This window comes from Anaerococcus porci, from assembly GCF_034090325.1.
Taxonomy (GTDB): domain Bacteria; phylum Bacillota; class Clostridia; order Tissierellales; family Peptoniphilaceae; genus Anaerococcus; species Anaerococcus porci.
In genome coordinates this window covers 1-45,300 of sequence record NZ_JAXDSU010000057.1, presented here as the reverse complement: position 1 = coordinate 45,300, position 45,300 = coordinate 1, and the positions used below count along the sequence as shown (strand labels likewise).

The 45,300-nt window shown below is 31.4% G+C and carries 41 protein-coding genes, 1 riboswitch and 1 other annotated feature; of the genes, 12 read left to right on the top strand and 29 right to left on the bottom strand.

Going from position 1 to position 45,300, the window contains the following annotated elements:
• The 3 genes from SOR60_RS05870 to uvrB form a co-directional block, all read right to left on the bottom strand.
• The coding region (locus SOR60_RS05870; RefSeq protein ID WP_320595472.1) for a Rib/alpha-like domain-containing protein at window positions 1-1,563 on the bottom strand (1,563 nt) is incomplete at its 3' end.
• Window positions 1,564-2,073: 510 nt separating this feature from the next.
• Complete coding sequence (gene uvrA / locus SOR60_RS05865) at window positions 2,074-4,887, bottom strand: excinuclease ABC subunit UvrA (RefSeq protein ID WP_320595471.1); 2,814 nt, start codon at window positions 4,885-4,887, stop codon at window positions 2,074-2,076.
• A gap of 1 nt (window position 4,888) precedes the next feature.
• On the bottom strand, window positions 4,889-6,871 hold the full coding sequence (gene uvrB / locus SOR60_RS05860; protein ID WP_154540526.1) for an excinuclease ABC subunit UvrB: 1,983 nt from the start codon (window positions 6,869-6,871) through the stop codon (window positions 4,889-4,891).
• Window positions 6,872-7,047: 176 nt separating this feature from the next.
• Between uvrB and SOR60_RS05855 the strand changes: the two genes are divergently transcribed.
• The 3 genes from SOR60_RS05855 to SOR60_RS05845 all read left to right on the top strand — a co-directional run bounded on the left by SOR60_RS05855 (window position 7,048) and on the right by SOR60_RS05845 (window position 9,635).
• On the top strand, window positions 7,048-7,353 hold the full coding sequence (locus tag SOR60_RS05855) for an ArsR/SmtB family transcription factor (protein ID WP_154540524.1): 306 nt from the start codon (window positions 7,048-7,050) through the stop codon (window positions 7,351-7,353).
• A gap of 212 nt (window positions 7,354-7,565) precedes the next feature.
• Complete coding sequence (locus SOR60_RS05850; RefSeq protein ID WP_154540522.1) at window positions 7,566-7,787, top strand: heavy-metal-associated domain-containing protein; 222 nt, start codon at window positions 7,566-7,568, stop codon at window positions 7,785-7,787.
• Window positions 7,788-9,635 (top strand): heavy metal translocating P-type ATPase, encoded by a 1,848-nt coding sequence (locus SOR60_RS05845; protein WP_320595470.1) that lies wholly within the window; start codon window positions 7,788-7,790, stop codon window positions 9,633-9,635.
• Between the two features lie 39 nt (window positions 9,636-9,674).
• Here SOR60_RS05845 and SOR60_RS05840 read toward each other — a convergent pair whose 3' ends face one another.
• Entirely contained in the window at window positions 9,675-10,457 is a 783-nt protein-coding gene (locus SOR60_RS05840) for a hypothetical protein (protein ID WP_154540518.1), read from the bottom strand.
• Between the two features lie 144 nt (window positions 10,458-10,601).
• Here SOR60_RS05840 and SOR60_RS05835 point away from each other — a divergent pair, with 144 nt between their 5' ends.
• A complete protein-coding gene (locus SOR60_RS05835; RefSeq protein ID WP_154540516.1) occupies window positions 10,602-10,877 on the top strand; it encodes a GNAT family N-acetyltransferase in 276 nt (91 codons plus the stop codon).
• A 49-nt stretch (window positions 10,878-10,926) separates the two neighbouring features.
• On the opposite strand, the gene SOR60_RS05830 is transcribed toward SOR60_RS05835, so the two are convergent.
• From SOR60_RS05830 to SOR60_RS05820, 3 genes are all read right to left on the bottom strand, one after another.
• Window positions 10,927-12,075, bottom strand: coding sequence for an MFS transporter (locus SOR60_RS05830; protein WP_154540514.1), 1,149 nt, complete (start codon window positions 12,073-12,075; stop codon window positions 10,927-10,929).
• A complete protein-coding gene (locus tag SOR60_RS05825) occupies window positions 12,068-12,670 on the bottom strand; it encodes a hypothetical protein (RefSeq protein WP_320595469.1) in 603 nt (200 codons plus the stop codon). The genes SOR60_RS05830 and SOR60_RS05825 overlap by 8 nt, the downstream gene beginning before the upstream one ends.
• A 186-nt stretch (window positions 12,671-12,856) precedes the next feature.
• Window positions 12,857-14,923 (bottom strand): glutamine synthetase III domain-containing protein, encoded by a 2,067-nt coding sequence (locus SOR60_RS05820; RefSeq protein WP_154540510.1) that lies wholly within the window; start codon window positions 14,921-14,923, stop codon window positions 12,857-12,859.
• 174 nt (window positions 14,924-15,097) lie between these two features.
• Here SOR60_RS05820 and SOR60_RS05815 point away from each other — a divergent pair, with 174 nt between their 5' ends.
• Both SOR60_RS05815 and SOR60_RS05810 read left to right on the top strand, forming a co-directional pair.
• Window positions 15,098-16,159, top strand: a complete 1,062-nt coding sequence (locus SOR60_RS05815) for a C40 family peptidase (RefSeq protein WP_320595468.1) — start codon at window positions 15,098-15,100, stop codon at window positions 16,157-16,159.
• Between the two features lie 134 nt (window positions 16,160-16,293).
• Window positions 16,294-17,565, top strand: coding sequence for a Glu/Leu/Phe/Val family dehydrogenase (locus tag SOR60_RS05810; RefSeq protein ID WP_154540506.1), 1,272 nt, complete (start codon window positions 16,294-16,296; stop codon window positions 17,563-17,565).
• Between the two features lie 438 nt (window positions 17,566-18,003).
• On the opposite strand, the gene SOR60_RS05805 is transcribed toward SOR60_RS05810, so the two are convergent.
• The 6 genes from SOR60_RS05805 to trhA all read right to left on the bottom strand — a co-directional run bounded on the left by SOR60_RS05805 (window position 18,004) and on the right by trhA (window position 22,425).
• Window positions 18,004-18,210, bottom strand: a complete 207-nt coding sequence (locus tag SOR60_RS05805) for a helix-turn-helix transcriptional regulator (protein WP_154540504.1) — start codon at window positions 18,208-18,210, stop codon at window positions 18,004-18,006.
• 7 nt (window positions 18,211-18,217) lie between these two features.
• On the bottom strand, window positions 18,218-18,424 hold the full coding sequence (locus tag SOR60_RS05800) for a DUF6442 family protein (RefSeq protein ID WP_320595473.1): 207 nt from the start codon (window positions 18,422-18,424) through the stop codon (window positions 18,218-18,220).
• 414 nt (window positions 18,425-18,838) lie between these two features.
• Entirely contained in the window at window positions 18,839-19,936 is a 1,098-nt protein-coding gene (locus tag SOR60_RS05795; protein WP_154540502.1) for a threonine synthase, read from the bottom strand.
• 7 nt (window positions 19,937-19,943) lie between these two features.
• On the bottom strand, window positions 19,944-20,912 hold the full coding sequence (locus SOR60_RS05790; RefSeq protein ID WP_320595467.1) for a DUF1002 domain-containing protein: 969 nt from the start codon (window positions 20,910-20,912) through the stop codon (window positions 19,944-19,946).
• Window positions 20,913-20,920: 8 nt separating this feature from the next.
• Complete coding sequence (locus tag SOR60_RS05785) at window positions 20,921-21,709, bottom strand: Mrp/NBP35 family ATP-binding protein (RefSeq protein WP_154540498.1); 789 nt, start codon at window positions 21,707-21,709, stop codon at window positions 20,921-20,923.
• Window positions 21,710-21,774: 65 nt separating this feature from the next.
• Window positions 21,775-22,425, bottom strand: a complete 651-nt coding sequence (gene trhA / locus SOR60_RS05780; protein ID WP_320595466.1) for a PAQR family membrane homeostasis protein TrhA — start codon at window positions 22,423-22,425, stop codon at window positions 21,775-21,777.
• Window positions 22,426-22,900: 475 nt separating this feature from the next.
• Between trhA and SOR60_RS05775 the strand changes: the two genes are divergently transcribed.
• The 4 genes from SOR60_RS05775 to SOR60_RS05760 all read left to right on the top strand — a co-directional run bounded on the left by SOR60_RS05775 (window position 22,901) and on the right by SOR60_RS05760 (window position 27,124).
• The gene (locus SOR60_RS05775; protein WP_320595465.1) at window positions 22,901-24,472 is read left to right on the top strand and encodes an ABC transporter substrate-binding protein/permease; all 1,572 of its coding nucleotides are present in this window, start codon (window positions 22,901-22,903) and stop codon (window positions 24,470-24,472) included.
• Complete coding sequence (locus tag SOR60_RS05770; protein ID WP_154540492.1) at window positions 24,456-25,190, top strand: amino acid ABC transporter ATP-binding protein; 735 nt, start codon at window positions 24,456-24,458, stop codon at window positions 25,188-25,190. The genes SOR60_RS05775 and SOR60_RS05770 overlap by 17 nt, the downstream gene beginning before the upstream one ends.
• 65 nt (window positions 25,191-25,255) lie before the next feature.
• Window positions 25,256-25,771 (top strand): hypothetical protein, encoded by a 516-nt coding sequence (locus SOR60_RS05765; protein ID WP_154540490.1) that lies wholly within the window; start codon window positions 25,256-25,258, stop codon window positions 25,769-25,771.
• Between the two features lie 15 nt (window positions 25,772-25,786).
• Window positions 25,787-27,124, top strand: a complete 1,338-nt coding sequence (locus SOR60_RS05760) for an MATE family efflux transporter (protein WP_320595464.1) — start codon at window positions 25,787-25,789, stop codon at window positions 27,122-27,124.
• Between the two features lie 83 nt (window positions 27,125-27,207).
• Here the strand turns inward: SOR60_RS05760 and thiE are convergent, their stop codons facing one another.
• The 15 genes from thiE to SOR60_RS05685 all read right to left on the bottom strand — a co-directional run bounded on the left by thiE (window position 27,208) and on the right by SOR60_RS05685 (window position 43,027).
• The gene (gene thiE / locus SOR60_RS05755) at window positions 27,208-27,819 is read right to left on the bottom strand and encodes a thiamine phosphate synthase (protein WP_320595463.1); all 612 of its coding nucleotides are present in this window, start codon (window positions 27,817-27,819) and stop codon (window positions 27,208-27,210) included.
• A complete protein-coding gene (gene thiM / locus SOR60_RS05750) occupies window positions 27,816-28,637 on the bottom strand; it encodes a hydroxyethylthiazole kinase (protein ID WP_320595462.1) in 822 nt (273 codons plus the stop codon). The genes thiE and thiM overlap by 4 nt, the downstream gene beginning before the upstream one ends.
• Window positions 28,606-29,151 carry an energy coupling factor transporter S component ThiW gene (gene thiW / locus SOR60_RS05745; RefSeq protein ID WP_320595461.1) on the bottom strand — a complete coding sequence of 182 codons (546 nt, stop codon included), beginning with the start codon at window positions 29,149-29,151 and terminating at the stop codon, window positions 28,606-28,608. Before thiW ends, thiM begins: the two co-directional genes overlap by 32 nt.
• 29 nt (window positions 29,152-29,180) lie before the next feature.
• Complete coding sequence (thiH, locus tag SOR60_RS05740; RefSeq protein ID WP_320595460.1) at window positions 29,181-30,335, bottom strand: 2-iminoacetate synthase ThiH; 1,155 nt, start codon at window positions 30,333-30,335, stop codon at window positions 29,181-29,183.
• Window position 30,336: 1 nt separating this feature from the next.
• Window positions 30,337-31,101, bottom strand: a complete 765-nt coding sequence (locus SOR60_RS05735) for a thiazole synthase (RefSeq protein WP_320595459.1) — start codon at window positions 31,099-31,101, stop codon at window positions 30,337-30,339.
• Window positions 31,094-31,711 carry a sulfur carrier protein ThiS adenylyltransferase ThiF gene (gene thiF / locus SOR60_RS05730; protein WP_320595458.1) on the bottom strand — a complete coding sequence of 206 codons (618 nt, stop codon included), beginning with the start codon at window positions 31,709-31,711 and terminating at the stop codon, window positions 31,094-31,096. Before thiF ends, SOR60_RS05735 begins: the two co-directional genes overlap by 8 nt.
• The gene (gene thiS, locus SOR60_RS05725) at window positions 31,708-31,905 is read right to left on the bottom strand and encodes a sulfur carrier protein ThiS (protein ID WP_154540475.1); all 198 of its coding nucleotides are present in this window, start codon (window positions 31,903-31,905) and stop codon (window positions 31,708-31,710) included. The genes thiF and thiS overlap by 4 nt, the downstream gene beginning before the upstream one ends.
• 155 nt (window positions 31,906-32,060) lie before the next feature.
• Window positions 32,061-32,161: riboswitch (TPP riboswitch) on the bottom strand.
• 283 nt (window positions 32,162-32,444) lie between these two features.
• Window positions 32,445-33,791 carry a citrate synthase gene (locus SOR60_RS05720; RefSeq protein WP_320595457.1) on the bottom strand — a complete coding sequence of 449 codons (1,347 nt, stop codon included), beginning with the start codon at window positions 33,789-33,791 and terminating at the stop codon, window positions 32,445-32,447.
• Window position 33,792: 1 nt separating this feature from the next.
• Entirely contained in the window at window positions 33,793-34,791 is a 999-nt protein-coding gene (locus SOR60_RS05715) for an isocitrate/isopropylmalate dehydrogenase family protein (RefSeq protein ID WP_154540471.1), read from the bottom strand.
• Window positions 34,792-34,793: 2 nt separating this feature from the next.
• Window positions 34,794-36,725, bottom strand: coding sequence for an aconitate hydratase (locus tag SOR60_RS05710; RefSeq protein WP_320595456.1), 1,932 nt, complete (start codon window positions 36,723-36,725; stop codon window positions 34,794-34,796).
• Window positions 36,726-36,846: 121 nt separating this feature from the next.
• On the bottom strand, window positions 36,847-37,614 hold the full coding sequence (proC, locus tag SOR60_RS05705) for a pyrroline-5-carboxylate reductase (protein WP_154540467.1): 768 nt from the start codon (window positions 37,612-37,614) through the stop codon (window positions 36,847-36,849).
• A 406-nt stretch (window positions 37,615-38,020) separates the two neighbouring features.
• A complete protein-coding gene (locus tag SOR60_RS05700; RefSeq protein ID WP_320595455.1) occupies window positions 38,021-39,283 on the bottom strand; it encodes a glutamate-5-semialdehyde dehydrogenase in 1,263 nt (420 codons plus the stop codon).
• Window positions 39,222-40,046, bottom strand: coding sequence for a glutamate 5-kinase (gene proB, locus SOR60_RS05695; RefSeq protein WP_154540463.1), 825 nt, complete (start codon window positions 40,044-40,046; stop codon window positions 39,222-39,224). Before proB ends, SOR60_RS05700 begins: the two co-directional genes overlap by 62 nt.
• Before the next feature lie 207 nt (window positions 40,047-40,253).
• Window positions 40,254-41,360, bottom strand: a complete 1,107-nt coding sequence (locus tag SOR60_RS05690) for a 5-methyltetrahydropteroyltriglutamate--homocysteine S-methyltransferase (RefSeq protein ID WP_320595454.1) — start codon at window positions 41,358-41,360, stop codon at window positions 40,254-40,256.
• Between the two features lie 186 nt (window positions 41,361-41,546).
• Window positions 41,547-41,765: a binding site (T-box leader), on the bottom strand.
• Between the two features lie 92 nt (window positions 41,766-41,857).
• Complete coding sequence (locus SOR60_RS05685; RefSeq protein WP_320595453.1) at window positions 41,858-43,027, bottom strand: iron-containing alcohol dehydrogenase; 1,170 nt, start codon at window positions 43,025-43,027, stop codon at window positions 41,858-41,860.
• Window positions 43,028-43,142: 115 nt separating this feature from the next.
• On the opposite strand from SOR60_RS05685, the gene SOR60_RS05680 reads away from it, so the two are divergent.
• Both SOR60_RS05680 and SOR60_RS05675 read left to right on the top strand, forming a co-directional pair.
• Window positions 43,143-43,814, top strand: coding sequence for a DUF969 domain-containing protein (locus tag SOR60_RS05680; RefSeq protein WP_154540457.1), 672 nt, complete (start codon window positions 43,143-43,145; stop codon window positions 43,812-43,814).
• A complete protein-coding gene (locus tag SOR60_RS05675; protein WP_320595452.1) occupies window positions 43,807-44,805 on the top strand; it encodes a DUF979 domain-containing protein in 999 nt (332 codons plus the stop codon). The genes SOR60_RS05680 and SOR60_RS05675 overlap by 8 nt, the downstream gene beginning before the upstream one ends.
• Window positions 44,806-44,902: 97 nt before the next feature.
• Here the strand turns inward: SOR60_RS05675 and SOR60_RS05670 are convergent.
• Window positions 44,903-45,300: class II aldolase/adducin family protein (locus tag SOR60_RS05670; protein WP_320595451.1), on the bottom strand; the 398-nt coding region annotated here is incomplete at its 5' end.

The following is a 45,300-nucleotide window of genomic DNA, read 5'->3' as shown; positions in this document are numbered from 1 at the left end:
TTCATCAACAACTATATTCACCTGTTCATCTTTTGTGAATTTACCCTGTGAATCCGACACGCCAAGCTTAACATTGTTGGTATCAATATATGGAAGTAATTCCTTAGGAATTGCATCGTTTATATAAAGCACCCATCCGCTGTTTGCTTGAAGAAAGTTTTGACCCGGTTTAAAAGAAACAACTGACTTTATTGCTTTGTTCTTTGCATCATAAAGGACAACCTTAGTCATAGCTCCTTCTGTAAAATTACCGTCCTTGGATTTTGCTCCGTCAGAACCTAATCCATTCAGTCCCGTGCCAAGGTAGGATTCATTTCCTTCTGCTGGATTTGTCGGAAGCTCAGGTATGTTTGGATTGTCTTTCAAAATAAATCCGTTATCGTGTCCGCCGACATCAGAATATCCATCGCCTCTGACCCAAAGAGTAGTAAAGCTAATCTTATCATTTGAAAGACCCAAACTGTTCAAAGTTTGTCCATTCTTAAGCTTGATAACAACATCATCATTGGTGATTATTCCAATTGAACCTGACTTGAAAGTTTGAGTGTTGATTGGAACCTTCCATAATGCTCCGTCGGACTCGCTTTCAAACTGTACACCATTAACTTCAATTGATTGAATCTGACTGTAAAATTCTTTCTTGAAAAAGTTTAATATATATCTTCCGTTATATGGACCTTTTTCAGTATCTCCCCAATCCGTTGAGCCCTTAGCCCATTTACTTACATTCAAATGAATATCTCCGTTTGAGTCGGTTTTCACATAGTCCGTTCTTCCATAATCTAGAACTCCGTCCTTCTCTCCAACGATATCATAATTAACCTCATTATTTACATTGTAAAATCCAAGACCATCAGATGAAGCAGCCCTTGGTACTCTTCTTTTTGCAACCTTTGTTGCTTCTGTAGCTTGGCTATTAGCAGATAACTCATCGTTAGCTTTAACTGTAACTTTTATTTTAATTTCTTTTTCAGAACCATCTGAAAATAATATTTTAGCCTTAACTATACTTTCTCCAATATTGTCTGTTTTTGCTGGAGTAAGTACTTCAAGTTTGGCATCTTGTGGTAGGTTTTCAACAGCATCTTTGTAGTTTATTTCTTGATTTTCTTTGACTGTTATATCTTTAATGCTTGCATTAAAACTATCAGCTTGTTTTTTAACTACTTCTTCACTTGCTGTTTCAGCTTGTGGGGCATTTTCCTTACTTGTATTAAGCTCTCCTGCTGGTTGACTGTCTTTGTTAGGAGCAACAGCTTTTTCTGTGGTTGGATTAGCTGATATTGCTTCACTAGTTTCTCCAGCTGGTGAAATCGCTTCTTTTGGCGTTTGATCCTTTTCTACCCCTGCATTAGTTTCTTCTGGTGCTGCTTCTTTTGGTGCTACATTTTCTGTTCCAACTTCTGCAGCATTAGAAACTGATGGAGTGAAAGCTATTAAGTAACCCATCATACAAGATACTAAGCCCACCGTTAGTTTCCTCATTGCATACTTAGGTTTTTTGTTTTGATTTTTAGACTTATTATTTTTAATAACTTCCTCAAATCCTCTCAAATTTTTCATATTTTTCCTTTCTTATCTGTAAGATAACTTTAATAATATCTACTTTAACCTAATTTTAGATATAATAGGTTAATTATATCCAAATTGACTTTGGTAGATATTATTTATAAATATTTTATAAGAAATATTGGGTATTGTCAGTGATAGTTAATAATAATCTTATCATGATTTATAAGATAATTTAGCTATCCTAATGCCTTATTTCTTTAAAAAATTATACCACATTATATAAGTTTAAGCCAAATATTTTTAATAATTATTGCAGGTCTTAAGTTTTTGAAAAAATATGCTTATTTTGTTTATATTTATTGACAAAAGATTTATTTTGATATTTCAAGATGTTTCTTGATAAGATTATTTTATTTAGAGATTATGTTCTAAGTCAATGAATAATTATTTATTTTATATGAAAATTTTGATTTTATTTATATTCCTCTTTATAATTTGTATAAAGGTTGTGCTTTTGAAATATTATATGAATATAGAAAAAACGCCATAAGGCGTTTAGTTCTATAAGACTTTTTTAAGAAATTGTCCTGTATATGATTTTTTACACTTGGCTATCTCTTCTGGTGTTCCACTTGCTACTAAGCTTCCACCACCATCGCCACCTTCTGGTCCTAAATCTATTATATAGTCAGCTACTTTTATTACATCTAGGTTGTGTTCTATTACTAGTACTGTATTATTTTGCTCTACCAACCTATTTAAAACTTCTATAAGTTTATGGACATCTGCCATATGAAGTCCTGTCGTTGGTTCATCTAGGATGTATAAGGTTTGACCGGTTGATCTCTTTGCAAGTTCTGATGCAAGTTTTACTCTTTGAGCCTCTCCTCCTGAAAGTTCTGTGGATGGTTGTCCTAATTTTATATAGCCTAGTCCTACATCATAAAGGGTTTGTAGTTTTCTTATTATAGATGGATGGTTTTCAAAAAATTTAAGAGCATCTTCTACTGTCATATCTAAGACTTCTGATATGTCTTTTCCCTTGTATTTTACTTCAAGGGTTTCACGATTGTATCTTTTACCATGACATACTTCACATGGTACATATACATCTGGCAAGAACATCATGTCTACTTTTATTGTTCCATCACCCTTACAAGCTTCGCACCTTCCTCCCTTTACGTTGAAGGAGAATCTTCCCTTGTCGTAGCCTTTCATCTTGGCCTCGTTGGTCATAGCAAAAACATCTCTTATATTGTCGAAGAGTTTGGTGTAGGTTGCAGGGTTTGACCTTGGGGTTCTTCCTATTGGGGATTGGTCTATAGATATAATTTTATCAATTTGATCAACCCCTTCTATTGAATCGTGTTTTCCTGGGTGGGTTTTTGTCTTATTTAACTTTTTTGTTATTGATTTATAAAGTATTTCATTTACTAGGGATGATTTTCCAGAGCCTGATACTCCTGTTACTGCTGTAAATGTTGATAAGGGAAATTTTACATCTATGCCTTTAAGGTTATTTTCTCTAGCATTTTTAACTTCTATATACTTATTCCAATTTCTTCTTTTTTCTGGTACTGGAATCTTCTTTTTGCCTGATAGGTAGGCTCCTGTTATAGATCTTTTTTCATTTTCTATATCTTCTAGACTACCCTTGGCAACTATCTGTCCACCATGAACACCTGCTTCTGGTCCTATATCTACAAGATAGTCCGCAGCCTTCATGGTATCTTCATCATGTTCTACTATTATTAGTGTGTTTCCTATATCTGTTAAATCTCTTAAAGCTTTAATCAATTTATTATTATCTCTTTGGTGAAGCCCTATGGAAGGCTCATCCAATACATAGCATACTCCTACAAGTCCTGAGCCTATTTGGGTTGCAAGTCTTATTCTTTGACTTTCCCCTCCTGAAAGGGTTGCCGCAGACCTTGATAAGGATAGGTAGCCTAGGCCAACATCTTGCAAAAATTTAAGTCTTGCCTTTATCTCATTTATTATAAGTTCTGCAATCTTTGCTTTCATTGGTTCAAGTTTTAGATTATCAAAAAACTCTATTGTTTTATCCACAGACATATTAGCTATATCTGATATAGACATCTCTCCTACCTTTATAGAAAGAATTTCAGGTTTAAGTCTTGCCCCATGGCAAGTCTTACATTCTTCTTCACTCATAAAATCTCTCATTCTTTTCTTTTGGGTATCTGAGTTTGTCCTTTCATACCTATCGGATAGGTTTTTTATCGCTCCTTCAAAATGTCCTGTGAATCTTTTTCTACCCGAAAAATGACTGTCAAACATAAAGGAAATTTCCTTTTTTGTTCCATAAAGTATTTCATCTATCATTTCCTTTGGAGCATTTTTAATTGGTTCATCAAGGTCAAAGTTATGATTTTGAGCTATGGCTTTTATCATTTCATTATAATAAGTTCCCTTAGCACTTGTGGCATATGGGTCTATGGCTCCTTGGTTTATGGATAGGCTCTTGTCTGGTATTACAAGCTCTGGGTCGATTTGTAGGTGAAAACCTAATCCATTACACTCAGGGCACATACCTTGGGGTGCATTAAAGGAGAACATATTTGGTGTAATCTCTGGTAAGGAAACATGACCATCTGGACAAGCAAGTTTTGATGAAAGCATAAAGTCATCTCCCCCTATTACATTTATCTCAACTAAACCTTCTGTAAGCTTGAGGGATGTTTCTAAGCTATCTGCAAGTCTTGATTCTATGCCTTCTTTTATTACTATCCTATCTACTATTATAGATATGTCATGTTTTTTGGTTTTAGAAAGTTCTATATCATCTTCTATCTCATAAGGCTGTCCATCTATCATAACCCTTACATATCCCATTTTTTGAATATTTTCAAGCTTTTTTTTGTGTTGCCCCTTTTTTCCCCTTACTACTGGAGCAAGGATTTGAATACGAGTTTTATCATCTAATTTTAGAATCCTATCTACCATTTGATCTATAGATTGGGCCTCTATTTTTTTGCCACAAACTGGGCAGTAAGGATCGCCTATCCTTGCAAATAAAAGTCTATAATAGTCGTATATTTCTGTAACTGTTGCCACTGTTGATCTTGGGTTTCTGTTTGTTGTTTTTTGATCTATTGAGATAGATGGGGAAAGCCCTTCTATAGAATCAACATCAGCCTTATCTAGGTTTCCCAAAAATTGCCTAGCATATGAAGATAGGCTCTCCACATATCTTCTTTGACCTTCAGCATAAATTGTATCAAAGGCTAAAGTGGACTTTCCAGATCCGGAAAGTCCAGTAAATACAATCATTTTATCACGAGGAAGAGTAAGATTTATATTTTTTAGGTTATTTGTTCTTGCTCCCCTTATTACTATTTTATTTTCACTCATTTTACACCTCTGCTAACTGTTTTTTCATCTTTGTTATTTGATCACGAAGCCTTGCTGCCCTTTCAAAGTCTAATTCTTCCGCAGCTTTATACATTTCTGCTTCCATATTGATTAGAATAGTATCAATTTGATCTGATGAGAATTCATCTCTGATTTCTTGGTCTTTTTCTTCAGCAGACTTGGTAACTTGGATAATTTCCGAGATATTTTTCTTTATGGTTGTTGGAGTTATACCATGCTTTTTGTTGAAGTCTTTTTGGATGGACCTTCTTCTTTCAGTTTCGGCTATGGCCTTTTTCATAGATTTGGTAATCTTGTCTGCATACATAATTACATGACCTTCTGAGTTTCTTGCTGCTCTTCCTATAGTTTGAATAAGAGAGGTTTCGCTTCTTAAGAATCCTTCCTTGTCTGCATCTAGTATTGCTATAAGAGAAACTTCTGGAAGGTCAAGACCTTCACGAAGGAGGTTTATTCCGACTAAAACATCAAACTTTCCTAATCTCAAATCTCTTATTATTTCACTACGTTCTATGGTTTTTATATCTGAGTGAAGGTATTTTACCTTGATTCCATTTTCTGACAAATAGTCTGTCAAATCTTCTGCCATTCTTTTTGTTAGAGTAGTAACAAGGACTCTTTCTTCTTTTTCTATAGTTTTATATATATTTTCTATTAAATCATCTATTTGATTTTCAACAGGTCTTACATCTATCTTAGGATCTAAAAGCCCTGTTGGTCTTATAATTTGCTCTACAACTTCTCCACCAGTTTTTCTAAGTTCATAATCTCCTGGTGTTGCTGATACATAAATGGCTTGTTTTATGAGTTCTTCAAACTCAGGAAATTTTAGTGGTCTATTGTCAAGGGCTGATGGAAGTCTAAATCCATAATCTACTAAGTTTTGCTTCCTTGACCTATCTCCTTCATACATTCCTCCAACTTGAGGAATTGATACGTGAGATTCGTCTACAAAAAGGATAAAGTCATCTGGGAAGTAGTCTATAAGGGTATAAGGTCTTGAACCTGCTGGTCTTTGGGACATATGTCTTGAGTAGTTTTCTATACCCGAACAAAATCCTATCTCTTCAAGCATCTCTATATCATAGTTTGTTCTTTGTTCAAGTCTTTGGGCTTCTACAAGTTTATTTTCATTTTCAAGCTCAGCTAGCCTTTCTTTTAATTCTTCTTTTATAGTAACAATGGCAGCTTCTGCTTTCTCACTTGTTGTAGCATAGTGACTTGCAGGATAGATGTAGGCATGGGATATATGGGATTGGATTTTGCCTGTTAGAGAATCAAATTCTGAAATCCTATCTATTTCATCACCAAAAAATTCTACTCTAATAGCTTTTTCATCATTTCCAGCTGGGAATATATCAAGTACATCTCCTCTTTTTCTAAATGTTCCACGAGAAAAGTCAAAGTCATTTCTTACGAATTGCCTATCAATAAGTTCTTTCATGACTTCTTCTGGGCTTATCTCTTGACTTGGTCTAAGAGATAGGACTAATTTTCTATATTCTTGAGGATCTCCCAAACCATATATACAAGATACACTTGCTACTATTATTACATCACGCCTTTCAAAAAGGCTCATAGTAGCCGAGTGACGAAGCTTGTCAATCTCATCATTTATAGATGAGTCCTTAGCTATGTAGGTATCAGTTGCTGCAACATAGGCTTCCGGTTGGTAGTAATCGTAGTAGGATACAAAATATTCTACTGCATTGTCTGGGAAAAATTCCTTAAATTCTGTAAACAATTGGTAGGCAAGTGTCTTATTATGGGCAAGGACCAAGGTTGGTTTTTGAACCTCTTGAATAATGTTAGCCATAGTAAAGGTCTTACCTGAACCTGTAACTCCTTGGAGTATCTGGTGTTTTTTACCTTTTTTTAATCCATTTACAAGTTTTTTTATAGCTTCAGGCTGATCTCCTTTTGGAGAATAGTCTGATTTTAGGATAAATTTATTTTCTATCATATAACACTTCCTTATATAAATAAATATAATAAGTCATTAATCGTCCTATTTAGTATACACTTTAATAGTTTAATTTCAATCTTTTCACTAGGGATTATAAACTGGATAAGTTTGCCGATTAGCATACTTTCTGCTATAATTTTTTATGGGTAGATATTCATATGAAAGGATGTAATATGGGAAAATTATTAAAAAACATATCTGACAATGACTTGTTTGATTTGGCTGATTTATTTAAAGTTTTTTCTGACTCAACAAGAATAAGGATACTCTATTCTCTCTTTGATGAAGGAAAAAATGTAAATACGATTTCAACAGAACTTGAAATGACTCAATCTGCTATAAGCCACCAACTAAGATATTTAAAGGAAACAAACCTAATAAGTTCAAAAAGAGCTGGTCAGTCAATGATATATTCTTTGGCAGATGACCATGTGAAGACAATAATAAAAATGGGACTTGAACATTTATGGGAGAAATAATATAGCATTATATATTCATTTGATAAAAATAATCAAATATTTTTATTTTATGCAGTAATAGTAGATGAATTTTGTAGGCATTTAAGCGATTTTAGTCAATGATTTTCACATAATTATTAAAATATATATAATTCAATTTTAAAAAATTTAGCTTTTTAATGATATGTCCCTTTTGTTTCATTATATGAGCTAGGTTTTAGTTAGGAGCAATTATGAAAAAGAAATATAAAATAGAAAATTTAGGGTGTCCTTCTTGTGCATCTAAGATGGAAGATAAAATAAAAAAACTCGATGGTGTAAAGGATGTAAATATTTCATTTATAAGCCAAAAGATGAAACTTGATTTAGATGATGGTGTCGATATAGGCTATATTTTAGAAGAGTCATCTAAGATTATAAAGTCCATAGAATATGATGCAAAGTTGGTTTATTAAATGGAAGTTTTCAAAAATATGTCAAAAGAAAACAAGGTCAATCTTCTAAGACTCTTGTTTTTTACTATTATTAGCTTTATTTTATATAGGTATTATAGTCATGTAGGCAAGAAGTTTTTTATTGTTATGGGCTTTTTGATTGTTTACCTCCTACTTGGTGGGGAAATTTTTCAAAGAGGGATTTATTCAATCACCCATGGCAATAGTATGGATGAAAATTTTCTTATAACGATAGCAACTTTTATAGCATTTTTATTAGGTCAATATGAAGAAGCCTTGGCTGTGTTGATTTTTTATTCTTTTGGAGAAGTTTTTGAAGATATAGCTACAGATAAGTCTAGGGATAATATAAAATCCCTTATGGATATAGTTCCCCAAAAGGCACAAAAGGTAAATCCTGATGGAACTTTTACAGAAGTTGACATAGAAGATATAGAAATAGGAGATATAATACTTGCCAGTGATGGTGAAAAGATTGCTGTTGATGGAATTGTTATAGATGGTGAGGGACTTTTGGATACTTCCTCTCTTACAGGAGAGTCTTTGCCAAAATCTATTAAAAGTGGTTCTAAAATTTTATCATCTTCAATTCTTTCAAGTGGCATTATAAGATATAGGGCCAGCAAGGTATTTGATGATTCTATTGCCAATAAAATTATTGAGCTTATCGAAGAATCTAATGAAAGGAAGTCTGATAGTGAAAGACTTATTACAAGATTTGCTAAAATATATACTCCCATAGTAGTAGCTCTTGCGACTTTTATCGCTATTGTCCCACCACTTTTGGGATTTGGTTTGAGGGAATATCTTCTAAGAGCTGGAACATTTTTAATTATAGCCTGTCCTTGTGCCTTGGTTATTTCGATTCCCTTAACTTATATATCAGGACTTGGTCTTGCTAGTAAGAATAAAATTCTTCTTAAGGGAAGCAATTTTTTTGAAAAGATTATGGATTCTGATACCCTTTTTACAGACAAGACAGGTACCTTAACCAAAGGAGAGTTTGATATAGAAACTATAGTCTACTACACAGATTATAGTAAAAATCTTATCCTTGATTATATATATAATCTTGAAAAACTTTCAAATCATCCTATAGCAAAATCAATTGTAAATAGCCTCAACAGAAACGATAATCCTTCCTATTTTATTGCTAGTAAAAATATAATTGGCATGGGAGTTTGGGCTAGAACTTATGAAAACAATGAAATAAAGATAGGATCTGCTGACTTTGTAGGTGAAGTTGATAATACTAATGGCAAGGCTGTTTATATGACTATAAATAATCTTTTGGTATGTAAGATTATCTTACAAGATAAGTTAAAAGATGATGCTAAAGAAACTATAGATGATATAAGGGAAAATTTCAATCAAATTGCTGTTTTATCTGGTGATGATGAAAAGGCAGTTATAGAGGTTGCTAAAGAACTTGGAATAGGATATTGTGCAAAACTTCTTCCTGATGAAAAGTTAGAGCTTTTAAGAGATGAACAAAAAAAAGGACACTCTGTTATATATTTGGGTGATGGTATAAATGATGGCCCTATTCTAAAAAGTGCTGATGTTGGTATTTCTATGGGACAAACTGCATCAGATCTTGCTATAGAAGCATCAGATATACTTATAGTAAATGGAGAAGTTTCAAAGATTAAAGATTTAATAAAGATTTCAAAAATAGTCGATAAGACTGCCAAAGAGAACTTATCTTTCATACTTTTAGCTAAAATAATAATACTTATCCTAGGACTATTTGGTTACGCTCCAATGTGGCTTGCAGTATTTGGAGATGTTGGGGTTTCTATTATAGCTACCTTATGGGCTATGAGGATTTTAAATAAAAAAATATAAAATTTTTAAAAGCTAGGCTAATTAATTAACCTAGCTTTTTTATACATTTCTTGTTATTGTATGATTATTGTCATATCTTTCTTCTGTAAAGATATCATCTTCTCTTTTTAAATCACCTTTATAGTCAAGGTAGTTATCTGCAATTCTCGCCCTAATTATAGGTCCTATAATCAAAAAGTATATAAAAAATAATCCACCAACTATAACTCCTATTCCCAATGTAGTCATAGGGTCATCAGTTGCAAGAAAAAGAATTGTTAAAAGACCAGCTAAAATAGCAACTGGTATAAGAATATAAAGTAAATATACTGTAATTGTTTTTCCTAAAAGTTTTATACTTGTGCTAAATATATCTTTGATTGACTCGCTTATTGGTTGGTTTTTGTTTCTAGGATCTACTAAAATGTGATTGGTATAAGTTGTTAGTAGGTCAAAAACTATTGTTGCTAAATATCCAACAGAAGTAGCTGATAATAATGATAGTGGATTTTTACTAATAACTGATAATATTGCTCCTGTTCCTAATAAATACGTTATTGCTGTTGATATAAGTAAAACTAAAAGGTTGATTATAATAACTTTTCCATTAATTCTACTTACTTGATTAAGATAATCCCCAACTCCACCAGTTCTATTATTTATAAGTCCTGCAGTAATCAAAAATGAAGAAAACAAAGTAATAATACCTCTTATAAATCCTACTAAAAAGTTTGATTCATTTAGGTTAAGTAATGTCATAATTACATAAGATGCTAGACCACTTAAAATAGCAAATATCATATTAACTATAAACACTGAGCCATAGCTATATTCTCTTTTCATATTTATTTCCTCTCTATTTCTAAAAATTCATTTTTATATTTATACCCACTAAAATTAATATTAAAAATCTATATATAATTAATTATAATCTATCTATATATTATTGTTGCTAATCTTGGGTATATACTATAATGAGGTGATATAATGGAATACAAAATTAATGAAGAAGAAAAACAAGTACAAGTTTTTGATGGAAATAAGAAAATAGGCCTTATAGATATGATTTTTAAGGGAAATGTTATAGATGCTGTCCATACTGGAGTAGAAAAAGAATATGGTGGTCAAGGTATAGCAGGAAAGCTTGTAGACAAACTTGTAGATTATGCTCGAGAGAATAATAAAAAAATCATTCCTTCTTGTCCTTATATAAGAGATAAGTTTGAAAAGGATGACTCATATGATGATGTTTATCTTAAATAGCTAATATAAGGGCTGTTGCAGAATGGATTAATCTTTGCAACAGTCCTTTTTATCTGTTTCTTTTGTTCATCTTATTTCTATAGAAAAATATTGCAATTAAGATTATATGTATTATCACAAAGGCAATAAAGCCTTTTGATAAAGATTTGGTATTGAGGAATTTATCAATCCAACTTAAAAATAAGGGAGCCATAAAGACACCCACATTACAACCTATAAAAATAAGGTTGGTTGCAAGCCTTGAGCTTTGTCCTCTTACATATCTTGGTACTTCGGCAAATATATAAGGCATACACAAAGATTGGGCAAAGACAGCAAGGAGAATACAAGACAAAAAGCCCCAAAAACTATTTTCGTATCCTATTATTAAAATATTTGCCAAAGTGTATAAGAAAAGTCCCAAAAATATAGTATATTCCCTAAGTTTTAGGTTAATAGGTGTAAATAAAATAGCTGAAAACATACCAATAATTGGGACAAGGTTTAAGTAAAAACTGATATTAATTCCCATTCCCCTAGTTAGACTTGCCACAAAGGGAAATCTTGTTTGCATACAGGTCATATTTAAAATCATAATCATAGCAAAAATTATGAATAAGAATATGTTTGAATCTATATATACTCTTGTCTTTTCCTTTTCTAATTTAACATCTTGTACATTTATTTTGAAAATAATAAATATAATTATAGCTGTTGAATAGACCAAAAATGTATAGATGAAATTTACTTGAACTAGAATACCTGCAAGGGTATATAAGAAAATCTGTCCTATAAATTCAGCTGCATTTCTTAGAGCATGGAGCTTTGTTCTCTCATCATTATCATTATATAAAAGATTTATATAATTTGCAGAATGCCCATTAAAGAGTCCAAGTCCTGAACCTAGGATAACCCTAGATAATAAAATTAGAGGATAAGAGTTGAAAATCACAGGAATTACCCCACTTATACTCACTAGAGATAGCCCTAAAAGGACTGTTTTTTTCATTCCTATATTTTGGGCTATATATTCTGCCAAAAGTATAAAAATCATAGTACTAAAAGATGCTAAAGTTACTATAAACTCAGTATTGGATCTTGTTAGGTTAAAGGCGTGCTGAATATAGATAAGAGAGCCTGATATAGCATTATTGCTTGCAAGAAGTAATGATATCGAAAGTATTGCAAGTTTTTGAGCTATATTCTGACTCTTAGACATCTTCTCGCTCCTTATAAGCGATAAATAATCTCTTAGCAAAGCCTACCATCTCTTTTGAAAAGTCATATCTCAAAAATTTTTCGTCTAAATCATCTAACCTAACCCTATCAAGTCCATCAGAGTCTTTAAAAAATTTGGAAAGTCTCTTCGCCCTATCAAAATCTTCTACAAAAAACTCTTTTATGGTATCATCCATTTTTTTATCTATCCTAGAGTGAGCTGCAAGAACTGCTTGGAGGGTTTTCTTGTCAGATGCATCTATCTTTGCAAAGTCTATTGAATAAAGGGCAGCCCTATATCCATGTTCAGTATCATAAGAATCATCTACTCTTTTTGTATCATGAAGACTTGCTGCATATCTTAGCACATCAGTATCGTTAGAATTAAGCTTATACTTATAAGATAAGAGCATAGCAAATAAAATTACTCTTTCTATATGACCTTGGCCATGAACTTTACTTTTATATAGGATATCGGTATTTAAGTTTCTATATGTGTCTAAAAGAATCTTATAGTAAGATGATTTTCTAAAATCTTTAAAAAAATCATAATCATCAAGCCATGAGTCTTGATTAAGTATGTCAAGTATAATCATAATTCTCTCCTAATTACTTATTAATTTATTATTATTATATCAAATTGGATTAAGATTTAATAGAATTTAAATTGCTGATAATATATTTATAAAAAAGGTATATAAGTGAACAGACCTCAAAAAATCGAGTTTTTAAGTTCAATTTTTGGGGTCTGTTTATTTTTTGAAAGCTTTCTTTTTTTATTTTTATAAAGATTTAAGCATATCTACATATCTTGGAATAGAGTAGTTTTCTCTTGAAATTTCAATCTCAAGCGAATCTGAAACCTCTCTTATATTTCCTGCTATAACAAGGGCTTTTTCTTGTATAAAGCAAGCTTTTTCCTCTATATCATCTATTTGGTCAAATTTTTTAAGAATTTCTTTTAAATCTTCCCCATATTCTAGTAATTCTTCTACCTTTTTATTGATTCTTTGAGCCTTTTCTTTAAGTTTTTCATTTTCTACAAAGGATAAGTATTCTTTAATTTCTTTTATTTCCTTCATGGAAGATGGTAATATTTCTTGGTATATCATATTATTTAAGATTTCAAGTTCTGATGAGTAAAAATTACCAACTTCTTCTAATTCTACATTTATGATTGATTCAATTTCCTTATCTGTAAAAATTTTCTCATCCTTATAGAGCTTATAAGCATTAGAATTTCTGGCATTTATTAGGGCATCAAGGAAGCTTTTATGATTCTTAAGTCCTCTCTTTTTTGCTTCTTCAAGCCATTGTTTTGAATATCCATCTCCTTGAAAGAGTATGTTTTTATTTTCATCATAAATTTCTTTGACAATCTTATAAACCTCATTCATTAGGTCTTTTTCATCAATTTTTTCAAGTCTATCAGCAATTTTTTTCATACTTTGTGCCATAGCAAGGTTTATAAGGGTGTTTAAATCAGATGCAGTCTTTGAAGATCCAAGCATCCTAAATTCAAACTTATTTCCAGTAAAGGCAATAGGTGAAGTCCTATTTCTATCAGATGAATCTGTTTTTATCTCACCTAGATGAGGTATATTAACCCTATTATCTATATCAATACTTTCAAAATTATTTTCTGAAATTGATTTGAGCATATCTTCTAGGTCATTACCTATAAACATAGAGATTATAGAAGGGGGTGCTTCATTTCCACCTAACCTAAAGTCATTGGTTACAGATGATGTTGTTACTCTGATTAGGTCTTGATATTTATAGCAAACTTCTATCATTGCAGATAGGAAAAGCAAGAATATAGGATTGTTCTTAGGGTCTTTTCCTGGTGAAAAACAATTTTTCCCATAATTTGTAGCTAGTGAGTAGTTGTTATGCTTTCCACTTCCTGCCATATTTTTAAATGGTTTTTCCTTTAATAGACAGGCTAGCTTATGTTTAATTGCAGTTTTTTCTAGTATATGCATAAGAAGTTGGTTATTATCTACAGATATATTGCAATTTTCAAACATTATAGCTATCTCAAACTGATTTGGACCTACTTCGTTGTGCTCAGCTTCCATATAGATACCAAGGTCATAGAGTTGTTTATTTACATCTTCAAAAAAATCATTTACTCTTTGAGGAATAGCTCCAAGATAGTGAGAAATTAATTCTTTTTCGACCATAGGATCTGAACCTATAAGACTCATACCACAATACTCAAGGTCTATTCTTTTATCAAAATATTTTTTATCAATAAGGTAAAATTCTTGTTCAAGTCCAACCTTAGGCTTTACCCTATAAGTTTTTTCATCCTTTAAAAATAAATTACAAACTCTAGAAGCTTCCTTACTTATTCTATTCATTGATTCCATTAGTGGAAGCTTTTTATCAAGTTTTTCTCCATAAAATGAAACAAAAACTGATGGTATATAAAGAGTTTCGTCTTCTATAAATGAGTTAGCTGTCAAATCCCAATAAGTATATCCCCTAGCCTCAAAAGTTGATCTCATTCCACCAGATGGAAATGATGATGCATCAGGCTCACCTTTTATAAGTTCATTTCCAGAAAACCTATGTATTGGATTGTGTTTATCATCTCTATTTAAAAAAGCTGTCTTCTTGTTGGCAGTCTTTCCATTTAAAGGTTGAAACCAGTGGGTGTATGATGTAGCACCTTTTGAAATGGCCCAAGCTTTCATGGCATGGGCAATGGAGTCTGCTGTTTCCTTATCAAGATTTATATTATTTCTGGCAGCCTCTTTCCATTTCAAATATACAGGATAGGGAACATTCTCCTTCATTGTCTTCTTATCAAAAGCTAAGTTTCCAAATTCTTTTAAATTCATATACCGACCTTTCTAATGCTTTTTTCAGATTTACTTCTAGATTATAACACGATTTTTTTTATATGAAAATAATTTTTCAACTTTATTAGCTAGCTATAATAAATTAAGATTCATTGACACTAAAGTAAATTAGTGATAGATTATAAATAGTTATTGTATATAAAAGGATTTAAGATGAAAAAAAGCAAGAAAATTATATTATTATTGACAACTGCATTATCATTTGGTATTTTTGGCACAATGGAGAAATCTGAAGCAAAGTCTCTTATCATTAATTACGATCTTACAGAGGGAGTCAATGTAAGAAAAGATGATTCAGATAATGATAATTCTAATATTTTAGGTGGAATTGACTACCCAGATATATATGAGATTAAGGGCGAAACAGAAGATTATTATCAAATAGAATTTGAAGGAAAAAAAGCTTATGTAGGAAAATATTGGTTTCACATCCTAGATGATATCAAGGCCTTAAAGGATACAAAAATTTATGAAAAGAACGATGAAAGTTCTAATAAAATTTCAGATATAAAAAAGGATGAGCAATTGACCCTTGTAGATTTTGATGAAAATAAAGATTTTGTCAAAGTTAAAAAGGATGATAAAGAAGGTTTTGTAAAAATAGAAGACTTTGATTTATCTACAAAAGATGAAAAGGACTTAGATAAGTTAAAGGAAAAGTACAAAAAAATCTATGAATCTATAAAAAGATACATAGACTATCTTAAAAGAAATGGTCTAAGTCTTTATCCAGAAGGTGAAGATAAGGCAGAAGAAAACGACCAAATAAGAAGGATTTATCCTGAGAAAACAGCTTACGAAGAAAGTTCAGAAACTAGAGATATTGAATATATCTACTATACTGTTGATGACAATGATATAGGAAAATCTGCCTATAATTTTGCAACCAAATTTCTAGGTAATCCATATGTATTTGGTGGAATTGACTTGGTAAATGGTATAGATTGTTCAGGTTTTACTATGCAAGTATATAGTGAATTTGGAATTGGACTTCCCCACCTAGCTCAAACTCAATCAAACTACGGAAAAACTATAGCCTTGGGTGAAGAAAAAGCTGGAGACTTAGTATTTTTTGGAACAAGTCTTTCAAATATTACTCACGTTGCCATAGCAGATGGTCAAGGTGGAATAATCCATGCTGCTAATCCTAGGGCAGGTGTTATTACATCTTCTATCGGAAATCCAATACTTATTAAAAGATTAATAGAAAATTAGATAAGAAAAGATTAAAGTATGCCTTAAGGTGTACTTTTTTTATTGGGAAAATAATATTGTAAGTGAAAAAAAATAGTGATATAATAATTCATGAAATATTATAGAAAAATTTTAGTAAATATAAGGAGTTAAAAATGAGTGATACACTTAACCCGTTAGAATCTGCCCAAATACAAATAAAAAAGGCTTGTGATAAGCTAGGACTTAATCCTGCAGTATATGAATTCTTAAAAGAACCTCAAAGAGTAATTGAAATTTCGATACCTGTTAAGATGGATGATGGAAGTCTCAAAATTTTTAAGGGCTATAGATCAGCCCACAATCACGCTCTTGGACCTTCAAAGGGAGGCGTTAGATTTCATCCTGATGTAAATATTGAAGAAGTAAAGGCACTTTCTACCTGGATGAGTCTTAAATCTGGACTTTTGGCAATTCCTTATGGTGGAGGTAAGGGTGGTATAGCAGTAGACCCATCAAAACTTTCCGAAAGAGAACTTGAAAGCCTATCTCGTGGATATATAAGAGGGCTTTACAAATATCTTGGTGAAAGGATAGATATACCAGCACCAGATGTAAATACCAACGGTAAAATTATGTCCTATTTTATAGATGAATATATAAAACTAAATGGAGATAAGGAAGATATAGGAACTTTTACAGGAAAACCTCTTATACTTGGAGGAAGCCTTGGAAGAAATGAGGCTACAGGATTCGGATTAATAATTGCAACAAAATACACTGCAAATGAAATAGGAATCGACCTTAAAAAAGCAAGGATAGGACTTCAAGGTTTTGGTAATGTAGCAAGCTTTAGCTTAAAATACCTTAATGAGCAAGGAGCAAAAATACAATATCTTTCAATAAGAGATGAAAGTGAAGAGTGTGGAAGATCTGCTCTTTACTCAGAAGAAGGCTTTGACTATGATTCACTCCAAGCCTATAGGGATGAACACAAAACCCTTGCAGGATATCCTAACGCAAAGAAAATAAGTGATGATGAATTTTGGTCAACAGAGTTTGATATTCTAATTCCTGCAGCACTTGAAAATATAATAACAGAAAAAATAGCTAAAAATCTTAATGTAAAACTAATAGTAGAAGGAGCAAATGGTCCAACAACCCCAGAAGCTGATGAAATTCTTAATGAAAAGAACATTGAAGTAATTCCAGATATATTAGCAAACTCAGGTGGAGTATTAGTATCATACTATGAATGGGTTCAAAACCAATATGGCTACTATTGGACACAAGAGGATGTCCAAGAAAAACAAGAAAAGGATATGTTAAAAGCTATAGAAGGAATCTATGAACTTAAAAGAGAATATAAAACAAATATAAGGCAAGCTGCATATATGTATGCAATAAAGAGAATTGCAGAAGCAATGGAACTAAGGGGATGGATATAGGTCTGTCCGACCCATAGAGGACTAGCACGTCTGGCTCAATGAGTTAGCCGAGTAGTATGTATCCCAAAATAAAATACCAATATAAAAAACTTACAAGAATTTCAAAATAGCTAATTAAAAACAGATATATTTCTACTATAAATCTTCTGAATAGGGTGATTTCCCCTTTCAGGAGATTTTTACTTAAATAACATAAATCTAGAAAATCAATAAAATCTATTCTTATGGTGATTAATGATATAAAAAATATCAACCTATAGGCTTTCTAGCCTACAGATTGATAATGTGGTTAATCTAATAACAAATTTTCCAAAAAGTTATATAAATTTTACACAAAAACCTAACTTATTATTATGGTATAGGTGAAATCATGCTTATATAATTTAAAATCAGCCTATAATTTTAATATATAAACAAATTTCAAATATAACTTAATTGCTAAAAATAAAATAATTCTTCAAATTTTTTATTTAAAGCTATGCATAATATTAATGCTAGTTTTGCAGTGGGATTAAACTGACCTGTCTCAATTGAACTAATAGTATTTCTAGAAACACCTATCTCATCAGCCAATTTTTGTTGTGAAAATCCTTGTTCTTTTCTTACTTCTTTTAGTCTATTTTTAAGAATCAATTCTTCTTTCATAATAGTCCTATTTAAATGATACAAAAAAGTACCCTACAATAACAAGAAAACCAACTATGCCACTAATAATGCCAAAGAATAATTCTTTTCTTTCTTTCATTTTTGAATACTTGAATAAGTATCTTGTAGCTTCCATAGCCAAGTAAACCCCAATTATAGCATAATTAAAGCTATTAAAGAAAAAAGCTTCAATTGCAAATATTAATGCAGTAATTATTAAACCTATTTAGCTTGAGGCTTTACCAGACTTTATAATAGTATCAATCATCATTTCATCAAAATACTTGTTTTCTTCTCTACTTTTTGACAAAATTTCATCTCTATTCATTTTTCTTACTTCTATCAATTTATTGCCAAGTAAACTTTGCAATATTATTATTGCATCGTCGACAAGTAAACCTGTCAAACAAACTTAAAAATTTACTATACTTTAAAAAGGGGCTGTTGCAAAATGAATTAATCGTTACAATATCATTTCAAGTCCCTCTACGACAATTTGGCCTCCATGAGCCGGCAGGCTATTCTCAAATTGTCTAGGAGTAACTTGAAATGATGCAACGATAGAATTCATAATTTTGCAACAGCCCCTTAATAATACTATTATAAATTAAATATTTTAAATTTTAATCTAGTGGTCGGACTTAAGTCCTGCCCCACATAGGGTAATTATAGACTTTCCCCTTATATCATTTTCTTTTTTATATTTTTCATAGGCTGCAAGATTTCCTGCTGTAGTATACTCCACATAAGCTCCCTTTAAAGCTAACTTTTTTCTTGCTGGAAGAATTTCTTCTTCTGGAATTTCTACTATATCTATGTCATATTTATAGATATATTCTAAAATCTCCTTATCCCTCATAGGCTTACCTATAGCAATTCCTTCAGCCAAAGTACTTTCAGGAGAGATTTCAGGAATTCTTTTTAAATTCTTACTCTTAGCCTTAGCAAAAGGTGCACATTTTTCACTTTGTATAGCAATTATATTCGGCATTTTATCTATTAGATTTGATGATAAAAGATGTTCTAAGGCAAGGATTGAACCTATAAACAAAGTCCCATTTCCCAAAGGTAGAAAAATATTTTCTGGAATATAAGCTAATTCTTCATATATTTCGTAAATATATGTTTTTGTACCTTCATAAAAGTAAGGATTGTATACATGGTTTGCATAATATTTTCCACTTTCCCTAACATATTTTCGACACTCATCAGCACAATAATCCCTATTTCCATTTATTACATGACATTTTGCACCATGAGCTTCAATCATACTTATCTTTTTAGGTGATGTATTTTCCGGAACAAATATCTCACATTCTATGCCAAGTTTTGCAGCATAAGCCGCAACTGAATTTCCAGCATTACCTGATGAATCTTGAACAATAGACTTAACACCTATATCTATGCAGTGAGTCAAAAGAGCTGCAGCTCCCCTATCCTTAAAAGATAGGGTAGGCATCATGTAATCCATTTTCATTAAAAGATTTTCATCATAAGCTATAATAGGTGAAAGTCCCTCTCCCAAAGTCACAGACTTATAAGATGAACCTTCAAAAGGCATAAAGGCTCTATACCTAAATATATTCCACTCATTTGTGTCGATAAGATTTTTAGAAAAATCTGGAATATCATAATTGAGCCTAAAAAGCCCACCACAATCACACTTATATTCTAAAGTATCAGTAGGATATTTCTTCCCACACCATGTACATTCAAATTCTACCATTTCTCCCCTATTCTGTTGATTTGTTTGATCCAAACAATGAATTAAATATATCTTTTATAAAGTTTATTATCTTATCTAAAAGTCCTGATTCTTTTATATTATTTCCTACCTTATCAATTTCGTCTTTATTATCTTCGTAGAATTTCTTTCCTTTTTCTGTTACGTCTCCTGCAAATTTTTTTAAATTTTCTTTTACATCTTGGCTGTCTATAGCTGATGTTTCTTGGTATTGTTCAAAGTAATTTATAAGAATTTGTATATTGTTATTTGATAGAATATCTCCCATATTTACATTTTTAAGAGCATCTTCTATATACATTTTTATTTGATTAGAATCAGCTGTTTGTCCATTTTTTTCTTTGTATTGTTGAAGATCTTGTTTTACTTCTGCTACTACTTGGTCAAGTTTTCCCTTATCAAATGAGGAATTATCAGAATTTTCTTCACTTATTTTCTTAAGTGTCCCAAGCTCTTCTTGTGCTGTTTTGGTTCTTTCTGTATCTATATTATTTCCACTTAACTCAACTGCCTTATATACCCCAACAAGGGCAGATTCTCCAGTAACAGGTTTTGGACTTGCTACTTTTATTTCTGCATCTGTAATTCCTGCAGTTATAGCTGCGTTAGTATATTGACCTTCAGTTATTGAGTTTATATAGTCAGGTGTTTTTATATCAACCTTTATTCCTGATCCTTTTGGAAGTTTTTTTACAGCAACTGAAGAAATCATGTCATAATCTGATGTGCTATAACCAAGGTATCTTTGAAGGTCATTTGCATTTACGCTTGCTATATTAATATCATCTGAAAGATCAAGTTTTTTCCTAACCTCTTGGATTTGACTTTCATTTAAGCCAGCTCCATAAATGTAGGATTGCTTATTTGAATCAAATTGTTCGGCTTTTACAAGGCTTGGAACAAAAATAGTAAATATTAAAATCAAAGCCAATATCTTATTTTCTAATGTTTTTTTCATATTCTCCCCTAAAGATTTTTTATTTTTTTGATTATATTATCAAGGTCTTTTTCTTCTACGTCTTCTATCCTTCCTTCATCTATCATTTTTGTTATTTTAGGATTTATGGCAAGTTTTGATACAGTATCTATAGCAAATTTATTAGCAATATCATCTGTTGCACCCTCACCAAATATTTTATATACTTTTCCAGTATCTGGAGCTTTAAAATATGACATATTTTCTACTATTCCAAGGATAGGCTTGCCCATCATTTTCGCCATGTTCAATGACTTTTCTACAACCATTCCAACCAAATCTTGAGGTGTAGTTACAGCAATTACCCCATCTATATTTAAAGATTGAAATACTGTTAGAGGAATGTCACTTGTTCCTGGTGGCATATCTATTAAAAGATAATCTAAATCTCCCCAGTCTGCCTCTGAGTAAAATTGTTTTAAAACATTGGTAACTATTGATGATCTCCAAACAACTGGAGATGTTTTTGAATCAAGGACTAAGTTTATTGACATAATCTCAATTCCACTTTTTGATTTAGCTGGTATCATTGCTCCATCTTCAAGAGCCCTTATCCTATCTTCTATGCCAAAGGCTTGAGGAATTGATGGTCCTGTAATATCTGCATCAAGGATTGCTATCTTTTTTCCATCTTTTCTAAGCTTTGATGCAATAAGGCTTGTCACTGATGACTTACCTACTCCACCTTTACCAGACATCACTGCTATTGTCTTTTTTATATTTGAGCCTTTTCTAGGACTTACCTTAAATTTATCAAAGTTTAATTTTTTGTTTTCCATAAAATCTCCTTTAGCTAATTTTAATCTTAACACCTATATTATATGCTCTTTATCTTATTTTTCTATCAAGCAAGATATACATAGTTTCCATAAAACATGGTAAAGGTAGCTATAAGTATAAATATGTGCCAGATAGCATGATTATATTTGATTTTCTTATTAGAATAAAAGTAGGCACCAACTGTATAAAATATTCCACCTAATATCATATATAAAAGATATCCTATTCCTATATGTTTAATTATTTGATAAAATAGGATTAGAGAAAGCCATCCCATTATTATGTAAATAATCATTGATATTTTTGAAATTTTTTCTTCCTTAGCCTTTGAAAAAGCAATAATATTCATAAGTATTCCTGCTATAGCAAGAATCCAAACAGCAACAAATATTACTAGTGAAAGCACTGACCTAAGACCTATAAGTATAATAGGAGTATAAGAGCCTGCTATGGTTAGGTATATTACTCCATGGTCTATAGCCCTAAAGACTGTCCTAAGCTTTGGATTTGTCATTGAATGATATAGAGTTGATGACAAAAACATAAGACCGATAGAAATCATATAGATTAAAAATGCTACAGCCTTAAGATAGTCTTCTTCTTTAAAAGCTGAAATTATAATAGGTAAAAAGCATATTAATGTTAGGATAAAACCTATAGCATGACTTACTATATTTGTAATTTCCTCACTTTTTTTGTATTGTATTATTCTCATTACTTACTTCCTTATCTTTTATTTATATATATGATATTACAAAATTATGTTTTAATAAAGTTTTATTATGGAAAATTTATAAATTTCATTTCTAAACATTAAAGCAAAAAAAATATCTTGACAAATAGATTTTTTCAATGTATTATTAGCTTAAGATATTAAAGACTTTGATAAGAAGAGTAACTAATAGGCTATATTTAAAGAGAGTCTTGGCAAGGTGTAACAAGATAGTATAGGATTAGAGAAAAAAGCCTTGGAGTCGTGTCGAGGATTAATTGATTTGACACCGTAATTTGCACGTTATAGCAAAGGGGTATGTATGTACTTTCTTATTTTAAAATCCTTTGAAAGTATATATGGTACTTTATAAGGATATTTTTGTGAGAAAATATTGAATTTGGGTGGTAACACGGTCTTCGTCCCTTAGGGATGAGGCCCTTTTTTAATGTCTTAATTATATTTTAGGAGGATAATAATGAAAAAATTCAGGAGATTTTTTCTAGCATTTATTTTTATTTTTGTACTTAATATTACAAGTTCTTATGCTAGTGAAGATACGTTTAAGGTTGGAATGGAAGTAAACTATGCTCCATTTAACTTCTCTCAAGTTGATGATTCAAATGGAGCTGTAGAGGTTGCAAATTCAAAGGGTGAGTATGCTAATGGTATAGATGTACAAACCGCAAAGATGATTGCAGATAAGTTAGGTAAAAAACTAGAGATTTATAAGATTGACTGGGACGGACTTCCACCAGCTCTTACAAGTGGAAAGATTGACGCCATAATTGCTGGTATGAGTCCAACAGCAGAAAGAAAAAAGGAAATTGATTTTACATCTCCTTACTATTTTGCAGATCTTACTGTAGTAGTTAAAAAGAATTCTAAATATATGAATGCAAAGTCTATAAATGACTTTAAGGGAGCAAAACTTACAGGTCAGCTCAATACTTTCCACTATGATTTATTAGGTCAGATGCAAGGAATTGATAAACAAACTGCTATGGATTCTTTCCCTACAATGATTTCTGCAACAAAGGCAGGTTCTATTGATGGATATGTTTCAGAAAAGGTAGGAGCTTTATCAGCAGTTGCTGCAAATCCTGACCTAAACTATGTAGAATTTCCTGAAGGTAAAGGATTTAAAACAAATGATGAGGATACAACTTGTGCAGTAGGACTTGTTAAAAATTCCCCTATGAATGCTGAAATATCAAAAATTGTCGAAGGCTTTAATAGGGATGACTTTGATAAGATGATGGAGAAGATGGTGGCAATAACCGCTTCAGATGAGAAAGAAGTGTCATTTTTTGGGCAAATGAAAAATATTTGGGATGAGTATTCTTCCATATTTATAAAAGGTATTGTAAACACTCTTCTAATATCTATAATTGCAACATCTATAGGTTTTGTAATAGGACTTTTAGTTACAGTTATAAGAAAAATTGATGTAGATAAAAATAAGAACAAAGTAGGCTACATAATTCATAAAATAGTAAATTTCTTACTATCAGTTTATGTAGAAGTATTCAGATCAACTCCTATGATGGTACAAGCCATGCTTATATTTTATGGAGCAAAGCAATTTCTAAATATAGATATGTCAACAATGTTTGCAGCTTTAATGATAGTGTCTATAAATACTGGTGCTTATCTTTCTGAAGTTGTAAGAGGTGGTATCAATGCAGTTGATAAGGGACAATTTGAAGCTTGTAAAGCTCTTGGTATGACTCATTCTCAAACAATGTTTAATGTGGTAATACCACAAGCCATAAAGTCAATCCTTCCATCAATTGGTAATGAGTTTGTAATAAATATAAAAGATACTTCTGTACTTAATGTAATTTCAGTCACAGAATTATTCTTCGTATCAAAATCAATAGCAGGTTCAACCTATCAAATATTCCAAACATATTTAATAACAGCAATAATCTACTTTATACTAACTTTCGTAGTAACAAGGATTATAATGCAATTAGAAAAAAGATATATAAATAAGGAATTTACCTTAGAATCTTCAACAGGAGGAATACATGGAAACAATAATTAAGGTAGAAAATCTAGAGAAAAAATTTGGTGAAAACCTAGTTTTAAAAGATATAAATATGGAAGTTTCTAAAGGTGAGGTAGTAACTATAATAGGCTCATCAGGATCTGGTAAGTCTACCCTTCTAAGATGCTTAAACCTACTAGAAGAACCTACAAGTGGAAAAATTCTCTACAAAAATGAAAATATACTTGAAAAGCACTTTGACCTAAGAGCTTATAGGACAAAAGTTGGAATGGTATTTCAAAACTTTAACCTTTTTGAAAATAAGACGGTTTTGGAAAATTGTACTTTAAGTCAAGAGAAAGTCCTAAAGACTTCAAAATCTGATGCTGAAGCTAAGGCTCGTAAATATCTAGAGCTAGTAGAAATGGCTCAATATATTAATGCTAAACCATCACAAATATCAGGTGGTCAAAAGCAAAGAGTTGCCATAGCAAGAGCACTTTGTATGGATCCTGAGGTATTATTGTTTGATGAACCAACAAGTGCTTTAGATCCTGAAATGGTTGGAGAAGTTCTAAGAGTTATGACAAAGCTTGCAGAAGAAGGTATGACAATGATTGTAGTAACTCACGAGATGGATTTTGCAAGAGAAGTTTCAACAAGAGTACTTTTCATGAATGAAGGAATAATCCTTGAAGATGGTACACCCGAAGAAATTTTCACAAATCCAAAAAATCAAAGAACAAAAGATTTTCTTAAAAGATACAGAGGATAACAGAAGCGGGAATTCCCGCTTTTTCTTTACATAAATTTAGGTATAGTAGATAAAAGGAGTTAATTATGGAAGATAAGTTAATAGAAATTTATGATAAAAACAATAATTCAATAAGTTTTGGATACAAGATATTTGAAGATAACAAAAATATTCTTATAAACAATTTAGATGACCAAGGTAGGTATGATGGCTATTTACTAGTAGACAAAAGCTTAATAGAGCAAAAGGAAACATCAGAATTTTTAAATAAGCTTAAAATCTACAATTCCTATTGGAAATCTATAAACATTGGAAAATCTGATAGTGAAGTCTTTAAAAATGACCTATCTTTTCTTGATATTCTCAGCTATGCAAAAGATAACAATAAAATTGTAAGCCTAGGGGAAGACCTTCTTTATTACAATATAATAAAGGGCTATGTAGAAAAAATTAATAATGAAAAAGTCTACATAAGGGCTATAGATATAAATAATGGCAAATATTTTGACGATTTTGAAATGGAAATTGTTAATATAAAGTACTTAGAAGTAGAAACAATAGACAACATCCTATTGGACTACGCTTATAATGAAATTTATTGATGTTTTGGAGTTATTATGGATCACTACCTAACAAGAGATAAGCCTTACAAGGCTATAATAAAATTTTCAATACCAATGATTATAGCATCCTTATTCCAACAAGTCTATACCTTAGTCGATTCTCTAATAGTTGGAAAATATGTTGGTGAGTCCGCCCTTGCATCGATTGGTGCAAGTTTTTCTTTGACAACTATTTTTATATGTATTGCTATAGGTGGAGGTGTTGGAGCATCTGTCTTAATTGCAAGATATTATGGTGCTAGAAATTATATAAAGATGAAAACTGCTACTTATACTTCAATAATATCTTTTTTAATTGTGGCCATTGCACTTTCAGTTTTTGGTCTTATTTTTTCAAAGGATATTATGATTTTGCTACATACCCCTGATAAGATACTAGATTTATCTGTCCTATATCTGGATATCTATTTTTATGGGCTCCCTTTTTTATTTATGTATAACATAATATCTGCCTTATATAATTCCTTAGGAGAGTCTAGAATTCCCTTGTATTTTCTAATTTTTTCATCAATTCTTAATGTTATTTTAGATGTATACATGGTTAGGGACTTAAAGATGGGAATAGAGGGAGCAGCCTATGCTACTTTATTAGCTCAAGGAGTATCAGCCTTTTTTTCTTTCATTTTATTTTTAAAATATATGGGGAAATTTGATGCTAAGGTTGATAATTTTTTTGATATCCATGAATTAAGACTCATGTCAAGACTAGCAATTCCATCTATTATCCAACAATCAACTATTACTATTGGTCAAGTATTGGTTCAATCTGTTGTTAATTCTTTTGGAACAGAAATACTTGCAGGTTTTACTTCCGCTTTTAGAGTGGAAAGTCTTATAATAGTACCACTTACAAGCCTTGGTAATGCAGTTTCTTCTTATACATCTCAAAATGTTGGATCAGGCAAAAAGATGAGAATAAGTGAGGGGCTTCGCAGCAGTTTAATTATTGTTGGATTTATATGTTTTTTTATATGTATATACCTGAGTATATACTATAAATCTATTATTGGAGCTTTCATGAACAAGTCATCTTCAAAGCTTGCTTATGAAACTGGGTATTCCTATCTTAGCTTTATTGCTTTCTTTTTTGTACTTGTTGGTTCAAAGCAAGTAGTTGATGGTGTATTGAGAGGTCTTGGAGATGTGAGAATATTTACTATGTCAAATATTGTAAATTTAAGTATAAGGGTAAGTTTATCAATGATTTTCGCTCCAATAATTGGTATAAGTATGGTTTGGTATTCTGTTCCTTTAGGTTGGCTAGCTAATTTAGTCATATCATCTATTTATTATTTTTATTTAAAGAAAAGAAATTTTACACTAAAATTTTAAGAAATTAGACTTAACTTATAGAAACTTTATTTAGTAAAAAATTAAAAGCTTGCTTGTAGCAAACTTTTAATCTTTTGCTATTTTTAGAGATTTTGTATTTTCTCTTTCAATTTTTTAGTTTCTTCAAATACACTTTTTGCATCCATTATTGCCCTCACTACACATATACCATCAAAGCCTGTATTTTTTAATATATCTATATTGTCATAGTTAAGACCACCTATAGCGTAAACATCTATATCTACATTCTCCTTTATTCTTTTAAAAGTTTCTATAGATGTTCTTTTTGTCTTAACATGGGTTTTTGTTTCATAAATCGCCCCTACTCCAAGGTAATTTGCCCCATCTTTTTGAGCTCTTTTTGCAGCTTCTACACTTTTTGCAGTAGCTCCAATTATAGTATTTTCTCCTAAAAGTTTTCTAGCTAGATTTACTGGCATATCATCAGCTCCAAGATGAACTCCACAGCCTAAAGCCCATGCAAGATGAGGCTTATCATCAAGTAAAAGAGGAAGCTTATATTTATCAGAAAGAGCCTTTACTTTTTTGCCTAATTTTAGGATTTCAAGGTCAGTTTTTTCCTTTTCTCTAAGTTGTAAAATATCAACCCCACCCTTTAGGGCATCTTCTACTCTTTTAAGAAATTCTTCTTCGGTATACTTGTCTGAGTTTGTAACTAGATATAATTTTTTCATAAAATCCCCTTTTTAATCTTTGCACTTTTTTCTATTGTTTCATTTTTTATTGTAGCAATATTATCCATTAGGTTTACAAAAAAGCTATAAGGCTTATCTTTTTTTGATAATTCTGCCGATATTTCAAGAATCAAAAGTCCCAAGAGTGAAGCATTTATCTCATCAGTAACTGATAAAAATGTTGATATGAGTCCTGTTAACATACATCCTGTTGCTGTTATTTTAGAAAGTTCTTCACATCCATTTTTTATTAGATAATAATCTTTTTCTTTTACTAAAATATCTGTAGCTCCTGTAATAAGAACAGTTGTTTTATATTTGATAGAAAGCTTTGATGCAATTTTAATCATTTCTTCTATATTTTCATCGCTTATCTTATCCTCACAGCCTACATCTACGCCCTTTGCATTTGAAATTTTCCCACTTAAGGCAAGAATTTCCGATGAGTTTCCTTTTATAATTGAATATTTATATTGGCCTAAAAGTTTAAGGGATAAGTCATATCTAAGCTTACTTACTCCTATTCCCACAAGATCAATTATAATAGGAATATTTTTATTGTTTGCTAATCTTGAAGAAATTTCAATTGACTTTATTCTTGCATCCGTTATATTTCCAATATTTAGAGAGAGTGCCTTTGCTTTTGGAACAATATCTCTCATTTCATCAGGGTGTTCTGCACATATTGCCTTAGCACCTTGAAAAAGTATAGCATTTGCTAGCATATTTATAGCTAATGGATTGGTAATAGCATGAATTAGTGGTTCTTGCTCTTTTATTTTTTCTCTATTTGTTAGAAGTTTTTTTAGATTTATCATAAACATTTACTCCAAGTTTTTTTTGAATACTATATAAGACCTTGGATTTTTGTAAAGTTTTTAAAAAAATAAAGGCAAGAGAACCACCTATTATTGTAGCTATAATAAAGCTTGGTAGGTAATAAAACCAAGTTATATCTCCCGTTCCATAAAACAATTTCATAACTGGATATGATACTAGAGCTCCTATTACACCAGTTCCAAGAATTTCTCCTATTACTGGGCAAAGAAGATTTCCCTTGGATTTCCTATAAAATATACCTGAAAGAACTGCTCCAAAAACTTGACCTGTAATGGCAAGGGGTGGAATTCCCATAAAACTCATTCTTATTATAGCTGTAAGTATAGCATTTAAAAGGCTATACCAAGGTCCTAAAAATACCGAACATACTACATTTACAAAATGTGCTGTTGGTGCAAATCCCTCAAATCTTAAAATTGGTGAAATAACTACCCCAATTGTTACAAACATAGAGACTGTTATCATTACAAGTAATCTATTATCTTTTTTCATTTCTTCTCCTTGACTTCATATATTAGTCTTTAAAGATTGATATAATCTGTAAATACTGGACTCATACCAAAACTTTTTAAATCCTTAATCACATCATCACAAGATCTAGAATCTGCAATTTCAAATTGTTCATCTCCTTCATCTTTGCTTCTTTTAGACCTATGACCTATAGATGTATCAACAGATGCTGATATTTTTGTTGCCGCATATTTTATTGCCAAATTTCTAAAATCTTTATCTTCTCTTGTAGAAAGAGTAATTGATGCAAATGGCAAGAAAATCCTTAATGCAAGCATGATTTGGAAAAATTTCTTATCATCTATCTCACAAAAATCAAGCTTATCCGCCCCATGAGTAGGTCTTATTCTTGGAAGTGATATGGATACTTCTGCATGGGGATATTTTCTTTGAACTTCTTTTGCATGAAGTCCAAGTTTATAGGCCTCTTCTATCGGATTATTTAATCCAAAAAGTACACCAAATCCAACTCCTCTAAAACCTGCCATTAGGGCTCTTTCTTGTGTATCTATTCTATACACAAAAGATCTCTTGTGGCCATAAGGGTGGTAGTAATTGTATGACTTTTTATTATAAGATTCTTGAAAAACTGTAACAAAATCAGCTCCGGCTTCTCTTAATTTTTCATAATCTTTAATATTTGCAGGATAAATTTCTATACCTACTGTTTTAAAATACTTACTTGCAAGCTTACAAGCATTTGCTATATAGTCGATTGATGAAAATCTTTCACTTTCTCCTGTTAGAATTAATACTTCTTCTATTCCAGTATCTGCTAAGGCCTTCATTTCATCTTCAATCTCATCTCTATTAAGCTTTGCTCTTTTTATATTGGATTTTTCTCTAAAACCACAATATCTACAAGAATTTTCACAGTAGTTTGCTATATAAAGTGGTGAAAATAGAAATACATTATTTCCAAAATACCTTACTCTCTTATCTTGGGCAATCTTTCCCATTTTATCAAGAAAGTTACTAGCTGTATCTGACAATAGGTTATAAAAATCTTCATCATCTAAATCAATTTTTTCCAAAGAAGCTAAAACATCAGCCTGTAATACTTTTTTATTTACTATATTTTTGTAGCTTTTTTCTAATTTATCTTTTATATTTGAATCAATTATATCCATTGTTGGAAAATAATCTGTTACCTTTCCTATATTCATATTAATCAAAAAAGTCCCTTAGTGGTGATGATGGATCAGCTCCAGCTTCTAAGACTCTTCCTGGTTTTGAAAGATAGGCTAATCTTCCTGCCTCTATTCCTAGTTTAAAGGCATGTGCCATAAGGCTTATGTCAGATGCTGATGATATAGCTGTATTTGCCATTATAGCACTGGCTCCCATCTCCATTGCTTCTGCAGCTTGGCTTGGAACGCCAATTCCTGCATCAACAATTACTGGTAAGTCTACTTCATCAATAATAATTTTTATAAATTCTTTTGTAATAAGTCCCCTATTTGAACCAATTGGTGCGGCAAGGGGCATTATTGAAGCGGCACCAGCATCTCTTAGGTCTCTTGCAAAATTTAAGTCTGGATACATGTAAGGCAAGACTACAAATCCATCTTTCGCTAAAATTTCTGTCGCTTTTAATGTTTCTACATTATCAGGAAGAAGGTATTTTGTATCTCTCATAATTTCAATTTTCACAAAATTACCACATCCCATTTCTCTTGCAAGTCTTGCTATTCTTACGGCTTCATCTGAATTTCTTGCTCCAGATGTATTTGGAATTATTGTCACATGCTTTGGTATATAATTTAAGATATTAGCGACATCTTTTGTATTGGCTCGTCTTAGAGCAACTGTAATCATTTCGCATTCTGCATTTTTTACAGCAGCATCTATAAGATTGATTGAATATTTTCCACTTCCTAGTATAAATCTTGAACTAAATTCCTTATCACCTAATATTAATTTATCATCCATTTTTTACCTCTCTAATTTTTTTTAAACATTCTAAAGCTTCTAGCGATGCTACTATTCCCACATAGGCAAGATAAAGCCCATCCTTTTTGGCGTTGGACTTAAAATCTCCAAGCATTGTAATATTTTTAAATTTCTTTATTTTTATATCAGATATTTCTCCAAGTCCCGCCATGCCAGATGCTGTAAAAAGATATTTATCCTTAATATTTGTAAAATAGTCAAAAAGCATGGTTTTAGACTCCCTATTATCAAAGGCTTCTATGAAAAAATCAGCATCATCAATTATTTCTTTTATATTATCTTTATCTATATAGATATCCTTGGTGTTTACCTTAACGTATGGCAGAGTTTCTTCTATTCTTTTTTTGGTAGTAAGGGTCTTTTTCTTTCCTACTTCATCTAGCCTATAGTTTTGCCTATTAAGATTTGAATATTCTATATAGTCAAAATCATAAAGGTTTAACTCAGTTACTCCAGATCTTGCAAGAATCATAGAAACAGTTGAACCAAGCCCTCCACAACCTAAGACTGATACCTTAGCATACTTAAAGATTTCATTATCTCTTATATCTTGTCTTTTTAAAATTTTATCTCTTATATCTTCCATCATCCCCCTCCTACAAAAGAAAAAACTTCTATAGTATAGCCATCTTTTACTATAAACAATTTAAAATCTTCTCTTTTTACAAGCTCTTTGTTTACTTCACAGGCTACAAAGTCAGGATTAAAATTTTCTTTTTTTAATAAATCATAAAGTGATAAATTATTTTGAAATTCTACTTCCAATCCATTTATCAAAAGCATTTCCTCACATCCTTTTTTAAAAAAAAGACACGAAAAGTGCACCATACCCGAGGTGGTATGCCCCTTTCGTGTCCAATAATTAATATGGAAACAATAACAAATAATAATTTTATTAGAATCATAATAAAAAGACCCTAATACTAGGGTCTTTAAACTTCAATATATAGTCGCTTTCTTACGCAGGTTTTAACCTAATCAAGTTTAAAGGGTTAATGGTATACCATCTCTCAGCTAAATAGCACCCCTAGCTATTTTCATTATAAGACAAATCATTTTTATTTGCAAAATTAATTTTAATTTTATTTCTCTTTTTTGATATCTAGGCAATATTTAGGTAAATATATGAGTAAGTATATAAAGGATTACTATTAAAGATATATTTGAAGCTTCAAATATAGAGATTCTCAATATAAGGAAATATTATAATATACAAATTGATTGTTTTTCATATTAGACTTTCCAATTTTACCAAAAGATAGGCTAAAGATAATTTACTAGAATATTTTTTCCACATCTAACTTAATCTTAATTCACTTAGACTACCTATCTTTAAGACTTAGATAATTCTTTTTTTGACTTAAAGACTTATAAGCAGGTCTTATTATTTTTGAATCTTCAATTTGCTCAAGTCTGTGAGCAGACCAACCGACTGTTCTTGCTATTGCAAAGATTGGTATATATAAATCTTTTGGAATTTTTAGCATTTCATAGCAGAAACCTGAGTATAAGTCCACATTTGCGCAGGCAGGATAGTCTCTTTTTAATTTTTCCATAATTAGCTTTCCACCAATTTTTTCTACTCTTTCTATAAATAAGAAATCTTCTTCTCTTTTCTTTATTTTAGAAAGCTCTCTAGCCTTTTCTTTAAGTAGCACTGCCCTTGGGTCTGATAGAGTATATACTGCATGTCCTAGTCCATATATAAGTCCTTTTTTATCAAAAACTTTCCCATCAATCATCTTAGATAGATAGTCTTTTATTTGATCTTCATCTTTTAAATCTTTGACATTTTCTCTTATATTCTCAAGCATTTGACTTACTCTTAGACTTGCTCCACCATGTCTTGGTCCTTTAAGGGAGCCAAGTCCTGTAGCTATAGCGGAATATGTATCAGTACCTGATGATGAAACAACGTGAGTTGCAAAAGCAGAGTTATTACCGCCACCATGTTCTGCATGGATTATAAGGAGTAGATCCAATAGTTCTGCCTCTTCTTTTTTATAAATTTGATCAGTTCTTAGCATGGATAGAATATTTTCTGCTATAGTATTATCTTCAATTGGGTTATGAATTATCAGAGATTTTTTCTCAAAATTATGAATCTTAACCATATAAGAATATACAGCTATTATTGGCATCTTTGATATTAAGGATAAGGATTGAGACAAAACATTTAAAGTATCAGTATCATCGGCTTTCTTGTCATATGAATAAAGGGCAAGGACTGAACGCATCATAATATTTACTATATTATTTCCAGGAATATTAAGAATAGTATCTTCAAAAAACTTCTTAGGTAGGATTCTTTCATTGGTCAATACTTCCTTAAAATCTGAAAGTTCACAAGCTTTAGGTAGCTGATTAAATAAAAGAAGGTAGATTATCTCTTCAAAACCTAGTCTTTTATTATCGTTAAAGTCTTTTACCATATCAGTTAGGGCATATCCTCTATAATAAAGTTCACCTTCTTCTGGTATTTTTTCTCCATCTTCCATCCTATAACCACATACGTCTCCAACCTTGGTTACTCCAACCAAAACACCTGTACCATTTTTATTTCTAAGACCTCTTTTTATATCATACTTATCATAAAGGTCTTTCTTTATGGTATTTTCTTCTTTTATATTTTTTGCATAGAATTTTAATTTATCGCTAGCACTTATCATACTATTCTCCTATTTTATCAATAATTGCCTTGGTAAAATCAGAAAGGCTTGAACTTCCACCCAAGTCTTTGGTATGATTCTTCTTATCTTTCAAAACGTCTTCTATAGTTTCTCTTAATTTCTTAGCCTTTTCCTTCTCTTCTATATCATCAAGCATAAGACAAGATGTCAAAAGCATAGCTGTTGGATTTGCCAAATCTTCACCAGCAATATCAAGAGCTGCACCATGAACTGATTCATAAATTGCAATATCTTTACCCTTATTTACTCCAGGAATTAAACCAAGTCCTCCAACAAGACCTGCACCTAGATCCGAAAGTATATCTCCATATAAATTTTCTGTAACTATAATATCAAACTTATTTGGATTTATAACCATTTGCATGGCAGTATTATCTACCAAAAGTTCTTCAAATTCGATTTCCGGATAGTCTTTTGATACTTCCCTTCCAACTTCTAAGAATAGGCCATCAGTTAGTTTCATTATATTGGCCTTGGTAACTATAGTTATTTTCTTTCTATTAAATTTCCTTGCATATTCAAAAGCTGCCTTTATAATTCTTTGAGATTTCTTTCTTGTTATAACCTTTATAGAATGGCTTTCATCATCTGAAATCTTCTCTTCTATTCCCATATATAAATCCTCAGTATTTTCCCTAAAGATAATCATATCTACATTATCATATTTGGTTTTTATACTTGATATAGATTTAATTGGTCTTATATTTTGATAGAGATCAAATTTCTTTCTAAGTTCAACATTTATAGACCTAAAACCATGGCCTATAGGTGTTGTTATAGGACCCTTTATTGCAATCTTATTTCTTTTTATAGATTCAAATAGCTCATCTGGAATAAACTTTCCTTCTTTTTCAAAAACACTTGCTCCAGCGTTTATTTCTTCAAATTCTATTTTTGAGCCTAATCGCTTGAGGATTTGCTTCATAGATTCACAAATTTCTGGACCTATGCCATCTCCCTTAATTAATGTGACTTTCATACTTACTCCAATTCTAAATTTTTGGCGTAATTTAGGTAACCGCCTTCTCTTAATATTTCTTTTTCCCTATCTGAAAATACTCCTTTTAAATTTATAGAAATATTTTTATCTATATTTTCTATGATAAAATTCCCACTTTCAATGGAATATTCGACATTTGAAATCTTGATATGATCAAATTCTCCAAGTTTTTCATAGTCATTAAAATCTACAAACTCAAGAGGAAGTATGGCATTATTAATTAGATTTGATCTGTGAATTCTTGCAAAAGACTTAGCAAGAACAGCTTTGACACCTAAATATAAAGGAATTAAGGCTGCGTGTTCTCTAGAAGAGCCTTGACCATAATTTTCTCCTGCCACAATTACTCCACCATCATTTTCAATGGCTCTCTTCTTAAAATCACTAATCTTTGTGCTAAAGGCAAAATTTGAAAGATATTCAATATTTGACCTAAATGGCAGAAGTTTTGCATTTGATGGGCAGATATCGTCAGTAGTGATTCCATCACCTGCCTTATATATTATCTTTTTATCTATATTACTTATAGGTTTTGCCTTTGGAAATGGTTTGATATTTGGTCCCTTTACAGTTTTCTTATATCTTTTTGATAAATCCTCTTCTCTTTCAATAAAATAAGCCTTGGTATGGTTAAAGATTATATTTTCATCAAAATTCTTCTCATAAGAGAAATTACTTGGATCAGCTATATATCCCTTTATTGCACTTACAGCACAAGTTTCTGGACTTGCAAGATAGATTTCAGCATCCATAGTTCCAGAACGACCCTTGAAATTCCTATTAAAAGACCTAAGGCTTACTCCTTTGGACTTTGGAGCTTGACCCATTCCTATGCAAGGACCACATCCCGATTCGAGAATCCTTGCTCCTGCCTTTATCATCTTTGACAAGGCTCCATTTTCAGATAATTTTTCTAAAATTGTTGCAGAACCTGGAGATATTACTAAAGAAATATCAGGGTGTACTTTCTTGCCATCAAGTATTGATGCAACTTTCATCATATCCTTATATGATGAGTTAGTACAAGAACCTATGGCTACTTGGTCAAGCTTTATTTTTGGAAGATTCTCTACAATTTCATATTGATCTGGAAAATGAGGCTTAGCAACTGCTGGTTTTATATCCCTTAAGTCAATTTCCATGCTTTCATCATAGATTGCATCATCATCTGCAGAAAGCATTACATAATCTTTTTCCCTATTTTGACTCTTTAGATATTTTAAGGTGTTTTCATCTGATGGAAAAATAGAAGTTGTAGCACCAAGTTCAGCTCCCATATTACAAATTGTTGCCCTGTCTGTTACAGAAAGAGACTTCACTCCTTCTCCTGTATATTCCATAATAAATCCTGTACCACCTTTTACAGAAAGTTTTCCCAGTATATATAAAATAAGATCCTTAGCATTGACTGAATCTTTTAGTTCATTTTTAAGATTAATCCTATAAATCTTTGGTACTTTTATAAAATAAAATCCCCTAGCCATAGCAACAGCAACGTCAAGTCCACCTGCTCCTATAGCAATTTGAGCTAAAGCTCCCCCTGTTGGAGTATGAGAATCAGAGCCAAGAAGAGTTTTACCTGGTTTTCCAAATTGTTCAAGTTGAACTTGGTGACAAATTCCACAACCTGCCTTTGAAAAAGTTATTCCATATTTATTTGCAGCAGACTTTATAAATTCATGATCATCTGCATTTTCAAAACCTGCTTGTAAAATATTATGGTCTATGTATGCTATTGACTTTTCAGTCTTGACATCTTCTATATCCATAGCTTCAAGTTGTAAATAAGCCATAGTTCCAGTAGAATCTTGAGTTAAAGTTTGGTCGATTTTGATACAAACTTCATTACCTGTTTTAATCTCTCCCTTTAGGAGATGATTTTCTAAAATTTTAAGTGCAAGTGATTTTTTCATAACCTTACTCCTTTAATCCAATGATGTATTAATATTATACACTGATATGTTGAATTTTGAAAATTATTTTTCCTAGTAAAAAATCTCCCAAGACTTATCTTGAAAGATTTCTATAGCTAAATTACATAGATTTTGACTTGTTAAAAGAAGCTTCAACAGCCTTAATAAGGGCAGCCCTAAAATTATTCAATTCAAGAGCTTTAACTCCTTCTATAGTTGTTCCCGCAGGACTTGTCACCTTATCTTTTAATAGACCTGGATGTTCTTTAGTCTTATCCATAAGCTTAGCAGCACCTACTATAGTTTGAGCTATAAGTTCATAGGATATATCTCTTTTAAGTCCACACAATACAGCCCCATCAGATAAGCCTTCCATAAATAAATCAACAAAGGCAGGAAGACAACCATTTATAACAGCTGCCACATCAAATTGATCTTCATCAATTATTATTGCTTTTCCGAAAGATGAAAATATAGATAAAACATTTTGAATTTCATCATCACTTACATTTTTATTTGGAAGAAGAATTGACATGCCCTCTCCAATTGATGCTGGAGTATTTGGCATAGTCATAACTATTTTTTTATTATCTCCAAGTAAATCTTGAAGTTTTTTTATAGTGAACCCTGCAGCAATAGAGATAAAAATCTTATCTTTTAAAAAATCTTTAATTTCAGCTATTACAGATGGATAATATTTTGGCTTTACTGCTAAAACTATATAATCACTGTTTTTAACAACACTTTCATTATCACTAATAGTGCAATCTTTATCTTTAAAGAAATCAAGATTAGATCCCCTATTAGATAAAAACAATTCATTGTCATCTAAAAGTCCTTTGGCAATAGCAGATCCCATATTACCAATACCAATAATACCAATTTTCATATTTCCTCCTCCTTATAGAAAATTATATTTTTCTAAATTTACTTATTTCTATATTTTAATTTGTCTATTTTCAAAAGTATGCTGCTTTGTATCTATTAAATAAATATCTTTAATTAGTAGTTTCGATATTTTAATAAATTTTCTTATTAAGATAATTCTACGTATACTTAGCGCGAAGGGAACAGGAGAGTTTCGATTCTCCCCTTTTTCCCTCCCCCCTAAGACAAAGAAGTAAAGTTAAATTATTATTACTTGTAATGCAAAAAATATTAAAAATTAATATTTATAATGCTTATCTTAATTGAGCAAATCCCCTTGGGCTGTCTCCCAAGATACAAAGAATTATTTTAATATATAATTACTTACAATATTCTATATATAATATTTAAAATTTAAGGAAATTTAACTATCCCCTTATTTGTCCATCACCCAAAATAACATACTTATAAGTCGTAAGTTCATTAAGTCCAACAGGTCCTCTTGCATGGAGTCTTTGAGTTGATATACCTATTTCTGCTCCAAATCCAAATTCAGAACCATCTGTAAATCTTGTTGATGCATTTACATATACACAGGCTGAATCTACTTCTTCTGTAAATTTATTAGCTTCATTTATTTTTTCTGTAATTATTGCATCTGAGTGACCTGATGAGTATTTATAAATATGGTCTATAGCCTCATCTATGTCATCTACCATCTTTACTGAAAATTCATAGTCTAAGTATTCTTTACCATAGTCCTCGTCATTTGCTGGTATGGCATTTTTTATTTTCCCTAAAGTTCTATCACAAGCATGAACTTTTATATTATATTTTTCTATGATTTCATTTAAGCCATCATAAAATTCATCTTTAACTTCCTTATGAATAAGCAAGGATTCTAAAGCATTACATACTCCTATTCTTTGAGTCTTACCATTTTCAAAAATTTTAAGTGCTTTTTCAATATCTGCATACTTATCCACATATAGGTGACAGTTTCCTACTCCTGTTTCAAGGGTTGGTACACTTGCATTTTCTACTACTGCATTTATAAGAGATAAGGAACCTCTTGGTATAAGTAGGTCTATATATCCACTTAATCTCATAAGCTCGGTTGATGACTGTCTTGTTATATCATCTATTATTTGGACTATATTTTTATCAAATCCTGCCTTATCAATTCCTTCTCTAATAGCAGCTGCTATAGCGAGTGATGAGTTTATGGCTTCTTTCCCACATCTTAGTATAATAGAATTTGATGATTTAATTGCAAGGATTGATGCATCGAGTGTTACATTCGGACGTGCTTCATAAATCATTGCCAAAACTCCAATAGGTACTTTTTTCTTTCCTATAAGTAAGCCATTTTCAAGTCGTCTTACATCTTCCATTTTTCCTACTGGATCTTTTAAAGCTATCATTTGATCAATTGATAAAATCATAGAATCAATCCTATCATTGTCAAGTTTTAGTCTATCCAATAGACCATCTGCCATATTATTATCTTCTCCATTTTTATAGTCTATATCATTTGCTTTTATGATTTTTCCCCTATTTTTTTCAAGAGAAGTTTTTATATTTTCTAGTATTTTATTTTTATCTATTGTTTTAAGTTTTTTAAGCTTTCTATTTGATATTTTTGAAAGCTTCCCCATTTTTATTAGTTTTTCCCTTAAAGATTGTTCCAATATCCTCACCTCTAATTATTCTTCTAATGTTCTTTAAATCTATTGAATTTGCTATTATTGTATCAATTCCTCTTTCCATACAAAGAGCTGCCGCATTTATCTTTGTTGCCATCCCTCCTGTACCAACTTTAGAATAGGCATCCTTTCCCATGGATCTAAGTTTTTCATCTATGATACTTACCTCACTTATAAGCTTTGCGTCTTCATCTATTCTTGGATCATTTGTATAAAGTCCATCAATGTCTGATAATAATAAAAGAAGGTCGGCATCAACTAGCTTTGCAACTACTGCCGAGAGGGTATCATTGTCCCCAAAATTTATTTCAAATGTTGATATAGTGTCATTTTCATTTACTATTGGTATAACTCCCATATCTATAAGTCTATTTATGGTATTTTCGGCATTTTCATGCATAATCTTATTAGTTTCAACCATTCTTGTAAGAAGAATTTGACCTATAGAAAATCCATACTCTGCAAAGGCCTTAAGAAAAGTATTCATTAGGGTAACTTGACCTACTGCCGCAGTAGCCTGTTTTGCTGAAACATCTCCTCTCGGTCTTTCTATATCAAGTCTATGAGCGCCTGTTGCAATTGCACCACTTGATACAAGAATTACTCTTATTCCCTTATTTTCTAAATTTACAATTTCTTTGGCCAATTCTTCAATTCTTTCTATATTAACCCCACCATTTTGATGGGTAACTGAAGACGAACCTACTTTTATAACTATTTTTTTGATTTCTCTACTAAATTCTCTCATAATTTCACCTTTTTATATTGTATAGGATAATTCCACTTTAGGCAATTAAAAAGGAACTGTTGCAGAATGAATTAATCGTTCTAAAACCATTACCAGCTCCTTTACTACAATTTGGTTTCCTTAAGTGGTAGACTATTCTCAAGTTGTATATAAGTAACTTATAATGATACAAGGTTAAAAATTCAAAATTGCAACAGCTCCCTTATTTTATAGAAATTCTTCAGCTATTTCTCTTAGTAAAGCAATTTTTTTCCATTGATCTTCTTCTTTTAATTTATTTCCTTCTTCTGTAGATGAGAAACCACATTGAGGTGAGATTGCTATTTGAGACTTATCAAGATATTTACTCGCTTCTTTTATTCTATCTATTATATCTTCCTTTTTTTCAAGATTAGCAAGTTTACTTGTTACAAGACCTAAAACAACACTTTTTCCTTCTGGAACTTTTTTTAAAGCTTCAAAGGAACCTGATCTTTTATCATCATATTCTAGGAAAAATCCATTTACATGTTCACCAGCTAGTAAATAGTCTGCAATCTTGTCATAACCACCCTTAAAATGAAAAGTTGATTTATAATTTCCTCTACAAATATGGGTAAGTACGTTTAATCCTATTGGAGCCTTGTCTATTGATTCGTTATTTATTTTTAGGTAAATTTCCTTTAACTTTTCAACATCTTTGCCAGCTTTTTCATATTCTTTTATAGCATCATCGTCTACTAATGCTCCCCAAGTACAATCATCTATTTGAACTGTTCTACAACCTAAATCATAGATTTGTTGGAAAAATTCTCCATAAGCATTAGAAACATCTTTTATAAAATCTTCTTCATTTTCATAGATAGCCCCCTCTTTTATTTGAGTATAAACTGTTCTTAAAAATTGGGCTGGTGCAGGAATTGTTTGTTTTGCTTTGACCTCTTCTTCTTCAAATTGTTGCAAGAATTTGAAATGTTCTAAGAACGGATGGCCCTTAGCTGTTATTTTTCCAACTATCCTTACTGAATCAGGCCTAAGGGTTTCACCATGAAATTTTATTCTATCTTTTTCATCTAATTGGTATTTTTCTACTCCATTAAGTCCCCAGAAAAAATCATAATGCCACCAACTTCTCCTAAATTCACCATCTGTTATAAATTTAAGACCTGCTTCTTTTTCTTTTTTTACTAATTTTTCAATTTCTTCATCTTCAATTTTTCTTAATTCAATATCTGTAATAAATCCACTGTCGTAATCTTTTCTAGCCTTTTTAAGTCTTTCTGGCCTTAGAAATGATCCTACTATGTCGAATTTGTATGGTGCTTTGATTGTCATATTGTCTCCTTAAAATTATTATATTTTAGGCCTAAGTTAAATAGTAATGTTATGATATCTTTGGAAATTCATAAAGTAAAACCTCATAAAATAATTAACAATCACGGTGTAAGGATACTTAAATGTCTCTTAGACTTTCTCTTTGGAAGTTTCCATTAAAAAAGTCCTTATCATTTCTTACGAAACAATAAGGACGAATTTTTCCGCGTTACCACCTTTTTTGCATATTATGCCACTTTAGATACTTTCATATCCTATCTCTATAACGGGAGATCCCGTCTTGCTCTAAATATCGAACAAGCCCATCGGAGGCCATTTTCATTTTTGCTTCATCTTATCCCTTCTCAGCTTATGGGACTCTCTGTTAAGTCTTGGCTAAATTACTTTTCTCGTTTTTTGGTTTTAATAAATACTTTAACTTAGAACATATTTTAACCTCAAATTTATTATATGTCAAATAATTTTAATTTTTTTAATAAATATGAAAATTTCCAGTTTTATAAGCACATTGAGTAAATCTCTTTTACATCAGCTGGACTAAGTTCAACAAATCCCTCTATCTTTCCTTTTTTACCACAGGCTTTTTTAGACATTTGATCAAACTTACTTTCATCTATGCCTATATCTTTCAAATTTGAATCAAGTTCTAGGTCTTTAAAGAAAAATTTATTTAACTTCTTGATTACAATCTTTCCTACTTCTAGCTTATCTAGGTTTTTATCTATATCAAAAACATTAACTCCTAAATCATAAAACTTATGGGCTGTTTTTTCATTTAGGACATACTCCATCCACCTTGGTGTAAGTATAGCAAGTCCAAGACCGTGAGTTATATCATAAAAGGCTGAAAGCTCATGCTCCATTGGATGAACAGTCCAAGATGACTTACTTGATGCTGATACAAAGCCATTTATAGCCCAACTTGATGCCCACATAAGATTTGCTCTTGCCTCATAATTTTCAGGCTCCTTTAAGGCTATTGGACCATATTTTATTACGGTTTTCATAAGAGATTCCATTATCCTATCGAGCATGTACATAGATTCATCAACATTAAAATAATTTTCAAAAATGTGAGAAAGAATATCTACCGCCCCACAGGCTGTCTGGTATTTATTTACAGTATAGGTAAGTGTAGGATCTAGGAATGACACCTTAGGTCTTGTATCTTTATGACCTGATGATAATTTTTCATTAGTTTCAAGATTTGTAATGACTCCTCCGCAGTCCATCTCACTTCCTGTAGCTGCCATTGTTAAGACTGTAAGTAGCGGTAGAGCTGGACTCATTGGCTTATTTTCTGATATAAATTTCCATGGATCAAAGTCAACCATGGCTCCTGCAGCCATAAATTTAGAAGCATCTATAGTTGAACCTCCACCTACTGCAATAATTGCACCTATCTCTTTTTCTTTTATTATTCTTATTCCCTCTCTAACAGAGTCTATTCTCGGATTTGGTTTTATTCCAGATAATTCATAAACTTTTACTCCACTTGCTTCAAGTTCTAATAAAACCTTCTCATAGATTCCATTCTCCTTAATAGAACCGCCACCGTAGGTTAAAAGAATCTTATCTGTAAACTTCCTCGCCTCTTCCCCTATATAATCTAGAGCATCATCTCCAAAGTGTACTTTTGTTGGTATATCGTAAGTAAAATTTAACATAAAAACCCCCTTCTAGTTTATTTTTACCCAAAATTGTAAAATATCATTTAGTAAAATTATGAAAGTCTTTTAAAAAAATCTTTTTTAATATATAATTTTAAAAAAAGGAGGTATTATGAATTATTTCGTATTAGTAGGAATACTTATTATAGTTATAGGGTTTGCCCTAAAACTTGATGTAGTAGCAGTCGTTTTATTCTCAAGCCTTGTTACAGGTCTTGTCTCAGGAATGAGCCTTATAAAAGTACTTGATTTAATTGGTAATGGATTTGTAAACAATAGGTACATGTCTTTATTTTTGTTAGGTTTACCACTTATAGCAATTATGGAAAGATATGGCTTAAAGGAAAGAGCTGCTGAAGCTATCCAAAAAATTAAATCAGCATCAGCTGGAGCTGTTATTGGTCTTTATATAGTTATAAGAACTGTAGCTGCGGCTCTTTCACTTAGATTAGGTGGTCATATTCAATTTATAAGGCCAATAATCTTACCAATGGCTCAAGGTGCAGCAGAGAAAAATCGCAAACTAACAGATGAAGAAATTGAGCAATTAAAGGCACTTGCAGGTGCTAGTGAAAATTATGGAAACTTTTTTGGTCAAAATATTTTCCCTGTTTCAAGTGGTGTTTTATTGATGCAAGGTGTACTTGCTGAAGCAGGTTATAATGTAACAGCAGCAAGCATAGCTAATGCATCAATATTCGCAGGTGTTGCTATGATAGTCATATCTCTTATCCAATGTTATTTATTTGAAAGAAAGATAAGAAAGGAGGATAAGAATGTTTAATTTTATCTATCAAAACACAATAATTATCGATGAATTTATTTATATAATTTGTGGTCTAATATGTTTGCTTGCAGGTATTAAAGGACTTTCTAATAAGAATGCTCCTATAGGGACATTTTTATTCTGGACTCTTTTAGGATTTTTATTCTCATGTGGTAAATTTATAATCGATAAGTTTCAATATGGTGGTGCATTTATAGGAGCAATCCTTATGGTTATTGCTATCATAACTGTAAGTAACAATGTTAAAATGGGTAATTTTAAAGAACAAAGTCAGGAACAAAAGATTAAATATGCTAAAATAGCTGGAAATAAAATCTTTATCCCAGCTTTGGCTATGGGAATTATAGCAATGATTATGGCTCAATTTAAAAGCTTTAAAATTGTAGTAGATTCAGCGAAGGATGGATCTGAAATATTCTTCGGTTTTTCAGCCGCCCAAGTTTTAGGAATAACTTCAGTTATAGCAATAATTCTTGCAATTGCAATTACTCATGCAAAATTTAAAGAAACTCGTGAAGATACAGCAAAAATGCTTATGCAAATAGGCTCATCATCCCTACTTCCACAACTTTTAGGAGCATTGGGTGGAATCTTTGCAACAGCAGGTGTAGGTGATATAATAGGAGCTGGTATGAGTGCAATAGTGCCAGCTGAATCAAAAGTATTTGGTGTAATAGCATACTGTATAGGAATGGTTTTATTTACTATGATTATGGGAAATGCCTTTGCAGCCTTTACGGTAATGACAATAGGTGTTGCAGTTCCATTTGTAATAGGAAATGGCGGAGATCCAGCCATAGTAGCATCTTTAGGAATGACTTGTGGTTTTTGTGGAACCTTGATGACCCCAATGGCAGCAAACTTTAATATAGTACCAGCAGCAATACTTGAGTGTGAAAATGAAAAATCAATAATGAAAATTCAAACACCAGTAGCCCTAGCACTTATAGTAGTTCACATTATCCTAATGCTTGTCTTAGCGTTTTAGGTAAAATAAAAGAGGATTTGCAAATAACTCATATGTCCACTTTACTAGATAAGACGGTAAAGTGGTATATGTCATAACTTGCAATTCCTCTTTATTGTTATTCTATAATGTTTGGATTTCCAATAAGTTTTGAATTGAAATAAATTTTTGCGGCATCTTCAACATATTCTGCTGATAAAAAGGCACTCTCTAAATCTTTTCCACATGAAACAACCCCATGGTTTGCCAAAAGACATGAGTTTCTATCTTTTAGAAATGGAATAATAGCTTTAGCAAGCTCCTTACTTCCAGCAGGCTTAAATGGAGCAACTTTTATATCTCCACCTAAAAAAGGTTTCATTTCAATTAATATCAAGGGAATATTAACCCTAGAAACTGCAAATGAAGTAGCTACAGTAGAATGAGTATGGACTATGGCTTCATAATTTGGATATTTTTTGTATATTTCAAGATGCATCATCCACTCTGATGATGGCTTTTGCTCTTTTTTATATG

Bases quoted from the DNA above. Each gene is read 5' to 3' on its own strand.
- SOR60_RS05845 (WP_320595470.1), top strand. From the start codon at position 7,788: ATGGAAGTTTTCAAAAATATGTCAAAAGAAAACAAGGTCAATCTTCTA.
- SOR60_RS05815 (WP_320595468.1), top strand. From the start codon at position 15,098: ATGAAAAAAAGCAAGAAAATTATATTATTATTGACAACTGCATTATCA.
- SOR60_RS05830 (WP_154540514.1), bottom strand. From the start codon at position 12,075: ATGTCTAAGAGTCAGAATATAGCTCAAAAACTTGCAATACTTTCGATA.
- SOR60_RS05850 (WP_154540522.1), top strand. From the start codon at position 7,566: ATGAAAAAGAAATATAAAATAGAAAATTTAGGGTGTCCTTCTTGTGCA.
- SOR60_RS05770 (WP_154540492.1), top strand. From the start codon at position 24,456: ATGGAAACAATAATTAAGGTAGAAAATCTAGAGAAAAAATTTGGTGAA.
- SOR60_RS05840 (WP_154540518.1), bottom strand. From the start codon at position 10,457: ATGAAAAGAGAATATAGCTATGGCTCAGTGTTTATAGTTAATATGATA.
- SOR60_RS05775 (WP_320595465.1), top strand. From the start codon at position 22,901: ATGAAAAAATTCAGGAGATTTTTTCTAGCATTTATTTTTATTTTTGTA.
- SOR60_RS05760 (WP_320595464.1), top strand. From the start codon at position 25,787: ATGGATCACTACCTAACAAGAGATAAGCCTTACAAGGCTATAATAAAA.
- thiE (WP_320595463.1), bottom strand. From the start codon at position 27,819: ATGAAAAAATTATATCTAGTTACAAACTCAGACAAGTATACCGAAGAA.
- SOR60_RS05690 (WP_320595454.1), bottom strand. From the start codon at position 41,360: ATGACAATCAAAGCACCATACAAATTCGACATAGTAGGATCATTTCTA.
- trhA (WP_320595466.1), bottom strand. From the start codon at position 22,425: ATGAGAATAATACAATACAAAAAAAGTGAGGAAATTACAAATATAGTA.
- SOR60_RS05790 (WP_320595467.1), bottom strand. From the start codon at position 20,912: ATGAAAAAAACATTAGAAAATAAGATATTGGCTTTGATTTTAATATTT.
- SOR60_RS05805 (WP_154540504.1), bottom strand. From the start codon at position 18,210: ATGAAAGAAGAATTGATTCTTAAAAATAGACTAAAAGAAGTAAGAAAA.
- SOR60_RS05710 (WP_320595456.1), bottom strand. From the start codon at position 36,725: ATGAAAAAATCACTTGCACTTAAAATTTTAGAAAATCATCTCCTAAAG.
- thiF (WP_320595458.1), bottom strand. From the start codon at position 31,711: ATGATGGAAGATATAAGAGATAAAATTTTAAAAAGACAAGATATAAGA.
- thiM (WP_320595462.1), bottom strand. From the start codon at position 28,637: ATGATAAATCTAAAAAAACTTCTAACAAATAGAGAAAAAATAAAAGAG.
- SOR60_RS05720 (WP_320595457.1), bottom strand. From the start codon at position 33,791: ATGATAAGTGCTAGCGATAAATTAAAATTCTATGCAAAAAATATAAAA.
- thiH (WP_320595460.1), bottom strand. From the start codon at position 30,335: ATGAATATAGGAAAGGTAACAGATTATTTTCCAACAATGGATATAATT.
- SOR60_RS05835 (WP_154540516.1), top strand. From the start codon at position 10,602: ATGGAATACAAAATTAATGAAGAAGAAAAACAAGTACAAGTTTTTGAT.
- uvrA (WP_320595471.1), bottom strand. From the start codon at position 4,887: ATGAGTGAAAATAAAATAGTAATAAGGGGAGCAAGAACAAATAACCTA.
- SOR60_RS05810 (WP_154540506.1), top strand. From the start codon at position 16,294: ATGAGTGATACACTTAACCCGTTAGAATCTGCCCAAATACAAATAAAA.
- uvrB (WP_154540526.1), bottom strand. From the start codon at position 6,871: ATGATAGAAAATAAATTTATCCTAAAATCAGACTATTCTCCAAAAGGA.
- SOR60_RS05715 (WP_154540471.1), bottom strand. From the start codon at position 34,791: ATGAAAGTCACATTAATTAAGGGAGATGGCATAGGTCCAGAAATTTGT.
- SOR60_RS05785 (WP_154540498.1), bottom strand. From the start codon at position 21,709: ATGGAAAACAAAAAATTAAACTTTGATAAATTTAAGGTAAGTCCTAGA.
- thiW (WP_320595461.1), bottom strand. From the start codon at position 29,151: ATGAAAAAAGATAATAGATTACTTGTAATGATAACAGTCTCTATGTTT.
- SOR60_RS05685 (WP_320595453.1), bottom strand. From the start codon at position 43,027: ATGTTAAATTTTACTTACGATATACCAACAAAAGTACACTTTGGAGAT.
- SOR60_RS05795 (WP_154540502.1), bottom strand. From the start codon at position 19,936: ATGGTAGAATTTGAATGTACATGGTGTGGGAAGAAATATCCTACTGAT.
- thiS (WP_154540475.1), bottom strand. From the start codon at position 31,905: ATGCTTTTGATAAATGGATTGGAAGTAGAATTTCAAAATAATTTATCA.
- SOR60_RS05680 (WP_154540457.1), top strand. From the start codon at position 43,143: ATGAATTATTTCGTATTAGTAGGAATACTTATTATAGTTATAGGGTTT.
- SOR60_RS05855 (WP_154540524.1), top strand. From the start codon at position 7,048: ATGGGAAAATTATTAAAAAACATATCTGACAATGACTTGTTTGATTTG.
- proC (WP_154540467.1), bottom strand. From the start codon at position 37,614: ATGAAAATTGGTATTATTGGTATTGGTAATATGGGATCTGCTATTGCC.
- SOR60_RS05735 (WP_320595459.1), bottom strand. From the start codon at position 31,101: ATGGATGATAAATTAATATTAGGTGATAAGGAATTTAGTTCAAGATTT.
- SOR60_RS05820 (WP_154540510.1), bottom strand. From the start codon at position 14,923: ATGAATTTAAAAGAATTTGGAAACTTAGCTTTTGATAAGAAGACAATG.
- SOR60_RS05765 (WP_154540490.1), top strand. From the start codon at position 25,256: ATGGAAGATAAGTTAATAGAAATTTATGATAAAAACAATAATTCAATA.
- proB (WP_154540463.1), bottom strand. From the start codon at position 40,046: ATGAGAGAATTTAGTAGAGAAATCAAAAAAATAGTTATAAAAGTAGGT.
- SOR60_RS05675 (WP_320595452.1), top strand. From the start codon at position 43,807: ATGTTTAATTTTATCTATCAAAACACAATAATTATCGATGAATTTATT.
- SOR60_RS05825 (WP_320595469.1), bottom strand. From the start codon at position 12,670: ATGATTATACTTGACATACTTAATCAAGACTCATGGCTTGATGATTAT.